This window comes from Empedobacter sp. UBA3239, assembly GCF_002362875.1.
GTDB lineage: Bacteria > Bacteroidota > Bacteroidia > Flavobacteriales > Weeksellaceae > Empedobacter > Empedobacter falsenii_B.
In genome coordinates, this window is the sequence record NZ_DEVJ01000049.1 from 6,559 (window position 1) to 63,744 (window position 57,186).

Annotated in this window: 55 protein-coding genes and 2 pseudogenes; 25 read left to right on the forward strand and 32 right to left on the reverse strand. The window is 32.2% G+C overall.

What is annotated here, in order from left to right; translation table 11 throughout:
- Positions 1–26: 26 nt before the first annotated feature.
- From B4G36_RS06885 to ruvB, 7 genes are all read right to left on the reverse strand, one after another.
- Entirely contained in the window at positions 27–545 is a 519-nt protein-coding gene (locus B4G36_RS06885) for a hypothetical protein (RefSeq protein ID WP_291062924.1), read from the reverse strand.
- Positions 546–574: 29 nt separating this feature from the next.
- Positions 575–1,069 (reverse strand): hypothetical protein, encoded by a 495-nt coding sequence (locus B4G36_RS06890; RefSeq protein WP_038332097.1) that lies wholly within the window; start codon positions 1,067–1,069, stop codon positions 575–577.
- A 52-nt stretch (positions 1,070–1,121) separates the two neighbouring features.
- Entirely contained in the window at positions 1,122–1,436 is a 315-nt protein-coding gene (locus tag B4G36_RS06895; RefSeq protein WP_291062926.1) for a hypothetical protein, read from the reverse strand.
- A gap of 46 nt (positions 1,437–1,482) precedes the next feature.
- Entirely contained in the window at positions 1,483–2,163 is a 681-nt protein-coding gene (locus B4G36_RS06900; RefSeq protein ID WP_291062928.1) for a hypothetical protein, read from the reverse strand.
- 60 nt (positions 2,164–2,223) lie between these two features.
- Entirely contained in the window at positions 2,224–3,171 is a 948-nt protein-coding gene (gene queG, locus B4G36_RS06905) for a tRNA epoxyqueuosine(34) reductase QueG (protein WP_291062929.1), read from the reverse strand.
- A gap of 218 nt (positions 3,172–3,389) precedes the next feature.
- On the reverse strand, positions 3,390–3,623 hold the full coding sequence (locus B4G36_RS06910; RefSeq protein ID WP_291062931.1) for a DUF1272 domain-containing protein: 234 nt from the start codon (positions 3,621–3,623) through the stop codon (positions 3,390–3,392).
- Between the two features lie 144 nt (positions 3,624–3,767).
- Positions 3,768–4,805, reverse strand: a complete 1,038-nt coding sequence (ruvB, locus tag B4G36_RS06915; RefSeq protein WP_038332085.1) for a Holliday junction branch migration DNA helicase RuvB — start codon at positions 4,803–4,805, stop codon at positions 3,768–3,770.
- Positions 4,806–4,913: 108 nt separating this feature from the next.
- Here ruvB and hemH point away from each other — a divergent pair, with 108 nt between their 5' ends.
- The 5 genes and pseudogenes from hemH to hutI all read left to right on the forward strand — a co-directional run bounded on the left by hemH (position 4,914) and on the right by hutI (position 10,320).
- The gene (gene hemH, locus B4G36_RS06920) at positions 4,914–5,897 is read left to right on the forward strand and encodes a ferrochelatase (RefSeq protein ID WP_291062933.1); all 984 of its coding nucleotides are present in this window, start codon (positions 4,914–4,916) and stop codon (positions 5,895–5,897) included.
- Between the two features lie 81 nt (positions 5,898–5,978).
- The gene (locus B4G36_RS06925) at positions 5,979–7,079 is read left to right on the forward strand and encodes a DUF3078 domain-containing protein (RefSeq protein WP_291062934.1); all 1,101 of its coding nucleotides are present in this window, start codon (positions 5,979–5,981) and stop codon (positions 7,077–7,079) included.
- A 25-nt stretch (positions 7,080–7,104) separates the two neighbouring features.
- The gene (locus tag B4G36_RS06930; protein ID WP_291062936.1) at positions 7,105–8,157 is read left to right on the forward strand and encodes a DUF3078 domain-containing protein; all 1,053 of its coding nucleotides are present in this window, start codon (positions 7,105–7,107) and stop codon (positions 8,155–8,157) included.
- 491 nt (positions 8,158–8,648) lie between these two features.
- Positions 8,649–8,879, forward strand: a pseudogene (locus B4G36_RS13960) (GNAT family N-acetyltransferase); the annotation flags it as partial.
- Between the two features lie 211 nt (positions 8,880–9,090).
- Positions 9,091–10,320, forward strand: a complete 1,230-nt coding sequence (gene hutI, locus B4G36_RS06940; protein ID WP_291062938.1) for an imidazolonepropionase — start codon at positions 9,091–9,093, stop codon at positions 10,318–10,320.
- Here hutI and B4G36_RS06945 read toward each other — a convergent pair.
- Positions 10,310–11,620 carry a DUF4026 domain-containing protein gene (locus tag B4G36_RS06945; protein WP_291062940.1) on the reverse strand — a complete coding sequence of 437 codons (1,311 nt, stop codon included), beginning with the start codon at positions 11,618–11,620 and terminating at the stop codon, positions 10,310–10,312. The two genes, hutI and B4G36_RS06945, sit on opposite strands and share 11 nt — an antisense overlap.
- Positions 11,621–11,770: 150 nt before the next feature.
- Here B4G36_RS06945 and B4G36_RS06950 point away from each other — a divergent pair, with 150 nt between their 5' ends.
- The 4 genes from B4G36_RS06950 (at position 11,771) to B4G36_RS06965 (ending at position 14,855) form a co-directional block, all read left to right on the forward strand.
- Positions 11,771–12,631, forward strand: coding sequence for a YicC/YloC family endoribonuclease (locus B4G36_RS06950; protein ID WP_291062942.1), 861 nt, complete (start codon positions 11,771–11,773; stop codon positions 12,629–12,631).
- Positions 12,631–13,197: a guanylate kinase gene (gmk, locus tag B4G36_RS06955; RefSeq protein WP_125348755.1), complete on the forward strand. Its 567-nt coding sequence runs from the start codon at positions 12,631–12,633 to the stop codon at positions 13,195–13,197. The genes B4G36_RS06950 and gmk overlap by 1 nt, the downstream gene beginning before the upstream one ends.
- A 78-nt stretch (positions 13,198–13,275) precedes the next feature.
- On the forward strand, positions 13,276–14,013 hold the full coding sequence (locus B4G36_RS06960) for a hypothetical protein (RefSeq protein ID WP_291062944.1): 738 nt from the start codon (positions 13,276–13,278) through the stop codon (positions 14,011–14,013).
- Between the two features lie 71 nt (positions 14,014–14,084).
- On the forward strand, positions 14,085–14,855 hold the full coding sequence (locus B4G36_RS06965; RefSeq protein ID WP_291062946.1) for an alpha/beta fold hydrolase: 771 nt from the start codon (positions 14,085–14,087) through the stop codon (positions 14,853–14,855).
- Between the two features lie 28 nt (positions 14,856–14,883).
- On the opposite strand, the gene B4G36_RS06970 is transcribed toward B4G36_RS06965, so the two are convergent.
- The 6 genes from B4G36_RS06970 to mutS all read right to left on the reverse strand — a co-directional run bounded on the left by B4G36_RS06970 (position 14,884) and on the right by mutS (position 24,484).
- Positions 14,884–17,382, reverse strand: coding sequence for a cation-translocating P-type ATPase (locus B4G36_RS06970; RefSeq protein WP_291062948.1), 2,499 nt, complete (start codon positions 17,380–17,382; stop codon positions 14,884–14,886).
- A 140-nt stretch (positions 17,383–17,522) separates the two neighbouring features.
- Positions 17,523–18,287: a C40 family peptidase gene (locus B4G36_RS06975; protein WP_219033619.1), complete on the reverse strand. Its 765-nt coding sequence runs from the start codon at positions 18,285–18,287 to the stop codon at positions 17,523–17,525.
- The gene (locus tag B4G36_RS06980; RefSeq protein WP_286494672.1) at positions 18,287–18,934 is read right to left on the reverse strand and encodes an O-methyltransferase; all 648 of its coding nucleotides are present in this window, start codon (positions 18,932–18,934) and stop codon (positions 18,287–18,289) included. The genes B4G36_RS06975 and B4G36_RS06980 overlap by 1 nt, the downstream gene beginning before the upstream one ends.
- A gap of 180 nt (positions 18,935–19,114) precedes the next feature.
- Entirely contained in the window at positions 19,115–21,019 is a 1,905-nt protein-coding gene (gene acs / locus B4G36_RS06985; RefSeq protein WP_286494673.1) for an acetate--CoA ligase, read from the reverse strand.
- Between the two features lie 92 nt (positions 21,020–21,111).
- On the reverse strand, positions 21,112–21,918 hold the full coding sequence (locus tag B4G36_RS06990; RefSeq protein WP_291062950.1) for a M48 family metallopeptidase: 807 nt from the start codon (positions 21,916–21,918) through the stop codon (positions 21,112–21,114).
- Positions 21,919–21,928: 10 nt separating this feature from the next.
- Positions 21,929–24,484 (reverse strand): DNA mismatch repair protein MutS, encoded by a 2,556-nt coding sequence (gene mutS / locus B4G36_RS06995; protein WP_291062952.1) that lies wholly within the window; start codon positions 24,482–24,484, stop codon positions 21,929–21,931.
- Between the two features lie 80 nt (positions 24,485–24,564).
- Between mutS and B4G36_RS07000 the strand changes: the two genes are divergently transcribed.
- Entirely contained in the window at positions 24,565–25,095 is a 531-nt protein-coding gene (locus B4G36_RS07000; protein ID WP_291062954.1) for an RNA methyltransferase, read from the forward strand.
- Positions 25,096–25,156: 61 nt separating this feature from the next.
- Here the strand turns inward: B4G36_RS07000 and B4G36_RS07005 are convergent, their stop codons facing one another.
- From B4G36_RS07005 to B4G36_RS07060, 12 genes are all read right to left on the reverse strand, one after another.
- Complete coding sequence (locus B4G36_RS07005) at positions 25,157–25,609, reverse strand: GNAT family N-acetyltransferase (RefSeq protein WP_221854342.1); 453 nt, start codon at positions 25,607–25,609, stop codon at positions 25,157–25,159.
- A 212-nt stretch (positions 25,610–25,821) separates the two neighbouring features.
- On the reverse strand, positions 25,822–27,189 hold the full coding sequence (gene dgt, locus B4G36_RS07010) for a dGTP triphosphohydrolase (protein ID WP_291062957.1): 1,368 nt from the start codon (positions 27,187–27,189) through the stop codon (positions 25,822–25,824).
- Between the two features lie 79 nt (positions 27,190–27,268).
- A complete protein-coding gene (locus B4G36_RS07015; protein ID WP_291062959.1) occupies positions 27,269–27,436 on the reverse strand; it encodes a hypothetical protein in 168 nt (55 codons plus the stop codon).
- Positions 27,437–27,618: 182 nt separating this feature from the next.
- Entirely contained in the window at positions 27,619–28,428 is an 810-nt protein-coding gene (locus tag B4G36_RS07020; RefSeq protein WP_291062961.1) for a TPM domain-containing protein, read from the reverse strand.
- Positions 28,409–28,849 carry a TPM domain-containing protein gene (locus B4G36_RS07025; RefSeq protein WP_219033625.1) on the reverse strand — a complete coding sequence of 147 codons (441 nt, stop codon included), beginning with the start codon at positions 28,847–28,849 and terminating at the stop codon, positions 28,409–28,411. Before B4G36_RS07025 ends, B4G36_RS07020 begins: the two co-directional genes overlap by 20 nt.
- Positions 28,850–28,854: 5 nt before the next feature.
- Positions 28,855–29,457, reverse strand: coding sequence for a LemA family protein (locus B4G36_RS07030; RefSeq protein ID WP_291062963.1), 603 nt, complete (start codon positions 29,455–29,457; stop codon positions 28,855–28,857).
- Between the two features lie 114 nt (positions 29,458–29,571).
- Complete coding sequence (locus B4G36_RS07035) at positions 29,572–30,039, reverse strand: ABC transporter ATPase (protein ID WP_291062965.1); 468 nt, start codon at positions 30,037–30,039, stop codon at positions 29,572–29,574.
- Positions 30,040–30,176: 137 nt separating this feature from the next.
- Positions 30,177–30,968: a (Fe-S)-binding protein gene (locus B4G36_RS07040; RefSeq protein ID WP_038332021.1), complete on the reverse strand. Its 792-nt coding sequence runs from the start codon at positions 30,966–30,968 to the stop codon at positions 30,177–30,179.
- 39 nt (positions 30,969–31,007) lie between these two features.
- A complete protein-coding gene (locus B4G36_RS07045) occupies positions 31,008–31,436 on the reverse strand; it encodes an LNS2 domain-containing protein (protein WP_291062967.1) in 429 nt (142 codons plus the stop codon).
- A 71-nt stretch (positions 31,437–31,507) separates the two neighbouring features.
- Positions 31,508–32,833 (reverse strand): (Fe-S)-binding protein, encoded by a 1,326-nt coding sequence (locus B4G36_RS07050; RefSeq protein ID WP_291062968.1) that lies wholly within the window; start codon positions 32,831–32,833, stop codon positions 31,508–31,510.
- Between the two features lie 53 nt (positions 32,834–32,886).
- Positions 32,887–33,861 carry an MlaD family protein gene (locus tag B4G36_RS07055; protein ID WP_291062970.1) on the reverse strand — a complete coding sequence of 325 codons (975 nt, stop codon included), beginning with the start codon at positions 33,859–33,861 and terminating at the stop codon, positions 32,887–32,889.
- A 59-nt stretch (positions 33,862–33,920) separates the two neighbouring features.
- Positions 33,921–35,216, reverse strand: coding sequence for an N-acetylmuramoyl-L-alanine amidase family protein (locus B4G36_RS07060; RefSeq protein WP_291062972.1), 1,296 nt, complete (start codon positions 35,214–35,216; stop codon positions 33,921–33,923).
- Between the two features lie 72 nt (positions 35,217–35,288).
- On the opposite strand from B4G36_RS07060, the gene B4G36_RS07065 reads away from it, so the two are divergent.
- The 13 genes from B4G36_RS07065 to B4G36_RS07125 all read left to right on the forward strand — a co-directional run bounded on the left by B4G36_RS07065 (position 35,289) and on the right by B4G36_RS07125 (position 48,561).
- Positions 35,289–37,901 (forward strand): putative LPS assembly protein LptD, encoded by a 2,613-nt coding sequence (locus tag B4G36_RS07065; RefSeq protein WP_291062975.1) that lies wholly within the window; start codon positions 35,289–35,291, stop codon positions 37,899–37,901.
- Positions 37,902–37,913: 12 nt separating this feature from the next.
- Positions 37,914–38,300, forward strand: coding sequence for a RidA family protein (locus tag B4G36_RS07070; RefSeq protein ID WP_291062977.1), 387 nt, complete (start codon positions 37,914–37,916; stop codon positions 38,298–38,300).
- 9 nt (positions 38,301–38,309) lie between these two features.
- Complete coding sequence (locus tag B4G36_RS07075) at positions 38,310–38,786, forward strand: hypothetical protein (protein WP_291062979.1); 477 nt, start codon at positions 38,310–38,312, stop codon at positions 38,784–38,786.
- A 9-nt stretch (positions 38,787–38,795) separates the two neighbouring features.
- A complete protein-coding gene (pdxA, locus tag B4G36_RS07080) occupies positions 38,796–39,869 on the forward strand; it encodes a 4-hydroxythreonine-4-phosphate dehydrogenase PdxA (protein ID WP_038332007.1) in 1,074 nt (357 codons plus the stop codon).
- Positions 39,870–39,941: 72 nt separating this feature from the next.
- Positions 39,942–40,520: a YceD family protein gene (locus tag B4G36_RS07085; RefSeq protein ID WP_291062981.1), complete on the forward strand. Its 579-nt coding sequence runs from the start codon at positions 39,942–39,944 to the stop codon at positions 40,518–40,520.
- A gap of 54 nt (positions 40,521–40,574) precedes the next feature.
- The gene (gene rpmF, locus B4G36_RS07090) at positions 40,575–40,772 is read left to right on the forward strand and encodes a 50S ribosomal protein L32 (RefSeq protein WP_019975824.1); all 198 of its coding nucleotides are present in this window, start codon (positions 40,575–40,577) and stop codon (positions 40,770–40,772) included.
- A gap of 125 nt (positions 40,773–40,897) precedes the next feature.
- A complete protein-coding gene (gene accB, locus B4G36_RS07095; protein WP_291062983.1) occupies positions 40,898–41,380 on the forward strand; it encodes an acetyl-CoA carboxylase biotin carboxyl carrier protein in 483 nt (160 codons plus the stop codon).
- Positions 41,381–41,400: 20 nt separating this feature from the next.
- Positions 41,401–42,765, forward strand: coding sequence for an acetyl-CoA carboxylase biotin carboxylase subunit (gene accC / locus B4G36_RS07100; protein ID WP_221854334.1), 1,365 nt, complete (start codon positions 41,401–41,403; stop codon positions 42,763–42,765).
- Between the two features lie 280 nt (positions 42,766–43,045).
- Positions 43,046–44,365: a trigger factor gene (locus B4G36_RS07105; protein WP_291062985.1), complete on the forward strand. Its 1,320-nt coding sequence runs from the start codon at positions 43,046–43,048 to the stop codon at positions 44,363–44,365.
- Between the two features lie 50 nt (positions 44,366–44,415).
- Positions 44,416–45,081 (forward strand): ATP-dependent Clp endopeptidase proteolytic subunit ClpP, encoded by a 666-nt coding sequence (gene clpP / locus B4G36_RS07110; RefSeq protein WP_038331995.1) that lies wholly within the window; start codon positions 44,416–44,418, stop codon positions 45,079–45,081.
- A 239-nt stretch (positions 45,082–45,320) separates the two neighbouring features.
- On the forward strand, positions 45,321–46,469 hold the full coding sequence (gene clpX / locus B4G36_RS07115; protein ID WP_221854332.1) for an ATP-dependent Clp protease ATP-binding subunit ClpX: 1,149 nt from the start codon (positions 45,321–45,323) through the stop codon (positions 46,467–46,469).
- Positions 46,470–47,067: 598 nt separating this feature from the next.
- Positions 47,068–47,205 (forward strand): hypothetical protein, encoded by a 138-nt coding sequence (locus B4G36_RS07120; protein ID WP_291062988.1) that lies wholly within the window; start codon positions 47,068–47,070, stop codon positions 47,203–47,205.
- Positions 47,206–47,265: 60 nt separating this feature from the next.
- Complete coding sequence (locus tag B4G36_RS07125) at positions 47,266–48,561, forward strand: TlpA family protein disulfide reductase (RefSeq protein ID WP_291062990.1); 1,296 nt, start codon at positions 47,266–47,268, stop codon at positions 48,559–48,561.
- Positions 48,562–48,618: 57 nt separating this feature from the next.
- Here the strand turns inward: B4G36_RS07125 and rodA are convergent, their stop codons facing one another.
- The 6 genes from rodA to sppA all read right to left on the reverse strand — a co-directional run bounded on the left by rodA (position 48,619) and on the right by sppA (position 56,364).
- Entirely contained in the window at positions 48,619–50,163 is a 1,545-nt protein-coding gene (rodA, locus tag B4G36_RS07130; RefSeq protein ID WP_291062992.1) for a rod shape-determining protein RodA, read from the reverse strand.
- Positions 50,132–52,117: a peptidoglycan D,D-transpeptidase FtsI family protein gene (locus tag B4G36_RS07135; RefSeq protein ID WP_291062994.1), complete on the reverse strand. Its 1,986-nt coding sequence runs from the start codon at positions 52,115–52,117 to the stop codon at positions 50,132–50,134. Before B4G36_RS07135 ends, rodA begins: the two co-directional genes overlap by 32 nt.
- Positions 52,114–52,629 carry a rod shape-determining protein MreD gene (mreD, locus tag B4G36_RS07140; RefSeq protein ID WP_291062996.1) on the reverse strand — a complete coding sequence of 172 codons (516 nt, stop codon included), beginning with the start codon at positions 52,627–52,629 and terminating at the stop codon, positions 52,114–52,116. Before mreD ends, B4G36_RS07135 begins: the two co-directional genes overlap by 4 nt.
- Positions 52,619–53,470 carry a rod shape-determining protein MreC gene (gene mreC / locus B4G36_RS07145; protein WP_291062998.1) on the reverse strand — a complete coding sequence of 284 codons (852 nt, stop codon included), beginning with the start codon at positions 53,468–53,470 and terminating at the stop codon, positions 52,619–52,621. The genes mreD and mreC overlap by 11 nt, the downstream gene beginning before the upstream one ends.
- Positions 53,471–53,484: 14 nt before the next feature.
- Positions 53,485–54,510, reverse strand: coding sequence for a rod shape-determining protein (locus B4G36_RS07150; RefSeq protein WP_019975837.1), 1,026 nt, complete (start codon positions 54,508–54,510; stop codon positions 53,485–53,487).
- Between the two features lie 168 nt (positions 54,511–54,678).
- Entirely contained in the window at positions 54,679–56,364 is a 1,686-nt protein-coding gene (sppA, locus tag B4G36_RS07155; protein WP_291063000.1) for a signal peptide peptidase SppA, read from the reverse strand.
- 46 nt (positions 56,365–56,410) lie between these two features.
- Here sppA and folK point away from each other — a divergent pair, with 46 nt between their 5' ends.
- Complete coding sequence (gene folK / locus B4G36_RS07160) at positions 56,411–56,884, forward strand: 2-amino-4-hydroxy-6-hydroxymethyldihydropteridine diphosphokinase (protein ID WP_291063002.1); 474 nt, start codon at positions 56,411–56,413, stop codon at positions 56,882–56,884.
- Between the two features lie 136 nt (positions 56,885–57,020).
- Positions 57,021–57,186: pseudogene (locus B4G36_RS14070) on the forward strand (IS982 family transposase); the annotation flags it as partial.

The window sequence follows — 57,186 nt, forward strand, 5'->3', positions numbered from 1 at the left end:
GAGTTGGAATTTTTTGTTTATTCATTTTAACAACCTTCATTATACATTACATCGAAAGAAACTACTTTATCATTCACTAAATAAAATTGTAGAATCGATCCATTATCATAATCTTCAACATTAAAATAACGAAAAGCTTTTGTTCTTTTATCCGTTTTATCATCATAACCATCGAAAATAGAAATATTCAGATTTTTATATTTATTAATTAACTCATCCAAAGATGAGCCAATTTTAATTCCAGATAATGTTTTAAGACTAGAATCCGAAGACTTTACACTATATACAGTTAAATTAGAAGAACCTGCTGTCTCCTCACCATTTGTTGTCAATCCAACTTTATATGTTACTCCTTTAGAGACAATTGTTACATCACCATCAGGATAACCATATTCATTCAATTTTATTTTAAATTTTTGTCCAGTTAATTTTTCTAATTCAGACAATTTCATTCCAAGTTTTACGTCATTAATACGAGTTGTAGAAACTTGCGCTTGCAAAGCTATTCCAGCTACAAAAGCAGCTATAAAAAATATTTTTTTCATTTTTATGTATTTAGGTTTTAATCATTATTTTAAAGTGTACATTCTTCTGGGTTATAAGAACTCAATCTTATTGTTGTTACAATTTCATTTTTCAAAGAAAAAGTCAATATAACACCATTTTCTCTATCATCAATTCTAAATTCTCTGTTATTATTATTCGATTTATCCAAAAACACATTATATTTTGACGAATAAGCTTTCCACAAATCCTCCAACGTACTACCAATTCCAATTCCAGACAAAGTTTTGATATTTTTACTTGTTGTAGAAATAGAACTTAAATAGGTGTCATTTTCTGTTTTACTCAAATAACCACTTCTTATTTCGATTGTATAATCAATCCCTTTTAGGGTGACATTCGTTTCTCCTTCATCAACAATTGCAGCAATTTCTTCACCTAACAATTTCAACACTTCGAACGGACGCATACCAATTTTCAGTTCATTCATTCGTGTTGTAGAAATCTGACCAAATCCAACAACCGAAAGCAAGAAAAATCCTAATAAAGTTATTTTAATCCTCATAAATTTTATTGTTTAAATATCCCGATTCTGTCTCATCATCTTCAAAAATATCTTACACCGAAAAATCATATTTTTTGTACGCTTTCCATAAATCGTCCAACGAACTTCCAACTTTTATTCCTGATAAAGTCGAAAGTTTAGAGCTGACAGACGAAACCATATATACTTCGAATTGTTTTGTTTTCAAATTTTTATAGTACGAAATATGATATTTAATTCCATTCAACTCAATGTCCTGTTCAGGCATTTCTGCATTATTTACATCATAAAGAGCTAATTGATTTGGTGTTAAAGCTGCAACTTGTTTTTGCTTCATTTCGTACGAAATATCTCCAAATTTGGAAGTCGTTACTTTTTGAGCAAACATTATCGAAGTGAATAGCAAGAAGCACCCTAAAATTGAAAAAAATCGACTAAGCATAAGCATTAATTTGAGCAATATGTTTTACAATTTTTCCATTATCCAAAACCCAAAGTGCATCATAAACACCAGCTCCATCGCTATATGTACCGAACAAATAATATTGATTTAACTCTTTATTGTAAGTAAGTTTTGTTGCTGATAAATTCGCATTATATAAATTGATAAAATATTCTTTTGGAATGATAATTTCTTTTCCTTTGAATGATATTTTAAACGATTTGAATTCTGTTTGAGGAATCATTCCATCCGAACCAAGAAAATCTTTTTCATCAATCGCATAAACAAAATCACCTTCCGTGAAAATTTTATGTTTTTTCGAATTAAATTCTTGCGTTTCGAGCTGAATGGTATAATCAGCAACCGAAAATTCTATTTTAGAATCATTGACTGAAGTTGTTGAAATAGTTTCAAAATCTTCTAACTTTTTGATTCGATCATAGTAAACAAAACCAGCTTTTTCAGGTTGATATTCAACTAAATACCATTTCGAGTTTTCTTCATCAGAATCAATTGGATAAATTGAATTTGAATTGACTTTAGCAACAATTTTAGACGAAATATTTTTATCATCTCGCACATTTGCAAAACCATCTTTATCTTGCACAATCCCAAATTGAGCTTGCACAAAATAGACTAAAAAAGTAGTAAGAATGAATAAACTTTTTTTCATTTTTTGATTCGATTTTCTTGAAGTAAAGCTAACAAAATCTAAACCAAAAATTTTCACGAATTATAGTGATTTTACAAAATCAATATTTCTTTTCAAACCATCAAATTTTGTACGTTTTACAGGCGATTTCTTAAAAATTTCTCGAAAAACATCCTCTGTAATTTCTTCCCAATCTTTCTTCGAGAATTGATTAATTTTTTCGTTACCAACAAAACGAGTTTCTTTCGTTTGCAACGAAAAACGATTCCACGGACAAACTTCTTGACAAACATCACAACCAAAAATCCAATCATCAAATTTCCCTTTCATTTCGGTCGGAATTTGATCTTTCAATTCAATTGTAAAATACGAAATACACTGACTTCCGTTCACTGTTTTATTGGGTAAGATTGCCTCAGTTGGGCAAGCATCAATACAACGCGTACATTTTCCACAATGATCTGTTTCGATTGGAGAATCATAGGCTAAATCCAAATCAATAATTAATTCGGATAAAAAGAAAAACGAACCTTTTTGTTTAGATAACGTCAACGAATTTTTTCCAACCCAACCAATTCCAGCTTTTTTCGCCCATGCATGTTCCAGAATTGGTGCTGAATCGGTAAAAGCTCTTCCGCTCACCTCCCCTATTTCTACTTGAATAAAATCTAACAACTCGCGCACTTTCTCCTTCACGACAAAATGATAATCTTCGCCTTGCGCATACATCGCAACTTTGTAAGAATTAGGATTTCGATCTAAATCTTGGTAATAGTTATACGCCAACGAAATCACAGATTTTGCTCCGTCGACCAAAATTCGAGGATCCAGTCGCATATCGAAATGATTTTCCATATACTGCATTTCGCCATGAAAATCATTCTTTAACCAAGACTCTAAACGTGGAGCTTCCTCTTCCAAAAAATCTGCTTTGGCAATACCACACGAAATAAATCCCAATGCTTCAGCTTTTGCTTTGATGCGTTGGGACCATTTTATTTTGATATGTTCTTCTGTTTGAAGGAGCATTAGTTAATTCGTAATTATGAATTTATAATTATTATATCGACGAAATTAAATTTTGTCATTCTGAATGAAACATTAGTGAAATGAAGAATCTTAGATTCCTCCTAACATCGGAATGATATTGTCATGTTGAACTCGTTTCAACATCACATCTTATTTAATTTTTCCTAAATTGAGATTAACGATTTTCAGGTAAAATATCTTTAAATTCTCAAATTCTGTTAGATTAACTTTTTTAACACAATTTGCGTAGATGCAGGATATTTAGATAAATATTTATTTGGTCGAATAGGTCTTGGAGTAAAATTACCGCCACAATTCGGACAAACATTTTCCAAAATATTATCAACGCAATCTTTGCAAAAAGTACATTCAAATGTACAAATCATCGCTTCTGTTGAATTTGGCAATAAATTCTTTCCACAATTTTCGCAATTAGGTCTTAATTCTAACATAAAATATTTTTAATGATAAATACTATTCTCTTTTAAGATTCCTCCTAACGTCGGAATAACATTGTCGTGTGAGCCATTTTCGATTTATTAGAGTAAGAAAATCGTTAAGATTCTTCGACAAGCTCAGAATGACTTAGAACAAAATTACAAATCAAACAAATCGGTTTGAGGTGAATTTTCTCCACGATATTTTACACCAATATGTTTGAAAGCTTTTTCTGTTGCCACACGTCCACGAGCAGTACGCATCAAATAACCTTCTTGAATGAGATACGGTTCATAAACTTCTTCTAATGTTCCACCATTTTCTCCAACTGCTGTTGCTAAAGTTGTAATTCCGACTGGTCCACCTTTAAATTTTTCAATAATTGTTGATAAAATTCTGTTATCCATTTCATCTAAACCATTATCATCAACTTTTAGAGCTTTTAAAGAAAATTCAGCAATTGATAAATCAATTTTTCCATTTCCTTTAATTTGTGCAAAATCTCGAGTCCTTCTCAATAAAGCATTTGCTATACGAGGAGTTCCACGACTACGACCTGCAATTTCTATCGCCGCTCTTTCGTCAATTGGTGTGTCTAAAATACGAGAAGATCGCTCAACAATCGTACTTAATAATTCAACATTATAATATTCGAAACGGAAATTAATTCCAAAACGAGCACGAAGCGGCGCAGTTAATAAACCAGAACGCGTTGTTGCACCAATTAATGTAAAAGGATTCAAACCAATTTGAACCGAACGTGCATTTGGTCCAGATTCGATCATAATATCAATCTTAAAATCTTCCATTGCCGAATACAAATATTCTTCGATAACGGGAGACATACGATGGATTTCATCAATAAAAAGCACATCATTTTCTTCCAAATTCGTCAATAAACCAGCTAAATCACTCGGTTTATCGAGAACTGGTCCAGATGTAATTTTGATTCCTACACCTAATTCATTCGCAATAATATTTGCCAATGTCGTTTTTCCCAAACCTGGAGGTCCGTGCAACAAAACGTGATCTAATGCTTCGCCACGAAGTTTAGACGCTTTTACGAAAACTTCTAAATTCTCTAGAATATGCGCTTGTCCAGCAAAATCATCAAAACTTTGCGGACGAACAGTATTTTCGTGATTTAGATCGTCATCTGGATAAAATTCTTTATCAGGATTTAATAAATCTGACATAAAATGATGATATAAATTATAATGATGATATTACGAAGGACAAATTAAATTATCCTCCGTACTTTTACAACTACAAAGAACGCAATATTTTTTTAGATAAAAAGAATTATGAGCAAAGGAATATTATTAGTGAATTTAGGTTCGCCCGATTCTACCAATGTTGAAGACGTAAGAACTTATTTACGCGAATTTTTAATGGATAAGAAAGTTTTGGATTCTCCTTGGATTATTCGTAAAACTATTGTTGAATTATTTATTTTACCAAAAAGACCCGAAAAATCTGCTGAAGCTTACCGAAAAATTTGGACAAAAGAAGGTTCTCCTTTAATTGTTTACTCTAAAATTTTGAGAGATATGGTACAAAAACAAATGGATATTCCAGTTGTTTTGGCAATGCGTTACAAAAACCCTTCGATAGAAGCTGGTTTACAAGAGCTTTATGACAAAGGTGTTCGCGACATTTTGGTTGTTCCTTTATACCCTCAATACACAATGTCTTCTACAGAAACTGTTGCGGATAAAGTGCTTGAAATTCAGAAAAAAAGTTACAAAGACACTAAGATTAATTTCTTGAAAGCTTTTTACAATCATCCAGATTATATCAAGGTTTTAGGAGATTCTATCAAAGAAAAATTACCTGAGAATTTTGATAAATTATTGTTTTCTTATCACGGAATTCCAGAACGTCACGATAATAAAGCACTTCGTGCTGCAAAAGCGAGCAAATTACCTATTGAAACTTATCGTAATCAATGTTTTGAAACAACACGTTTGGTAACCGAATACTTGCAATTACCAGAAGATAAATATACCACTTCTTTTCAGTCTCGTTTAGGTCGTGACCCTTGGATTAAACCTTATACAGACCACATGTTAGAAGAATTTCCTGCACAAGGCGTTAAGAATTTAGCGGTTTGCACCCCTGCCTTTGTTTCGGATTGTTTGGAGACTTTGGAAGAAATTTCGATGGAAGGACAAGAAGAATTCTTAAAAGCTGGTGGTAAGCAATTTACATACATCCCTTGTTTGAATGATCGTCAAGATTGGGTGGATACATTAGTGAAATGGTTGAAAGGTTGGCAAAATAATTAAGAAAGGTTTTTAGCCTTACAAAATAAATTAGATATCTTTGTTTAGAATTTTTCAATTTTAAACAAAGATATTTTTTTTAAAATGAGACTAATTTTCTCAATTATATTTTTAGTCCTATCACTTTTTAGTTCGGCTCAATTTTTAGATACTAGTGGAAATCTAATTATTGATGGTCGAAAATATCTGAAATCCAAAGTGGATACTACAGGACGAAAATCGGGTTGGGAAATTTATGGTGCAAATACTTTAACCGTTAATCAAAATTCCTTTTCCAATTGGATGGCAGGTGGTGAAAATTCGGTTTCACTAAATGCTAAAGCTGATTACGAATTTAATTTCCGAAAAAAGAAACACTTTTGGGACAATCGTTTTATTTTTGAATATGGTTTTTTAGACAATAAAACCAATGGAACGCGTAAAACTGCTGACAATCTAAATATCACAACTTCTTATGGATATTTGATAAAAGAAAAATGGTACCTAACCTCATCACTTAATATTCGTTCACAGTTTTCTGCAGGTTACAATTACGGAACAACTCCAAAAACAAAACTATCAAACTTATTTGCGCCTGCATATGTAACAATTGGGGTCGGTGCGAATTATACGCCAAATTCTAATTTTTCTCTCAGTTTTCAACCTTTAACATCAAGAACAACAATTGTTGCAGACAAAGATTTGCAAAATAAAGGAACTTATGGTTTACGAAATGATGGAGATACGTTTCTTTTTGAAGTTGGAGCATATTTAGGTGGTCGATACAAAATGAAACTTTTTGATAACGTCACTTACGATAATAATATTGGAATTTTCTCCAATTATTCCAACAAATTTTATAACCTCGATATTGTGTATGCAGGATTGTTAGATATGAAAATTAATAATTTTATGTCCACGCAATTAACCATTAATTTGATTTACGATGAAGATCAAGTTGCTCAAACACAGTTTAAACAAGCTCTTGGGATTGGCTTAACATATAAAATAGACAGTACTAAGAAAAAAGATAAGAAGAAACGTAGAAAGAAGGAAATTCTCCCATATTTCGATACATCTGGCATTTCCCCAGTCAAATTACCTAGAATAAAACTGGATAAACAAAACTATGATCAAGTTTTTGATAAAAATACAATTGACGAAAAATCAACATATATTAAATCAGAATCCATATTTTTGGAGTAAGTTAATATAAATCAATCAAATATACATGAAAAATTTTTTATTTGTATTAGCAATTTTAGGAAGTGCTTCTACTTTTGCGCAAACAGTAAAAGATGGTAAAGTAGCTACTGATAGCAAGCGTTATTTAAAAGATCAAAAATTTGATGGTCGTCAACCAGGATGGTTCGTTTCGGGAAATAATTCACTTTTATTTTCTCAAAGTGCATTCAGTAATTGGGTTGCGGGAGGTGTAAATTCGTTTGCGCTGAACGGAAGTTTAGATTACGAATTTAACTTGACAAAAGAAAAGCATATCTGGGATAATCGTGTCGTTTTGGGATACGGAATCCAGACTAACAAAGGCGAAAGTTCTCGCAAAACAAATGATGTTATCGACTTAACTTCTTCTTATGGTTACAGCATCGGAAATCATTGGTATTTAGCTTCCTCTATGAATTTTCGCACACAATTTACAGATGGTTTTGATTATTCAAGAGATCCAAAAACGAAGATTTCAGCCTTGATGGCTCCAGGTTATTTAAGTTTAGGATTGGGTATTGATTACAAACCAAGCGAAAATTTTCAAATTAATATTCACCCATTTACACCAAGAATGACCTTTGTCTTAGACAAAGATTTACAGAAAAAAGGAAATTTTGGACTTAAAAATGATGGAGACAATACTTTATTTGAATTCGGTTCATATTTAGGTGTGCGATATAAACTACAAATTATGGAAGGAATTTCTTATGACAACCGTGTCGGAATCTATGCAGATTACCTGAAAAATTTCGGAAATATGGACGTTGCTTATCAAGGAATTTTGGATATGAAAGTGAACAAGTTTGTTTCGGCACAAGTAAGTGTCAACCTATTATATGATGAAGATCAAATCAAAAAAACACAGATTAAACAAACACTTGGAATCGGATTTAATTACAAATTTGATAACACGCCACCAAAAGTAGAAGAAGCGCCAGCAACTGCATTTATACAAGAAACGCCAATTTTCGAAGAAAAAGAAGAAACTGTAGAAGTAGCAACAAATATTCTAAAAAGAGAACCAATTCTTAATGAAACAAAATTAGTCACTCAATAATATTTTTAACCTGCTTTTAATAAGCAGGTTTTTTATTTTTCTTATTTTTATAACTCAATAGAAGAATAAAATGACAAAAAATATTTTCGGCGCACTTTTACCACAAATTTTAATAATTGTTTGGGCAGCTTTCGAGCTTTACCTTGGGTTCAACAACGAACAAAATAACCGCATCATTCTTAGCGCAATCGTGATATTAATCTTCGTTATTTTTACAATTATTACATTACTCAAGGTAATTAAATATCCCAACGACCCAACTTATTTGAAGAAAAAGTAATTTATATAAATGTAATTCTTAAAACTGAACGTTTAACTTTGAGACCAGTCACACTTGATGATACTAAAACAATTCATCAATTATATTCTATCGAAGAAGTTGATTAATACAACACGTAGGAATTCCAGAAAATATAGAGGTTACAATTCTTCATGTAAAAGATTTAGTAAAATCTAATCAAGGAGAACAACCACAAGCTTATACTTTTGTTATCGAAAATGACAATCAATTTGATGGATTAATTTCTTTAAATTTAGGTAGGGCTAAATACAAGAATGCAGAAGTTTGGTTTAAACTTCATCCAGATTTTTGGAACAAAGGAATTGCAACAGAAGCTTTAAGAGAAATTATTTCTTTTGGATTCAATACGTTAAATCTTCATAGAATCGAAGCTGGATGCGCAATTGAAAATATTGGTTCTTACAAAGTTCTTGAAAAAGTTGGAATGATTCGAGAAGCACATACCAGAAAGCTTCTTCCTCTAAAATCTGGTTGGGCAGATAATTATGGCTACGCTATTTTATCGACTGACTTACGATAAAAATTAAGTCATTGCAAACTCATTTTAGAATCATATCTTATTTGATAACAAGTTCAGCTTATCTACAAATTCTCCCTTAAATTTCGTAAACTTGTGTTATAAAACAACAAAAATGAAATTAATCGGTCCTTTCAGACAAATTATAACACTTGCCAATTTACCTTTAAAAGGTGCAATTCACGAAAACCAAATCGAAGTTCTCGAAGATGGAGGAATTATTATTGATGATGAAACAATTGTAGAAATTGGAAATTTCGAAACACTTTCTGAACAACATCCAACCATCGAAATTGAACAAATTAAAACGGAACAAATTCTTCTTCCTGGACTTGTTGATTCGCATACGCACGTTTGTTTTGGAGGAAATCGCGCCAAAGATTTTGCCATGCGTTTGGACGGAAAAACTTATTTAGAAATTGCCGAAAGTGGTGGTGGAATTTGGTCTACTGTAACAGAAACACGTAAGAAAACAGTTGATGAGCTAAAAGATATTACGCTAAAACATATTGCTCAATTGGCCAAACAAGGAATCACAAGTGCTGAGGTTAAATCGGGTTATGCACTTTCTGTTGAAGGCGAAATTAAAATGTTGGAAGCGATAAATATGGCGAATCAAGAAAGTGAAATTGATTTAGTTCCAACTTTTTTAGGTGCGCATATGAAACCAAAAGATTTTGAAGGTTCGAACAAAGAATATTTAGAACTTTTGGTGAAAGAAGTTTTTCCTAAATTAAAATCTAATGATTTAGCAAATCGTGTGGATATTTTTGTGGAACAATCTGCTTTTTCTGTTGAAGAAGGAGATTATTTCTTGAATGAAGCAACAAAACAAGGATTTGACATTACCATTCATGCAGATCAATTTACAGCTGGAGGAAGTTATTTAGCAACAAAATATAAGGCATTGAGTGCAGATCATTTAGAATTTTCTGGTGAAGAAGAAGTGAAAAACCTTGCCAATTCTGATGTTGTTGCAACTGTTTTACCTGGCGCTTCTATCGGTTTGGGAATGCAATATGCGCCTGCTCGAAAATTGTTAGATGCTGGTTGTTGCGTTTCGATTGCTTCAGATTGGAATCCTGGTTCTGCTCCGATGGGAAATCTTTTGACACAAGCTTCTGTTTTGGCTACTTTCGAGAAATTATCAATGGCAGAAGTTTTAGCAGCAATTACTTTTCGTGCTGCTAAAGCATTAAATTTAGCTGATCGTGGCACAATAGAAAAAGGTAAAAAAGCCGATTTTATTAGCTTCTCTACCTTCGATTATCGTAATATTATCTATTATCAAGGGCAATTACAACCAACGCATGTTTGGAAAAATGGCGCGTTGATTATTCAATAGTGTAAATATTATCAGGAGTGATGGTGTTTGTCGGCGTGTAAATTAACCAATCGGTAATCATTTCTTGCGGATAAAGACCTTCATCTCCTTCATTCAAACCTTCTACAGCATAAGGACGATTCAAGCAAACGCCAAAAATTTCGTTGTTTTCATTGATTCCGTACACATCAAACCAAATATGTTCATTATTCATTTCATGATCAACATTAAATCGTAATTTGATTAAAAATCGATAATAATTTTCTTCATCTGCTTCTGGATTAAAATATGTATTAAATGCTTTTTTATACGATTCAAAACGTTGATAAGCCAAGGCTGACATTCGTTCCGTTTCCTGATCGCTGATAAAGAAAATCGGATTATCTGCAATTGTTGCTGCATAAACTTCTGGCGTCAATGTATGTCCTTCTTGCACTGCTAACAAAACACCACAAGGTTCGTAATTTTCGTTTTCTGGCTGACGTTCATTGTAACCTCCCGGAATTGTTGCTGGATAATCTTTCACCACATCTTCCCAACGTTTCCAACAAAATGTAATATCCAAACCATCATAACCAATATTAAATTCTTCATTTTCTGGCGAACGAAAATCTGGTTTAATAAACGCATTTACAATCATATCCAAAGCCGAATTCATCTGTTCTACTCCATCTTTGATGTTCAACATTTCCAATTCCACAGAACCGCAACGGTGCAAACCATGCGTATGCATCCAATACACGCGATCGCCATTTTCGTCCTCATCATAAACGCCATGTATCACATATAAATACGAAGGCGCAGGCGGAATTTCTGACTCTGCTGTTACTTTCACCCATTTACCAGAAAGCAAACGATAAGGCATAAAATCGACAACAATAGACGGATTCTCGACAATGGCTTGCATTATTTTTAGTTGCAAATGAAAACTATCCAACGCATCATTTCCAAAATACATCACAGATTCCAAATAAAAATCTTGTTGCGTTGCAATTTCCATTTCTTCATCCGAAATCATATTTCCAAAACCAAATTCAGAATAATCGTTACTTCTCGCATCCACAACATACAAATTCACATCAAATTCTTCCTCCAAATAAGACACTACAAGTTGATATTCTTGCTTTACCGCTTCATTTTCTTCTTTATCAATCTCGATAAGATCAAAATTGATTAATTGAAAATAATCGGTTGATTTTAGACTTTTTTCAATTGATTCTCTTGAAAATACAAAATCTTTCGACGAAGGAAAAATTCCCATTGTAGAAGGTAAACTCAATCCATCCTCTGCAATTCCTTTGTACAATTCTTGATTTGTCATAGTATAATTTTAGTTAGTTTATTGTTAAAGATAAATGTTTTAAGTTCATCAAAATTTTAGCAAAATGTTAAACTTTAAAATGATTAAAGATGATAATTCAGTTCGCATTACGTTAATTTATTGTAATTTTGCTCGCATAATTTTACAATTATGATAGCATCTATGACAGGTTACGGTAAAGCCATATTGGAATTACCTGAAAAAAAAGTAACGATAGAAATCCGTTCTTTAAACAGTAAAACACTGGATTTAAACACGAGAATTCCTTCTTTTTATCGTGAAAAAGAATTAGAAATCAGAAACCTTATTTCAGAAAAAGTTCAACGTGGAAAAGTTGATTTTTCGATGTTAGTAGAGTTAAATCCTGCTGCAAGAAATCAAAATATAAATGCTGAATTAATCAAAAGTTATATGGCAGAATTCAAATCAATCACGCCAAATGTGACTGATGGTGAATTATTGCCCGTAGTAATGCGCCTTCCAGACGTTATTTCGTACACGCAAGACGATTTGGGTGAAGACGAATGGAATCAAATTCGTGCAACAATTATTGATGCGATTGACGCATTAAATCAATTTAGATTAGACGAAGGAAAAGTTTTAGAGAAATATTTGACTTTAAACTTGAATAATATTTTGGAGCTTTTAACACAAGTTGTGCCTTTTGAAAAAGAACGAATTGAAACTATCAAAGAACGTTTCAATAAACGTTTAGAAGAAGTAAAAGTTGATATTGATCAAAATCGTTTTGAGCAAGAATTAATTTTCTATTTGGAGAAATTGGACATTACAGAAGAAAAAGTTCGTTTAAAAAACCATTGCGAATATTTCTTGAAAGAATTAGCTGGAACTGAATCTAATGGAAAAAAATTAGGATTTATTTCGCAAGAAATCGGTCGTGAAATCAATACATTAGGTTCAAAATCAAATCATTCTGAAATGCAAAAAATTGTTGTTCAGATGAAAGATGAGTTAGAAAAAATTAAAGAACAATCGTTAAACATTTTATAATGAAAAAAGGAAAATTAATCGTCTTTTCAGCTCCATCAGGCGCAGGAAAAACAACTTTGGTTCGTTACGCTTTAGAACAATTGGAAAATATCAAATTTTCTATTTCTTGTACAACTAGAGATAAACGCGAAGGTGAAACTCACGGAGAAGACTATTATTTCTTAACACCAGAAGAATTTAAAGCAAAAATTGCAAACGACGAATTCGTCGAACACGAAGAAGTTTACCGCGATAATTTTTACGGAACTTTAAAATCAGAAGTTGATCGCATTACATCAGAAGGAAATTCTGTGATTTTTGATATTGATGTTATTGGTGCATTGAATATCAAAAAATTGTACGGAGATCAATGTTTAACAGTGTTTGTAAATCCTCCATCTTTAGAAATTTTGAAAGAACGTTTGATTTCTCGCAACACAGAAAGCGAAGACAAATTGAAACAACGTTTGGACAAAGCGGGAATTGAAATGGAAAAAGCAAAAGACTTTGATATCATTTTATTGAACGACGATTTAGAAACTGCAAAAGCGAAAACCTTAGAAATTATTACAGATTTTATCAAATAATAATTCTAAAACTATATAAAGCCTTAATCTAATTTATGATTAAGGCTTTTTTTATATATTTAGAAAAAATATCTCTTTATGAAATTATTTTCTATTGTTATTATTGCCTTATTCATTCAAACAAATATGCTTTTTGCTCAAAAAATAGGTTTTATAGAAAGTTATAATCCGATTTTAAAACATGCTCACTTAAAAAATTATACAGCTACAAAATTTGACGTAAAACATACTGAAAATTTAGAATATAATATTTCTCCCTTTATAGATTCCTTATTTCAAGAGAACAATATTAATGTAACAAAATACAATGATTTTAATTTTTCTGTTTTTGAAAAAATATCTCCTAATTACTCGACAGCAAGTACTAATTTTCCTAACAAGAAAATAATATCTGCACTTAATCAATTTTGTATTAATAAAAAAATTGATTATCTAATAATTATTGACCGACATGATATTTATGCTGCATTTAATCCTTTCAAAAATACGTTTGACGACACATATGATTTTGGAATAACGACACATGATGGAACAAAAAAAAGAATCTATTTTTACAATAAATTAAGAATGATGTATTATAATTTTAAAACTGGAAAATTAGAAATGGCTTTTTCAGGTTTTAAAAATGATGGATTAGTAAACAGTGAATGGAAATCTGTAAAATTTGATACAAATACATTTGATCCTACAACAAAAAATTTAACCCAACCAAAAGAAAGTCAATATTTATTTTTAGAAGAATATAAAAATAGATTCAAAATAGAATTTGAAAGAATGGCTGAAAAGCTTAATAAAGATATTAATTCAACAAAATAAACAAATGCCTCGAATAAATAAAATCGAGGCATTTTTGTTATCTTTAACTTTCGAAAAAATCACAACAAAAAATGGAAAGCCAAAATAGTTTAGAAATCAACAACGCCAATATATATTATTATCACCACGAAATAAATCCAGCAAAACCAACACTTATTTTCTTACACGATTCTTTAGGTTCTACGCAACTTTGGAGAGATTTCCCAAAAGAAGTTGCCGAAAAAACGAATTGTAATTTATTTATCTACGATAGAAAAGGTTATGGAAAATCGTCGCCTTTTACTATTGATCGTCGCGAATTAACTTATATGCACGATGAAGCAGATTTTCTAAATGATTTGGTTCAACATTTCAACTTCAAAGACATTATTTTATTTGGACATAGCGATGGCGGATCGATTACATTGCTTTACGCAGCGAAATATCATCAAAATTTAAGAGAAATTGTTGTAGTTGGTTCGCATATTATTGTGGAAGAAATTTCATTGCAAGGAATCAGAGAAGCAAAAATCGCTTACACTGAAACTAATTTGAAAGAACGTTTGACAAAGTATCACGGCGATAAGACGCAGAAGGTTTTCGAAATGTGGACAGAAACTTGGTTACGTCCAGATTTTATTGATTTTGACATTCGCGAAGAATTAAAAAATATCGAATGTCCGACTTTAGTTATTCAAGGAATTGATGATGAATTTGGGAGTTTAGAACAAGTTGATGGAATTATAAATAATGTAAAAGGACGAAAAGAAAGTTTTATCGTTCCTGATGCAAAACATACACCATATAAAGAAAATAGAACGCCGACTTTAGCTAAAACTATTGAGTTTATTTATTCGTTGTAACGAATAAATAAACCTAAAAATCACTATTTTATTCAATTTTTCTTCTTCGTTTTATCCATTTATATACTTCGAACCAAAGTACAGAAAGCATTGCTACAAGCATCGTGATCCCTAATTCATTTAGATTTAATGAAGTCACTTTAAAAAACAAAGAAATTGGTTGTATATATAATATAGCGAAGAGTATTACTAATGTCAAAACTGTCACATAGACCATTAAATTATTTTTATTTCGAAAACTTGACCATAAACTATAATAAAATGAGCGATTGGTTAAACTCAACCAAACATTCGAGAAAATTAACGTTGTAAAAACCATTGCACGTGTTTTCTCTTCATTTCCTCCAAGTTGATAAGTATATTGATATACAAACAACAATCCTAATGTGATTATAATTCCTTGAATAATACTCGTCGAAAGCTCTTTCCAATTCAAGAAAGTTTCGGTCATTGGACGAGGTTTTCTTTTCATCGAATCTTTTTCCAATGGTTCATTTTCATACACAATAGAACATGTTGGTCCCATAACCAATTCTAAGAAAATAACGTGAACTGGCGTAAAAATTTGTGGAAAAGCCCAACCTAAAAATAATGGAAGCGAAACAATTAAAATAATCGGAATATGGATAGAGATAATATATTGAACAGCTTTTTTGAGATTCGTATAAATACGTCTTCCTGCCGCAATTCCAACAACTAATTTACCTAAATCATCATTCGTCAAAATCAATTGTGCAGCTTGTTTCGCTATTTCTGTTCCCTTTTCACCCATTGCCACTCCGATATGAGCCGCTTTCAAGGCTGGTCCATCATTAACGCCATCACCCAACATTGCCACAACATCTCCATCTTCTTTCAACGCTTTTACTACAGCCAATTTCGCTTCGGGAAACATACGCGCAAACAACACTTTATCACGAGCTTCTTTTAATAATTCTTTTTCGGAAAGTTGTGTAATTTCACTTCCTGTAATACTATTTTCTACATGTAAAATTCCAGCTTGTTCAGCAATACTTTTTGTTGTTTCGGCATTATCACCCGTAATCACTTTTACTTTAATTCCCGCATCATAAATCTGTTGAAACACTGTATTAATTCCTTTTTTAGGAGGATCATAAAAAACTACAAATCCTAAAAACTCGAATGGTAAATCTTGTTGAATTTTTGGAAAAATATCCTCTTCAAAATTAGATTTAGCAACACCCAAAAGTCGAAAACCTTTTAATCCAAAATCATCAATGACTTTTTTTAATTGATTTTTTTCTTCCTCTGATAATTTTGAAACATTCAGAATTGCTTCTGGAGCACCTTTGGCTGCGATTATTCGTTGATTTTCATTATTTTTAAAACAATGCGTCATCATGGGAGGTTTCCCAGATAAAGGATATTCGAAAAACATTTGATATTGATTGCGCTCATCAACCTGTGTTTGTTCGTAAACTCGGTGTAACGTTTTTTCCATTGGATCGAATGGAACAGGTTCACTACTCCACATCGCATATTGTATAATCTCAGAAATTTCAACATCATTGAATTGATTTTCATCAAAAACCGTACACATTTTTGCATCATAAATTGCATTCAATTTCATCGAATTTTCGGTAATTGTGCCTGTTTTATCACTACAAATAACAGTTGTGCTTCCTAAAGTTTCGACAACACTACTCTTTTTTACAATAATTCCTTCGCGTAATAATTTCCATGAACCCAATGCCATAAATGTAGTAAATGCAACTGGTATTTCTTCGGGTAAAATAGACATTGCCAAAGTCAAACCGTTTAATAAACTACTTACAATGTCATTTGTTTGAAAATAATTGAATCCGCAAACCATTGCAAAAACAATAATTCCAATGATTGCCATTCCTTTCACAAATTTTTCTATCTGCAATTGCAAAGGCGATTTTTCTTCTTTTATAGATAAAATTGACATTCCTATTTTTCCCAACTTCGTTTCTGCTCCAATGGCTGTCACTTCAAAAATAGCCAAACCAGAAACTGTCAAAGTTCCACTGTAAATTTCTGAATGATCTATATCTTTAAAAACTGACATACTTTCGCCTGTTAAAGCAGATTCATTCACCGAAAAATCATTGCTATGAACAATATTTCCATCAGCATTAATCATCTTTCCTTCTTCCGTCACACACAAATCACCAATTGTAATTTCGTGTGTTGGAATCTCAACTAATTGTCCATTACGAATAACTGAACTCAAAGGTTCGTTCAACTTTTCTAACTCTTGCAGAGCTTTTTGATTACGAGAATCTTGGTAAAATGAAATTCCTGTCACAGCAACAATAGCCACAAACATAAATGCAGCTTCACCCGAATCACCAACCAACACATAAATAATTGATACAGCAATCAAAATTAGCGTCATTGGTTCTTTTATAATATCAAATAATAAACTATACCAAGCAGAATTCTGTTCACCCTTTATTGTATTATCTCCGTATTGTTGTTGAGCTTTTTTGACTTCAGAATCAGATAATCCTTTTAAATTTTCAGGAATTTTTATAGACATTATTTCAATCGATTAGTGTTTACTAAAGTTACAGCTAAATCCAATTAAAAAATAGTTTAATACTTGATTATATCCTATTTAGATTTGATTTCAATTAAAACAAAAAAATCATTTCTTTCGAAATGATTTTTGCTCTATTATTAAGGAATTAATTTTCGAATGCATCGCAGTTTATGCGAATATTTTTGAGAATCGGTATTGAAAATTCCATTTGTATCGATTGGATCAATTCTAACTTTTCCGTGTGCGTGCAAAATTTTTCCATTGCCACACATAATTCCGACATGAATAATTAGACCTTCTGCATTATCAAAAAAAGCTAAATCACCTGGTTCTGCTTCTTCTACAAAACTCAAAACTTCACCCATTTCCGCTTGTTGATAAGCATCTCTTGGAATTTTATAGCCACCTATTTTGTACACTTGTTGCGTTAAACCAGAACAATCAATACCGAACGAAGATTTTCCTCCCCACAAATAAGGTACATTTAGATAGGCTTTTGCAATTTCTACCAATTGATCTTTTGATTTTTTACCAGACGTATATACCCCAAAATATTCAAAACATTTTGGACCAATTTTGATTTTACTTTCATTCAAAGTACGAACCTCAGCTCCAATTGTCAACGTCATTGGCAAGCCATTTTCCATCGCATGATTATACGGATTAATTGCAAATTTCTCGATCGAATCTTTATTATATTCTTCTTCCGAAATTTCTACAATTTGTTTTGGATCTAGCCAACCTTCGTAACCATCAAAAGCTAACTGAACTTTAGTCCATTTTTCTAATTCTTCTAAAATAATCAACTTTTCTCCAAACAAAACCTGACTCACCATTTCTGATGAATCTCTTGCTTCGTAGCGCAATGGCGCAACACTTACTTGACAAATGGCGTACTTCATTATTTTTTTCGAATTAACGTAATTCCGTCACGAATTGGTAAAATTATCGACTCTACTCGTTTGTCTTTCGTTACCATTTCATTAAATTCTTTCAAAATTTTTGTCGAAGGATCTTTTTTATCTTCCTCTTCCATCATTACTTTTCCGTACCACAAAACATTGTCAACTAACATGGTTCCTCCTGGACGTAAAAGTTCTAAAACTTTTTCAAAATAATAAGGATAACTCTCTTTATCAGCATCAATAAAAGCTAAATCTACAGAATTTTTCTCGATAGTTTCTAATTCTTCGCGTGCATCATTGATTCTAAAATCAATTTTTGAAGCAAATTCAGATTCATCAAAATATTTTCTGCACAAATATTCCAATTCATCATTTTTATCCATCGTAATGATTTTTCCATCAGCAATCAAACCTTCTGCCAAACACAATGTTGCGTAACCTGTAAAAGTTCCTAACTCTAAAATAGTTTTTGGGGCTAAAATCTTTGACAAAATACTTAACAAACGACCTTGATATTCTCCCGAAATCATGTGTGGCTGCGTTGTACATTGATAAGTTTCAACACGTAAACGGCTCAAGATTTCAGGTTCTTGATCCACATGATGATCTAAATACGATTCTAAAACTGGTGAAATTTTTATCATACCTTTAAAAAGTCAACAAAATTACAAAAAATGCATTGAATATCGGCTATATAAAGGAAATTTAGAAGAGAAAATTTATCCAAAATAATCAAACCAAAAAAGCATTACTTTTTGGGTAATGCTTTTTGTTTTGAAAATTATTTTGATAAGCTTAGACTAAATCTTAACCTCAGCCTTACTTTAAACTTTTCCTTTCTGAATAACAGTTACAACATCTGGATCTAATAATGTTGATGTATCGCCAAAATCAGTTTCGTTGCTTGCTATTTTTCTTAAAATACGACGCATAATTTTTCCGCTTCGCGTTTTTGGTAAACCTGAAACAAACTGTATTTTATCTGGCTTTGCAATTGCTCCAATTAATTTAGAAACTCCATTTTTTATTTCTGCTTCAAGTTCTGGTGAACCTTGTACTCCATCTTGCAAAATCACATAAGCATACAATGCATTTCCTTTGATATCATGAGGATAACCAACAACCGCGCTTTCTGCTACAGCTTCGTGTTCATTTATCGCATTTTCTATTGGTGCAGTTCCTAAATTGTGTCCAGAAACAATCACTACATCATCTACACGTCCTGTAATTCGATAATTTTCCATTACATCACGATACGCTCCATCTCCTGTAAAATAATATCCCGGAAATGTTGAAAAATAGGTTTCTACATAGCGTTTATGATTACCATAAATAGTACGAGCCATAGATGGCCAAGGAAATTTAATTGCTAAACGTCCTTCTGCTTTTTCATTTACTGCTTCTACTTCTTTTCCATGTTCATCCATTAAAACTGGCTGAATTCCTGGAAGCGGTAATGTTGCAAACGTTGGACGAAGCGGCGTAATTCCTGCTAATGGCGAAATCAAAATAGATCCCGTTTCTGTTTGCCACCATGTATCTACAATTGGACAATTTCCTTTTCCAATATAATCATTAAACCAGTGCCAAGCTTCCTCGTTAATTGGTTCACCAACTGATCCTAAAACTTTAAGACTTGATAAATCATATTTCTCGACATAATCTAAGGATTCACGAGCTAACGAACGAATTGCTGTTGGAGCTGTATAGAAATGTGTCACTTTTAATTTTTCGACAATTTCCCAAAAACGTCCAAAATCAGGAAAACTTGGAATTCCTTCGAACATTACTGAAGTTGCTCCACAAGCCAAAGGTCCATAAATAATGTAACTATGTCCTGTAATCCAACCGATATCTGCTGTACACCAATAAATATCGTTGTGCTCCATTTGAAAAATATTATCGAACGAATAAGCCGTTTCCACCATATATCCACCACATGTATGCACCATTCCTTTTGGTTTTCCTGTAGAACCAGAAGTATACAAAATAAACAAAGGATCTTCGGCATCCATAATTTCCGCAGGACAATTATCGTCTACCTTATGCATTTCATCAATCCAAAATTTATCACGTCCACCAACCATAGAAGTAGGCTCGATAGCACGTCGATAAACAATACACGACTGAATAGAAGCACAATCTTTTAAGGCTTCATCACAAATTGCTTTTAAGTTAATTGATTTCGTTCCACGAAAAACTTCGTTTGCTGTCACCAAAACCTTACATTGCGCATCGTTGATACGAGAGGCAATTGCAGCAGAAGAAAATCCTGCAAAAACAATAGAATGTACCGCGCCAATACGAGCACAAGCTAACATCGCGATGGCTAATTCTGGAATCATTGGCATATAAATACACACACGATCTCCTTTTTGTACGCCATTATTTTTTAAGACATTCGCAAATTGGCAAACTTTTGAATGCAATTGACGATATGTAATAATTCTAGATTCCTCTAAAGGATTATTTGGTTCCCAAATTAAAGCTGTTTTGTTTCCATTTTTTTCCAAATGACGATCCAAAACATTTTCGGTAATATTTAGTTGTCCACCTTGAAACCATTTAAAATCTGCTTGTTCAAAATTATATTCAAGTGTTTTGTCCCATTTCTTTTGCCAAACGAAGTTTCCAGCAATTTTATCCCAAAATTTTTCAGGCTCCTCGACACTTTTTTTATACGCTTTCTTATATTCAGAAAACGAATTGATTCTAAAATTGTTAATCATTTTAATTTTAATTGTGGTTTTGAATACTAAATATAAAAAAAGCGAATCAATTTATCAAATTAACTCGCTTATATTTTACAAATGAATAAAAACTATTCTATTCCTTTATACGGACTTGCATTGTAATATGCTAAAGCAGTTGGTAAGGCTTCCTTTATTTTAGCCATACGCGTCGCATCCGAAGGGTGAGTACTCAAGAATTCTGAAACTCCTGCATTTCCACTTTTCGCCGCCATACGTTCCCAAAAAGGAATTGCTTGAGAAGGATCATTACCCGCCATCGCCATTAAATACAATCCTGTAACATCAGCATCTAATTCCATTTTACGAGAATAGTTTAGTAAACCAACTTGTGCACCTACAGGATATAATTGTTCAAAAACTTTTGCATATTCTGCATTTCCAATCGATCCACCTACAATTTGTCCTAAACCTTGTGCTGCCATTTGCTGAGAAACTTGCTCCGCACTATGACCAGCCAAAGCGTGACCAATTTCATGACCTAAAACAACGGCCAATCCCGTTGCATCTTTGGTAACAGGCAAAATACCTGAATAAACTGCAACTTTACCTCCAGGCATACACCACGCATTTACTTCGTTTGCATTCAACAACGTAAATTGCCATTGATAACCTTGTAATTGAGAAGATATTCCTTTTTCTTGATAATATTTTTCAGCGGCATATTTTAAACGTTCCCCTACTGTTTGCACCATTTTAGCATCGGCAGTACCAGTAATCACTTTACCTTGTTTAAGAACTTGAGAATACTGATTGTAGGCTGTAGGAAATAAATCTGCGTTTGATACTAATGACAATGATTTACGTCCTGTAACTGGGTTTGTAGCACAAGAAGCTAAGACTAAAGCTCCTGCAACGGTTAAAATTATTTTTTTCATATTTTTAAGTTTATTTACCGAGTTTCTTTTTTATTTCATTCAATTTCATCAATGCTTCAACAGGTGTTAACGTATTGATATCTGTGTTCAGAATTTCTTCACGAATCGATTCTAAAATAGGATCATCTAACTGAAAGAAACTTAATTGCATATTATCTTGCGTTATTTTCTCCGTTTTATTCGAGATTCCTTCATCTGTTTTCGTCGCTTCCAAAACTTTCAACACATCATTTGCCCTGTCCACCACTCGCTTTGGCATCCCAGCCATTTTAGCAACATGTATACCAAAACTGTGCTCACTTCCTCCTGGAACTAATTTTCTCAAAAATAATATTGTATCTTTTGTTTCTTTGATACTTACATTAAAATTTTTGATGCGTTCCATTGATTTTGACATTTCATTCAATTCATGATAATGTGTAGCAAACAATGTTTTTGGTTTCAAGGCACTCTGATGTAGAAATTCTGCAATTGCCCAGGCAATTGAAATTCCATCATACGTTGAAGTCCCTCGACCAATTTCATCCAATAAAATCAAACTTCGTTCCGAAATATTATTTAGAATACTTGCTGTCTCATTCATTTCGACCATAAATGTCGATTCCCCTGAAGAAATGTTGTCTGAAGCACCAACTCGAGTAAAAACTTTGTCAATAATTCCTAATTCGGCTGCTTGAGCTGGAACAAAACTTCCCATTTGCGCCATCAAAACAATCAAAGCAGTTTGACGTAAAAGTGCCGATTTACCAGACATATTTGGTCCCGTAATCATAATAATTTGCTGATGATCCGAATTTAACTCAACATTATTCGACACATATTGTTCACCAATTGGTAATTGTTGCTCAATCACAGCATGACGACCTTCTTTTATATTTAGTTCAAAACCATCATTAAGAGAAGGTTTTGTGTAAATATTTTTCTCTGCTATTTCTGCAAAAGTTGACAAAACATCCAAAAATGCAATTGCTTTTGCTGTTTGTTGAATCGGTAAAAGTTTAGTGATAATTTCTTGTAACAATTCAATAAATAATTGATTTTCTATTGCAAGAATTTTTTCTTCTGCTCCAAGAATCTGCGTTTCGTACTCTTTTAATTCTTCAGTAATATAACGCTCTGCATTCACCAAAGTTTGTTTACGAATCCATTCTTCTGGCACTTTATCTTTGTGTGTATTTCGAACTTCGATATAATAACCAAACACATTATTGAATGCAATTTTCAAGGACGAAATTCCAGTTCGCTCTGTTTCACGTTGACACATTTGATCCAAATAATCTTTCCCAGAAAACTGAATCTTTCTCAATCGATCTAACTCATCAGAAACACCCTCTCTAATCACATTTCCTTTTACAATTTGATGTGGTGGTTCATCAGAAAGTGTATCAAAAATCTTTTGCGTTAAATCATCAATTGGTTCGATTCGAGAAAATAAGTCTGCAACTTCTTTGATATTTGATTGTTCAGCAACTTCTTTTATTTCTTCCGAAATTTTCAAACTTTGTGCTAATTGTTGCAATTGACGAGGTGTAATTTTACCTGTCGAAACTTTTCCAGCCAAACGTTCTAAATCGGTTAACTGACCTAATTTTTCTCGCAAATCGTAACGTAAATCTCCAAATTTGTAGAAGTATTCGACAATATTTTGACGACGTTGAATTGATTTCAAATCTTTCAATACCATCACCATCCAACGATTCAATAAACGAGCACCCATCGGAGTTTTGGTATCATCTAAAACATTTAATAACGTAACACCTTTTGGGTGTGGAGAATAAACCAATTCGAGATTGCGAATCGTAAATGGATCCATCCACACAAAACTATCTTGATTAAGACGCTGAATAGATGTTAGATGCTGAATTTCGAAATGATGCGTATCATCCAAATAAGCTAAAATAGCACCAGCAGAGATAATTCCATCTTTTAAATCTTCGATTCCAAAACCTTTTAAATTCTTTGTTTTGAAAAGATTGGTTAATTTATCAATTGCAAAATCATATTGAAAAGCCCAATCATCCAACAAAAATTTACTTTTGACATCAGAAAAATTATATTTAACACGTTTTTGGTAAATCACTTCACTTGGTCGAAACGATTGAATAATCTTTGCCACTTGATCTTCATGTCCTTCAGAAACTAAAAATTCTCCCGTCGAAACATCTAACAACGCAATTCCAAAAGCTTTATCACCTTGATGAACAGCCATCAAAAAGTTATTCGATTTCGACGATAAAACCTCATCTTGCAACGCAACACCAGGCGTCACCAATTCTGTAACACCACGTTTTACGATACCTTTTACCATTTTTGGATCTTCGAGCTGATCGCAAATTGCAACACGCAAACCAGCTTTCACCAATTTCGGTAAATAAGTATTCAAACTATGATGAGGAAACCCTGCCAAAGCACTATTATCAGAACCATTGGCGCGTTTTGTTAAAACTATATCTAAAATGCGAGAAGCTCGCACAGCATCTTCTCCAAATGTTTCGTAAAAATCTCCCACACGGAACAACAACATCGCATCAGGATATTTCGCCTTGATGGTGTTATATTGTTTCATTAGAGGAGTTTCCTTATTCTTTACTACTTTTGTCAAATTATTATAAATTTTGAACAGCTAAGTTAGTTAAAAACGAAGTGATGAGAAAACTAAAATTAGACGAATTAGGTCGCGTTTCTGCGGAAGAATATAAAGCTATTGAAAAACACCCGATTGTTGTGGTGTTGGATAATGTGAGAAGTATGCACAATGTTGGTGCAGTTTTTAGAACTTCGGATGCATTTTTAATTGATAAAATTTATTTGTGTGGAATTACAGCAACTCCACCTCATAAAGAAATTCATAAAACGGCCATTGGTGCAGAAAATTCTGTTGATTGGGAATATGTGAAAGATTCGAATGAATTGGTTGCTAAATTAAAAGAAGATGGTTATCAAATTGTAACGATTGAACAAACGGAAGGTTCTGTTTTGTTGAATGAATTTGAAGTTGACCAATCTCAGAAATATGCTATTGTAATGGGAAATGAAGTAGATGGTGTTCAACAATCAATTATAAACCAATGTGATACATGTATCGAAATTCCACAATCTGGAACTAAACATTCATTAAATGTTTCGGTTTGTACAGGAATTATTTTATGGAAATGGTATGAAGGTTTTATGAAATAACGGAAAGCGGTAAGCAAAATAAAAAAGACTCAAATCATATGATTTGAGTCTTTTTTATTGTTTAAAAATTCACTGAAACATTAATCCATTCTGGATCAAAATCGGCGTTATATTTTTTGTAGAAATTAATTGCAGGTTCGTTCCAATCCAACACTTGCCAAACCATTCCGTGGTAATCATTTGCTTTTCCATAAACAATTAATTCATCCAATAATAATTTACCAATTCCAGAACCGCGCATTTTTTCGGTTACGATCAAATCCTCCAAATATAATCTGCGTCCTTTCCAAGTCGAATAGCGATCGTAATGCAACGCAATTCCTTCTACATTTCCGTCCACTTCTGCAACCAAAGAACCCCAAACAGGTTTATCTCCAAACCCGCATTCTTCCATTTCTTCTAAGGTTACCGTTACTTCGTCTGGTGCTTTTTCGTATAAAGCTAATTCGTGAATTAACTCTAAAATTCGAGGACAATCTTCTTTTCTTGCTTCTCGTATTGTTACATTTTTCATTATTGTGTGATGTTATTTAGTTATTCGTTATTCGAAACTAGAAATTAGTTATCTGGTTTACGAAACGTAGAATTCATTACTTTTTGTTATTCTGAATATAGCTTCAGCGAAATGAAGAATCTATAGATTCCTCCATTCGTCGGAATAACAAATTCGCTAATTTTTGATGAGATACTGAAACGAGTTCAGCATGACAATTTCTAACTTCATACTTAAATCGTCATTCCAATTTCGATTCCTTTGATACGACGATATAATTCTGTTGCGTAATTATCAGTCATTCCCGAAACATAATCCAAAATTCCCATTACCTTTTGATACTTTGTTCCTTTCTCATATAAAAACTGAGCAGGAACTAAACGCAAGGCTTTTTTCTCAAACGTTTTGCGTTCTTTTTCGTCTTTTAAAATTGGAGGAATAAATTGCGAAAGCAATTCTGACATTACATTATAACCTGCATTTTCAATTTCGAGAACAGAACGATGATTATAAATATTTTCAATCGAAAAACGTTGAATTTCGTCTAAAACTCGTTTCGTTACTTGTTCCGTTTCATTTTTAATCACATCTAATAACGCCGTTTTAAATTCTCCTTTTACAATTTGATCAAAATTATATTGATAAACTTCAACCGATTTTTGCGTCAGTAAATTAATTGATTTGGCACGTAAATAGGCTATTCGATCATTTTTATCTGAAATTGATTTTAATGTATTTTTTGTTTTATCAATTTGAGATGGATCTAAAGATTCTACTAAATTCAAGAATAATTTTCGGCATTTATCATGATCAATAATTCCTAAACGTTGCGAATCTTCAACGTCGATAATCGAATAACAAATATCGTCAGCTGCCTCTACCAACCACACAAACGGATGTCGCTTGTAAATAATTGGTGAATCTTGTTCCAAAATCATATTCGTTTTTTCAGCAATTGTTCGGAAAGCTTCCTTTTGCGCCTGAAAAAATCCAAATTTCTTGCGATGCAATTGACTTTTATCTTTTGCAACCGATTCACATGGATATTTTGCAATCGCAGCCAATGTTGAATACGTCAAACGTAAACCACCTTCCGATTTTCCGTTTTGTTGTTGCGTTAAAATTCGAATTGCATTTGCGTTTCCTTCAAAATTGATTAAATCAGCCCATTCTGCTTCAGTAAAATATTGTTTCAAATCAGCTTCATGACGATCAAAATAAGAAGCTATCGCATCTTCACCAGAATGTCCAAAAGCTGGATTTCCGATATCGTGGCATAAACATGCCGCTGAAATCACATCGTGAATACTATACTTATAAAACTCCTGCGACTCCTTTGTTAATTTATAATTTTCGGAAATAAACTTTCCAACCAAATTTCCCATCGAACGCCCAACAGATGAAACTTCTAACGAATGCGTCAATCGATTGTGGACAAAAACACTTCCTGGCAAAGGAAAAACTTGTGTTTTGTTTTGCAAACGACGAAAGGCAGACGAAAAAATAATACGATCATAATCGCGCTGATATTCCGATCTCGCATCCGACGTATCGTTTGTATTGCTGCGTTGATTGGTGTAAATATGATTGAGAAGTTCCATAAACTGATTTAGAAAACGAATTTAACGAATAATGTTCAGTCATAAAAAAATCCGAACGGTTTCGTTCGGATTTTTGGGTTTATTCGTGAAATTTTAAAAGATTTTTCATTCTTTCTGTAATATATTCATCTTGAAGAAAATTTGCTTCATTAAAGTTTAAATCAAACTTATATTGAACAGCTAACTCTTTTAGAATTTCAATTTCAGCTTTTATCTCTCCTTCAAACCAGTTGTCCCAAGCAAACAAAATTATTTTTTCATTTTTAGCTAATTTGTAAAAGTCGAAATCAATTGATTTATCAAAAATTTCATCATCATATTCACAAATAATTTTCCATTTATCTTTTACTAATTCATTAATAATTAAATAAAAAATATCAGTTTCAATATTTGTGACAATTTTAAAATTCCTTAATCAAAATAGTATTTCTACCAACTACCAGAAGCACCTCCACCTCCGAAGCTTCCGCCTCCGAAGCCTCCAAAGCCTCCGCCGCTAGATGATCCACCCCAAGAACTTCCTCCTGAGCCGAAACCTCCGCCACCGAAAACAGAACTTCCTGTGTTCATAATGATAATATCATCTAACAAACTTCTTCGTCTGCCACCATTTCCGCCATTATTACCACCTTTACCTTTCGATATAATAATAAAAATAAAGATGAAAAAACCGATTGCAAATATAAGAGCAACCCAATCCATTTCTGGTTCTTGCGATTTTGGTTTGTCTTGCTTATACTTTCCTGCAAAAGCTTGAAAAATAGAATTGACTCCAGCATTTATTCCGCCAACGTAATCGCCTTGTTTAAAATACGGAATAATAACATTGTCAATAATCGATTTGTTGACACTTGGTGGTAGATAAATTTGAGCTCCATAACCTGTTCTAATCGTAATCTTACGATCTTGTTCACTTAAAACAATTACAACTCCATTATCTTTTCCTTGTGTACCAACTTTCCATTTTTCACCAATATCATTTGCAAACATTTCTAATGGATAACCATCTAGAGACTTCACTGTTAATACCAAAATTTGAGTAGATGTTGAATCATCATAGGCTACTAATTTTCGTTCTAATTCATCCAATTGCATTGCATCAAAAACATGTGCATAATCTTGCACAAGTTTTTTGGGTGGATGCTTGATATTAACCAATTCTTTAGGCGTTTGCCCAAAAACGGTTAAAATAGTTAGAAAAAAAGTTAGAAAAAAGTATTTAACTGTAGCTAATTTCATCTGGTAATTCGTTTGTATCATCCTCTTGATAAGGAAAATATTTTTTAAGTGCTTTGCCTGTTTTTTTTATTCCTTCACAAAGCCCTTTTACATAATGTTCTTTTTTGAAATGCTTGATGACCTCTTCTTTTATATCATCCCAAAAATCATCTGGTGTCACTTGATCAATTCCTTTATCACCAATAATTGTAAAGTTATGATCGGTTGGTGAAACATGAAACAACACACCATTTCTATCTTTGGTTTTGTGCATTTCTAATCGTTCAAACACCTCTAAAGCTTTATCAAAATGATTGGGAGAAGATTCGAATTCAATATGAACTCGAATTTCCCCACTTGTATATTTCTCCGCTTTTTGGATGGCTTCGATTATTTTTTTTTCATCTTTTGAGGAAAGAAATTTATGTTTCTTATTTCCCATAATGATTAGAATTCTACTTTAGGAGCATTTTCAGATCCTGCAGCAGCTTTGAAATAACCTTTTTTCGTAGCACCTGTAAAACCAGCGATTAAGCTGTTAGGGAAAGTTATAATCATGTTATTGAATTTCTCTGCAGCATCGTTGTATTTTTTTCTCTCAAATAAAACTTCTTGCTCGATAGAAGATAATTCTGCTTGTAAAGAAGTAAAGTTTTGATTGAATTTAATATCCGGATATTTTTCAACAGAAACCAATAAACGGCTTAATGTAGATCCTAATTGATCTTGAGCTTGTTGAAATTTCGCAATATTTTCTTGAGTTAATTGAGAAGCATCATCAATTTTGATTTGATTAGATGTTGCTTTTGCACGTGCATCAATTACAGCTGTTAACGTTTCTTTTTCCATATTCGCAGCACCTTTTACCGTGTTCACTAAATTTGGAACTAAATCTGAACGTTTTTGATATGTATTTTCTACATTCGACCATTGTTTTTGTACACCTTGGTCTGTTGTTTTAATCGTATTCGAAACTCCAATTCCCCAGAAAACGATTCCTGCAAGAACTAAAAGAATCACTCCGCCAATAAGACATCCTTTGTTTTTCATAGTATTTTTAATTTATTATTACGTAAAAATAGTGTTTTTTAAACAATTTTTTATCAAAAATAAAACCGAGCTTATTTCTAAACTCGGCTTTAATATTTTTTGGATTTTAAACGTTTAATTTAATAATGTTTTTGCCCAACTTTCTTCAATCGGTAATAACCAATTTTGCTTAAAATCATTCAAAGAAGAAATTCCATTATTGAAAACTTTTACATTTTTGATTTCTCCTTCTTTTACTTTTTGTTTGAATATTGGTAATTTTTCAATAAAAACTTCTTGCTCATTTTCATACGAAACTAACATTCTGTTTAATAAATCAAACGAATAATCTGCATCAATTTCGCGTACGATTTTCGTTAATTTATCGATAGAACAACCACTTGCTGTCGCTTGATTTTCGTCTACACCAACTACAATAAATTGATCGTAAGGTAAATCAAAATCAGCTAAAAGTTCAGCGCCATGCGCATTCCAATCTGCTATAAAAGTATTTAGTTTAGCTGTAATAGCTTGCTTTTCTTCTGTTGAGAATTTACGATTGGCTTGAAAAATCCAAATTCTTGAATCGTCTGCTAAATTCATTTTCTCTTTGTTTAAAATTTGTGTTTCAAAGATACGGAAATTTTGAGTAGTGAGTAATGAGTTGTAAGTTTTGAGTTAAAATGAAAAAGCCATCTCAATGAGATGGCTTTTATCAGTATTATTTTTTAAAAATTTGATTATAAATCTTTCGCTTCCATAATCAATTCAGCTAAGTCTTTTACCATAACCGTTGATTCTTTTTCGAAGTGTTTTACCCCGTCAGTCATCATTGTATTACAAAATGGACAACCTGTTGCGATAATGTGTGGCTCTTTCTCTAAAGCCTCTTCTGTACGTTCTACATTGATGTCTTTGTTTCCTTTTTCCGGTTCTTTGAACATCTGCGCTCCACCGGCACCACAACATAATCCACGTGTTTTGCAACGTTTCATTTCGACTAATTCGGCATCTAATTTTTCGATTAATTCACGAGGCGCTTCATACACATCGTTACCGCGACCTAAATAACAAGGATCGTGGAAAGTTATTCGTCTTCCTTTGAATGTTTCAGAACCTTCTAATTTCAATTTACCTTCGTTAATTAACTGTTGTAAATATTGAGAATGATGCAAAACTTCATACTCTCCACCTAAACTTGGATATTCATTTTTCAACGTATTGAAACAATGTGGACAAGTTGTAACGATTTTTTTCACTTCGTAAGCATTCAGAACTTCAATATTCATCATAGCTTGCATTTGGAAAACAAATTCGTTACCAGCACGCTTTGCAGGATCACCTGTACACGATTCTTCTGTTCCTAAAACGGCGAATTCTACGCCAATATTATTTAAAATTTTAACGAATGCTCGTGTTATTTTTTTTGCTCTGTCATCAAAACTTCCGGCGCAACCAACCCAAAACAAAACTTCTGGTTGTTTGCCTTCGGCCATATATTGAGCCATTGTTTTAACTGTAATATTTGACATATTTTTTTGTAGTCTTTGTGTTATTTGAATGGATTTGGTTTAATGTTTTCCATCATCAAAAACTTGAATCGAAACATTTCTTTCAACCAAATCTGTAAATTTACCATTGTATCGTGTCGCTTTTACTAAATGGTTGTCAACCCAATGATAATTTCCTCCACGAGGTTTTCCCATTAAAAGTCCATGGTATTTGAAACCATGTTTTTTCAACCAAATTTCTGTGTACTCACGATGTTCTTCTGTACGTGATGTAAAAAATGTGATAATATGTCCTTCGTCGTACCATTTGTTTAACGTTTCTAAAGCATCTGGATATAATTCTGCTGTTAGCATACGTTCTGGTTCTTCGTTTGGAATATCATCGCAAATTGTTCCATCAATGTCAATTAAATAATTTTTAACATTTTCTGGTAAAATAGGACTTACTCTTTCTCCGTTTTCAATTTTTTCCTCTAAGAAATTTTCCATGTGTGTTGTGTTTGTGTGTTATGTACAAAAATTAATAGTTCTTTGAGAATGAGTAATTGTATTTTACAATTTTAATCGTTTGCCCAATTCAATCTATCCGCATTGTTAAATTGCCAAGGAGCTCCATTGTTTTCGACATTTGTCATCATCATGTTCAACTCGTTTGGTGCAGCAGATTGTTCCATTACCAAATAACGACGTAAATCAACAATAATTGATAAAGGATCGATATTTACTGGACAAGCTTGTGTACATGCATTACAAGATGTACATGCCCATAATTCTTCTGGTGTAATATAATCGTTAACAAGCATTTTACCATCATCAACAAACTTACCATTTGTATCGATATTTTTGCTTACTTCTTCTAAACGATCTCGTGTATCCATCATAATTTTACGTGGAGATAATTTTTTTCCTGTCAAATTTGCTGGACATTCAGATGTACAACGTCCACATTCTGTACATGTGTAGGCATTAAGCAATTGTACTCGATTTAAATCAAAAATATCTTTTGCTCCAAATGTTTCTGGTTCCCCCTGTGGTTCAGCAGGAGCTGCGTAAGGATCTGCATTTGGATCCATCATCATTTTTACCTCATCTGTTACAGATTGTAAATTATTGAATTCTCCTTTTGGTTCTAACTTAGAAAACCATGTGTTTGGAAAAGCCAAAATGATGTGTAAATGTTTTGAATAATATAAATAATTTAAGAAAAAGAAAATTCCGATGATGTGAAACCACCACGCTGCTCTTTCTATAATTGTAATAAATGTGATGTCGTTGAATTGACTAATAATTGGTGCTGTTAACCAAGAAGAAATTGGAAAAGATCCTGTTTCGATATAATGAGGTGCACCCATTTTTTGTAACACTTGATCTGCACCATTCATTGTAAATAAAGCCAACATAAATGCAACCTCCATAATTAGGATATAATTTGCATCGTCTTTTGCCCAGCCTTTCATTTCTGGTTTCCAGAAACGCCCAACTTTTACAAAGTTTCTTCTACAGAAGAAAATGATACACGAAACCATCACCAAAAAGGCTAAAATTTCGAAAAACCCAATCATTCCGTTATAGAAACCTCCTAAGAAACTTAGAATACGGTGTGTTCCGAATACACCATCGATGATAATTTCTAATACTTCGATATTGATTAAAACAAATCCTACATAAACAAAGATATGCAGAATACCAGCAAGAGGACGAACAATCATTTTACCTTGTCCTAAAGCCACACGAGCCATCGTTTTCCACCTTTCCGCAGGATGATCGAAACGATCGATTTCTTTCCCTAATTTGATGTTACGTATAAGTTTCTTTACGTTTTGCGCAAAGAACCAAATACTTCCTATCATAATTAGAAGAAAGATTACATTTGGAATGTACTTCATCATTTTTTATTAGTCTTTTTATGAGTTTTGAGTATTTAATTTTAGTTTTGATCTTATGGCTGAACTGGTTGCTTTTTACCAAAAACAGAAATATTAACATAACGACTTGGGTTTTTCTTTAAGTCAGTTACGAATTCATTCATATTTTTGATTGTTGCTTCAAGCTCGTTAGCAAGTGTTTCGTCTTTTGCTAATTTTCCTAAAGAACCTTTTCCATTGTTCATATCTTCTAACAATTTATTTAAGTTTTTAGATGCATTTTCGAAATTCTTAATCACTTGATCCAATTCTAACGCGTTTAATTTATCCGCAGTTTTTCCAAATTTGTCAACTGTAGCTTTTGCAGAAGCCATTGTAGCACTTGCATTGTTAAGCGTTGTGTTCAATGTCTTTTCGTTTGTTTTGATCAAATTATTTGCACTATTTGATGTTGCAGTCAACGATTGCGCTGTTTTGTCGAACGAATCAATTGTATGATTCAAATTTCTCAACATTGCTTTAATATCTTGTTGAGTTGACGGATCCAAAACATTATTTACACTTCCTAATGTTTGATTAAAACTTAATAAAACACTATCTAATTTTGCTTGTGTTGGCGTTAATTGTTTTGTCAAACCATCTAACATTCCACCTGCAATACGACCTTGTAAATAATCACCATCTTTTGCTACATCTGGTCCATAGTCTAATAAAAGTCTAACTTCTGGTCCAGACATAATTCCTGGTTCGTAAATTTCTGCAATTGTTTTTTTTGAAAATTGAATATCTTTTTCGACAGAAATCACGACTTCAAAATAGATAGGTTTTGCAGTATCTATAATTTTAATTTCTTTCACCTGACCAACTCTCAAACCGTTTACAGAAACAGGTTTAGAAGGAGCTAATCCGCTTACATTTTCGTATTTCACTGTAAACAAACGTCCTGATGAAAAAATATTTTGACCTTTTAAGAAATTGAATAGCATGAAAAAACCTACTAAGGTTAAGATGGTAACAACTCCTATTTTTAATTCTTTAGATAACTTCACTTGTTATGATTTTATGCAAAAATAAAATTTAATTTGTAAAGAAACATTTTATATTACGTTTACATTGGTTCTTCACCATTAAATGTAACGATAAAGGCGTTTCTAAAACCTTTGTCTTGTACTTGTTTCAATGTTTTTTGAGCAGATTCCATTGTTTTATCAGAGCCATAATAATATTTCTGAAGTCCACCTTCTTTTACTCGCAACACATTTGTCAATCCATTAAATTTTTCGTCTTTGTCTTTATATTTTTTATTTGATGTCATAAACTGAACACGATAATTTTTACCACCTTCTAATTTTTTATTCGTTTCAAATTCTACAATTTTTGCACCAGAAAATCCTTTACGTTTTACCGTTTGCAACAAATCATTTGCACGAGATTGTAAATCTGTTTCTCCGTAATAATACACGTAATTATCACCTTCCTGAATTACATCTAAATCTGTTAAACCTCTTAATTGCGGTGAAGTTGAAGAAAATTTCATTTTAGACTCCATTACCCTTACCTTCAATTTTTTTCCTTCTACAGGTTTTTCAACTTTTTTAACTGGTTTAGGTTTTTCGTCCTCGTCCTCTACTCCACTTCTACGATCGTATTCTTTTTTGAATTGTTTGAATGCTTCATAAATTGTTTTAGTCGATTTTTCTTTTCCTTCATCAGATGCTAAAAAAGTTCCTTCGTCATAATTCGAAATAAATCCTAACTCAACCAAAACAGATGGGGAAGCATTTCCTCTCAACACGTGAAAGTTTGCTTGTTTAACACCTCTACTTTTTCTGAAATCACGATTCACAAAACCTTTTTCTACCAAATCTGCAAAACGAATAGATTGTTCTTTGTAAGCTGCATTCATAATCTCGAAAGCGATAACCGCTTCTGGATTATTTGGATTAAATTTTTCGTAACGTTCTTGATCTTTCTCTAAAAACACAACCGAGTTTTCACGTTTAGAAACCTCATCTGTTTCATTAGATCGCTTCAATCCCATTACAAATGTTTCTGTTCCCGTTGCACTTTTGTTATCAGCCGAATTACAGTGAATCGAGACAAATAAATTCGCATGATTATCATTTGAAATTCGTGTACGTTCCCATAATTCTAAAAAAATATCTGTGTCACGTGTTAAAACAACTTTAACATCTTTGTGATTTTTCTTAATTAATTCCGCCAATCTTTTCGAAACATCTAACGTAATATTCTTTTCATAATCAGCGACTCCCCTTGCTCCAGCATCATGTCCACCATGACCAGCATCAATAACAATTACAAAATTTTGCTTTTTTTGTGCAAATGAAAATGTAGAAAATACCATCATCATCGCAAAAAATAAATACTTTTGTATGTTAATCATTTTTAAACTCATACTATAGGTTTGTTTTTTTGATTAATTTTGACGCAATTTATAAAAAATAAGTTTTTCAATTTGTTTACAAAGGCAATTAAATCGATTTTATTTTTTAGTCCAGTAATGGTTTGCACCGTTTCTTTTGGACAAGTTAAGCAAAATAATAACGATAAAGATCACTCTAAGATAGTTTCTGATTCTGTAAAATTAGATACTATTATACCTGTAAAAGAGAAATTAGAGTTTGTGGTAGAGCACAATTCCGAGGACGAAATACATAATCGTAAAAAACGTATGACTTACCTTTTGCGTAAGGCACATGTAGTTTACGGCGATATGGCTATTGATGCAGATTATATTGAACTAAATTGGGATACAGGTGATGTATATGCCGAAGGTAAGCGCGATTCTATTGGGAATATTGTTGAAAAAACAAAGTTTACACAAGGTCAACAAGAAATTTTGCAAGATGCTTTCAAAGTAAACTTCAAAACGAAAGTTGGAATTGCATATAACATTCGCATGACGCAAGAAGATGGAATCATCATTGCAGATAAAGCGAAACGTGTCAACGATTCGGTAATGTTACTAAAACGTGCCGATTTTACTACGGATACTTATTTTAAGGAAGGAAAAGATACTCGACCAGATTATTTTCTTCGTGCTAAAGAAGGAAAAATGATTGATAAAAATGGTAAAAAAACATTGATTACTGGACCTATCAAAATGTGGATTTATGACGTACCAACACCATTAGCATTACCATTTGGTTACATCCCAGCGATGGGTGCAAAACGTGCCGCAGGTATTTTGATGCCTCGCCCAGGTGAGCGTACAAACCTTGGTTTCTTTATCGAAGATTTAGGATTTTATGTTCCATTTGGAGATAATTTTGATTTAAAACTTTCGGGAGATGTTTACACAAAAGGTAGCTGGGCTGCTAGAGCCGAATCTACCTATAAAAAACGTTACAAATACAATGGTCGACTTGCAGCGAATGTAGAAAATCGCTTAACTGGTATCAAAGGTCTTACAGAAGGTTCTAATGCCTTTTCTAAACAAAGTATGTTTGGTGTTATGTGGTCACATAGCCAAGATCCGAAAGCAAATCCATATTGGTTATTCAATGCCAATGTTAACTTTTCGAGTTCGAAATATTACCGTGAATCTGTACGAAATCAATACATCAATACTGGACAAGTTTTTACAAACAACGTTAACTCATCTATTAACTTAACAAAAAACTTTGAGAATGCTCCACTAACAGCTCAGTTGAGTATGTCGCACTCTCAAAATTACAATACTGGAGATATTAACATTGCATTTCCTCGTTTCAACTTGACGATGTCTCGTATTTTCCCATTTGCAAAGAAAAATATACCAAAAGAAGGTTTAATTCAGAATCTTGGTTTAACGTATAGTATGCAAGCTGGAAATGAAGTTAACACCAACGACAAAGACATCTTTACGGACAAAATGTGGAAAGATCAAATGCGAATGGGTGCGAATCACAAAATTGGTTTGCAGACAGGTATTACACTTGCTAATTATTTCCCATTAACACTTTCTTCTGACTATAATGAAGTTTGGGGTGATAATCGTTTGATTAAAAACTACAATTCTGTTAACGGAAAAATAGAGGACACAACATTGAAAGGATTCAATTCATATCGAACATTTAATTTCAATGCTTCTGTTTCAACTAATATTTATGGATTATATCTTAATCCAAATAAAGATGCTAAGATTTTAGGAATTCAGCACGTGATTACACCATCTATTGGTTATAGTTATACGCCGGATTTCCAAAGTCAATCTTGGGGATATTACAAAGCTTATCAAAACCAAAATCAAGAAGAAGTTTGGTACAATCAATATCAAAACATGTTGTATGGTGTATCAATTCCTGGTTTGACAAATTCATTAAACTTTGGAATTTCGAACAATTTAGAGATGAAAGTAAAAGAAGCAAATGATTCGAAAGGTTTCAAGAAAGTAAAGATATTTGAATATTTACGTTTGAGTTCATCTTATAATTTCTCTGCGGATGAATTTAAACTTTCTCCAATTAGTATTAATGGAATGACATCTTTGTTTGACAGAAAAGTAAATGTACAATTCTCATCAACTGTTAATCCATATAAAATTCAACGTTATATAAATGCTGAAGGAAATGAAGTTGCTCAATACATTGATGAACTTGGCTTAGGAAATCTTCGTATTTCGAATATGACATTAGGAACTGGTTATACTTTTGATAATAGTACATTTGGTGGAAAACGTTTCGATGCCAAGAACTATAAAAAGCGTGGAACAGTTCGTGACGAAAATTTCTATTATGACAGCGATAATTATGCGCAATTTGCTATTCCTTGGAGTTTAACAGCTAATTTAAGTTATAATTATAGCAAAGGAACAGAACGAAAAGGAAGTAGCACAGGTTCTATTGCAATGAATGGTAAAATTTCGCCAACACCATATTGGGCAATTTCTGCAAATGCAACTTACGATTTCATCAAAAATGAAATTACATATGTACGTTTTGGTTTTGAAAGAGATTTACGAAGCTTTACCTTATCATTCAACTGGACACCAATGGGAACATATAAAAGTTATGATTTCTTTATCGGAATAAAAGCATCAATCTTACAAGATTTAAAATACAACGATAGATCAAGACTTAATTACTAAAAAAATATTAATATGAAAAAACAAATCGTTCATACAGAAAAAGCACCAAAAGCAATTGGACCTTATTCACAAGGTGTAAAATGCAACGGATTTATTTACACATCAGGACAAATTCCTTTCAATGTAGAAAAAAATGAATTGGTTACAACAGGTATTCAAGATGAAGTTCATCAAGTAATGAAAAATGTAATTGCAATTTTAGAAGCTGGCGGAACAACAATTGACCAAGTTGTAAAAACAACAATTTTCGTTAAGGATTTGAATGATTTCAATGCAGTTAACGAAGTTTATGCTTCTTATTTTAATGATGAAAATTATCCTGCACGCGAATGTGTAGAAGTTGCTCGTTTACCACGCGACGTAAATGTTGAAATTTCTGTAATCGCCATTGCAGACTAATAAAATATTATGCTAAAAGACAAAACTGTATTAAGAAACACAATTGCTGTAATAGTAGGATTAGCTGTTATCTATGCTATCATACAATTTGGTCTTATATACAACGCGGATAGATTAGGATGGGACGACAAAGTTTTTCCGGAATGGAGACACATCATCAAATATTTTTCGCATCAAGAAGGGAAAAAATTCGAAGTTCAATTTTTTGGATCAATGCTCGCAATTAGTGGAATTGCAGCTTTAGTTGGTGGTGTTATAACAGCTCTTATCGTAAGAAGAGCTAAACAAGCTTACACGATGTTTGTAGGATTTATTGTGTTAATCGTTGCATTAGGCGACGTTCTTATCACGCCTTATCACCCAACTTGGTACGAAATTGCGATCTGTCCAGTTTTATTCTTTTCATCATGGATTGGAGGTTTAATTGTAGATTTAATTTACAAAAGATTTTTCAAAAAATACAAACCATCCAGCCAATCATATTAAATTAACATTATGTCTGAAAAAGATAGAAAAATTAGAGTTGCCATCTCGATTGGTGATTATAACGGAATCGGAATTGAGGTTATCTTAAAAACCTTACAAGAAAAAGAAATAACAGAGTTTTTTACCCCTGTTATTTTCGGTTCAACCAAATTATTATCGTATCAAAAAGATCGTTTAAAATTTGACCGAATCAATTTTCAAGGTATTCAAGATGCGAATCAAATTGTAGACGGAAAAATCAATGTGGTTAATCTTTGGAAAGATCAAATTGATGTACATTATGGTAAAGTAACCAAAGAAGCTGGTGAACACGCTTATCAATCATTAAAAGCGGCTGCAAAATCTGTTTCAGATGGTTTTACAGATGTTTTGGTAACGGCTCCAATTAATAAAGATAATATTCAGTCCGAAGAATTTCATTTCCCAGGTCATACCGAATATTTAGGAGAAGTTTGGGGAGGAAAACCTTTGATGTTCTTAGTTTCAGAAAAATTGAGAGTTGGTTTAGTAACGCAACATATTCCGATTAGCGAAGTTGCAAAACAAATTAATCCAAAATCTGTTTATGCAAAAATTCAACAAATTCATAAAAGTTTGATTGAAGATTACGCCATCGAAAAACCAAAAATTGCAGTTTTAGGTCTTAATCCTCATGCAGGTGACAATGGTCTGTTAGGATCAGAAGAAAAAGAAATTATTTCGCCAGTTATCGAGCGCTGCATTAACGAAAATCAATTAGTTTTTGGACCTTATTCGGCAGATAGTTTTTTCAATCCAAGTAATTTAGACGCTTTTGATGCTGTTTTGGCCATGTATCACGATCAAGGATTGGTTGCTTTCAAAACAATTAGTTTTGATGAAGGAGTTAATTATACAGCTGGATTAAAATTTGTACGAACTTCGCCAGATCATGGTGTAGCTTACGACATCGCAGGAAAAGGAATTGCAAACGAAGAATCATTTAAGGAAGCTATTTTTTCAGCAATCGAATTATATAAAAATCGAAACGAATACCAAGAGCTAACAAAAAATGTATTGCAACATATTCCTCTAAAATTAGAAAAAGGCGATAATAAAGAATAAAAATTTAAAATAAGTTGCAAAGAGCTATTAATTTTAAATAAATTAGATTATCTTTGCACACCTTTTTGTGGTATGGACAAGTTAAAAAATTATAATATTGTATTTACAAGCTTGCCTTTTGGTAAGAGTGATTTTACATTCGAATTATCACAATCGTTCTTTGATTTATTTGAAATTGAGCAAGATTTTGACAATCCTAATTTAATTGCAACAATTATTTTAGATAAAAAATCGACAATGCTTGAGTTAGAAATCAGCTTAAAAGGAGACATTACAGTCCCTTGTGATTTGACTGGAGAATTGTTTCAACAAGAAATTTCAAATAATGCAGAATTAATTGTTAAATTTGGCGACGAGTTTGACGATACTGATTTTGAAATGTGGGTAATTCCAAGAGAGGAATACCAAATCAACGTTGCGCAAGTTCTTTATGAATTGGCAATGCTATCAGTACCAACAAAACGAATTCATCCAGATGTCTTGAATGGCAAAAGCGATTCTGAAATGATAGAATTGTTAGACCAATACAGCATTTACGAATTAGACGAAGATGCAGAAGACGAGCATAACGATGAAAACAACAATGATGACGATGACGATAATAACGACATTGATCCTCGTTGGGCAAAATTGAAAGATTTGAAACCTTAATTGGTTTTTATTATTAAAATAAATTATAGAAATAAAGAAAAAAAGTAGTTAGATATGGCACATCCTAAGAGAAGACAGTCGTCAACAAGAAGAGATAAACGTAGAACACACTACAAAATCGAAGCTCCACAATTAGCAATCGATAAAACAACAGGTGAAGCACATTTATATCACAGAGCTCACTGGTCTGACGGAAAATTATACTACAAAGGTAAAGTAGTATTAGAGAAAGTACAAGAAGTTACTGAATAATATAATCTTCGAAAGATTTTGAAGCTGTTTCTAAAAAGAAACAGCTTTTTTTATTTTTTTTTCAATACCTTTGAAATCGTTTTATAAAAAACAAACATAAAAGGTCAAATAAAAAACCGCATTATATGGACATTAAAGACATTCAAAATTTAATTAGATTCGTATCAAAAGCAGAAGTTGCTGAAGTAAGCATCAAACAAGATGACATCGAAATCAAAATCAAAACTTTAGCAAGCGTACCTGCACAAGTTGCATCTCAACAAATTTATGTACCACAAGCTCCTGTAGCTCCAATTGCCGCTCCTCAAGCGTCAGCAGCTGCACCAGCAAATAACTCTACAACATCAACAGAAGAAGAAAATAGTAATTTAATTACAGTTAAATCTCCTATGATTGGTACTTTCTACCGTGCTGCAGGACCAGGTAAAGAACCTTTTATTAATGTAGGTGATGCTATTGCTCCAGGTAAAGTTTTATGTATTGTTGAAGCAATGAAGCTATTCAACGAAATCGAATCAGAAGTTTCTGGAAAAATTGTAAAAATCTTAGTGGACGACGCTAATCCAGTTGAGTACGATCAACCATTATTCTTAGTTGATCCAGCTTAATCAATTACATCTAAAAAATTATGTTTAAAAAGATATTAATCGCTAATAGAGGTGAAATTGCAATGCGTATTATACGTACTGCAAAAGAAATGGGAATCAAAACGGTTGCCGTTTACTCTAAAGCAGACGAGACTTCATTACACGTACGTTTCGCTGACGAAGCTGTGTGTATTGGTCCTGCTCCAAGTAAAGATTCGTACCTAAAAATGGCTAACATCATCGCGGCTGCAGAAATTACTGACGCGGATGCTATTCACCCAGGTTACGGGTTTTTATCTGAAAACTCAACTTTTTCTAAAATCTGTGCTTCTAACGGAATCAAATTCATCGGTGCTTCTGCAGAAAATATCGAGCGTATGGGAGATAAAGCCAATGCGAAAGCTACTATGAAAGAAGCTGGTGTTCCTGTAGTACCAGGTTCTGATGGTTTATTAGAAAGCTATGAGCAAGCCTTAGAAGTTGCGCGCGAAATTAAATACCCAGTTATGATGAAAGCTACTGCCGGTGGTGGTGGTAAAGGTATGCGTGCAATTTGGAAAGAAGAAGATTTATTACACGCATGGGAATCTGCTCGTACAGAAGCTGCTGCAGCTTTTGGTAACGACGGAATGTATATGGAAAAATTAATCGAAGAACCACGTCATATCGAGATTCAAGTTGCAAGTGACCAAAACGGTAAAGCTTGTCACTTATCAGAACGTGACTGTTCTATTCAACGTCGTAATCAAAAATTAGCAGAAGAAACCCCTTCTCCAATCATGACAGACGAATTACGTCAACGTATGGGAGATGCAGCAGTTAAAGCTTGTGAATATATCGGTTATGAAGGTGTTGGCACAATTGAATTCTTAGTTGACAAACACGGAGATTTCTACTTTATGGAAATGAATACTCGTATCCAAGTAGAGCATCCAATTACTGAGCAAGTAACAGGTTTCGATTTAATTCGTGAACAAATTATGTTAGCGGATGGTGAGCCAATCTCTGGTCAAAACTATTATCCAAACGGACATTCTATCGAGTGTCGTATCAATGCAGAAGATCCTTATAACGACTTCCGCCCTTCTCCAGGGAAAATTACAAATATTAATATTCCTGGTGGTAACGGTGTTCGTGTTGATACACACGTTTATGCTGGATATACAATTCCACCAAATTACGATTCTATGATTGCAAAAATCATTGTTACTGCACAAACGCGTGAAGAAGCAATAGCAAAAATGAAACGTGCGTTAGGGGAATTTTATATCGAAGGTATCAAAACAACGATTCCTTTTCACTTACAGTTGATGGATAATCCAGATTTTATCGCGGGTAATTACACAACTAAATTTATGGAGGATTTTGTTTTTGACGAATCTTACGCAAATTACGGAGAATTATAAGAAATTAAATTTTCGAAATATTGAAAATCCAGAACGTATATTCTGGATTTTTTTTATGTCATTGTGTCAGCAAAAATCAAATGGCTTAATTGTTGAAAATATCACCTCAGAAAAGTAGTAAATAATCAATTCAATCATTCCATCTAAAATCAAAATCTCAAGTATTTGATAAGATTCCATCCGAATTGTTAATTTATAGTGAATGAATTGATTGTAATATTACTTTTTACTATTAAAAATCATTAATAATTTATACATTTGCACTCCAAATTTAAGGTAGATGAATATTACTAAAAATACAACAGACAAATTAAACGCAGTATTAACTGTAACTGTTGATAAGGCAGATTATCAAGAAAAAGTAGTTGATGTATTAAACCAATACAGAAAAACAGCTAACATTAAAGGTTTCCGTAAAGGACAAGTTCCAATGAGTTTTGTAAAAAAACAATACGAACAAGCTGTTATTTTTGATACAGTTAACGAAATTTTACAAAAAAGTGTATCTGAATACATCAACGTAGAAAAATTATCAATCTTAGGAAATCCAGTTCCAGTAATGAAAGATGTTGATTGGGATGCTGATCAATTATCATTTGATTTCGAATTAGGATTAGCTCCAGAATTTGATGTTGATTTATCTAAAGTAGAAGTTGAAAGCTACAAAGTAAAAGTTGCTGACGACGAAATCCAAAAATATGTAGATAATTTCGCTGCTCGTTTTGGATCATTAAAATCTTTAACTGAAGCTGAAGCTGAAGCTGTTTTGAAAGTAGAAGCTGCTGTAGAAGGACAAGAAGCTAAACAAACATTTATCCGTTTAGAAGAATTGAAAGATGCTTCTGCATTTATTGGTAAAAAATCTGGTGATGTTGTAGAAGTAAATTCTAATGATATTTTTGATACTGCTGAAGAAGCTGCACAACAATTGAATACAGAAGTTTCTGAAGAAGGAACTAATGTTACTTATACAATCAAAGAAATTAACAAAGCTGAAAAAGCTGAAGTTAACCAAGAATTATTTGATAAAGTTTATGGAGAAGGAGCTGTGGATTCAGAAGAAGCTTTCCGTAACAAAATCAAAGAAGAGTCAGAAAACATGTACAACAAAGAATCTGACAAACAAATTATCAATGATGTTGTAGCTAAATTATTAGATACAGTTCAATTTGATTTACCAACAGAATTTTTAACGAAATGGTTAATTACTTCTAATGAAAATGTAACTTCTGAAGAGCAAGCTAAAGAACAATTGGTAAAAATGGACAAAGGTTTACGTTACCAATTAATCGAAGCTAAAATTGCTGAAGTTAACAATGTAGAAGTAAATGCTGAGGAAGTAAAAGAAGCTGCTTTTGCTGCAATCAAAGATCAATTAAAAATGTACGGTCAAACTTCTATTCCAGAAGAAACATTACAACAAATTGCAATGTCTGCTTTACAGAATCAAGAAGAATACAACCGTTTATCATACCAAGTGTTTACAGACAAAATGTTAGACATCTTCAAAAACAATGTAAAATTGAACGAGAAAGAAGTAACATTTGACGAGTTTGTTGACATTATTACAGAAAAAAATAAAGAATTAGCAGAAGCTTAATCACTTCTAAAAAATTCTTTATACCTTTCATTTAAAATCTAAATTTAATAATGAAAAACGTAGGAGAAGAATTTAAAAAATATGCGCTGTTAGACAAAGGAATTAGCTCTTTACATATGGAGAGTTACATCCAAAATACAACGCCTTACATCGTTGAAGAAAGAAAATTGAACGTTGCACAAATGGACGTTTTCTCTCGTTTGATGATGGACAGAATCATCTTTTTAGGAACAGGAATCGATGATCAAATTGCCAATATTATTCAAGCGCAATTATTGTTCTTAGAAAGTGTGGATGCGACAAAAGACATTCAGATTTATGTTAACTCACCAGGTGGTGGTGTTTATGCAGGATTAGGAATTTACGACACAATGCAGTTAGTAAAACCAGATGTTGCAACAATTTGTACAGGAATGGCAGCTTCTATGGGAGCAGTTTTATTATGTGCAGGTGCAGCAGGAAAACGTTCAGCACTTAAACATTCTCGCGTGATGATTCATCAACCTTTAGGAGGTGCTCAAGGACAAGCAACTGATATGGAAATTACATTGAAGGAAATCTTGAAATTAAAAAAAGAATTATACGACATTCTTGCAACTCATTCTGGTCAAACTTTCGAGCAAATCGAAAAAGATGGTGAACGTGATTACTGGATGACTTCACAAGAAGCAAAAGAATATGGAATGATTGACGAAGTTTTATTGCCTCGTAAATAATTTTAAATTCAATAAAAATACAAAAAAAGGATACTCAAAATTTTGAGTATCCTTTTTTTCGTTTACAAATACTTAAAATTTTGTAAAACAATAAGAATGAAATAAAAAAAAACAATAATCTAAAATAAGATAACTTCATCCTTTATTTTACCATAATTTATACTGATAGAAATTAACAAATAAATATTTTCTATCTAAAAGAAAATAAATACCTTTGCATCTTAATTAAGTATAGAAAATTGGAAGAAAATAAGTGCTCTTTTTGCGGAAAAAGCAGAAACGAAGTAAATATTTTAGTGTCTGGAATCGACGGTAATATTTGTGATAATTGCATAGAACAAGCTCATGGTATAGTTTTAGAAGAATCGAAATTTAACGAAAATAACGATTTGATAAAACCATTAACGCTAAAATCTCCGAAAGAAATTAAAGAGTTTTTAGATGATTACGTGATTGGTCAAGACCAGGCAAAAAAAATATTGTCGGTTGCCGTATACAACCATTACAAAAGAATATTACTAGACAAAGAAAATGATGTAGAGATTGATAAATCGAACGTTATTTTAGTTGGAGAAACAGGAAGTGGAAAAACATTATTAGCTAAAACAATTGCTAAGTTATTAAATGTTCCGTTTGCAATAGTTGATGCAACTGTACTTACAGAAGCTGGATATGTAGGAGAAGATGTAGAAAGTATTTTGACGCGTCTTTTACAATCTGCTGATTATAATGTAGAGCTTGCCGAAAAAGGAATCGTATTTATTGATGAAATAGATAAAATTGCACGTAAAAGTGACAATCCATCTATTACACGTGATGTTTCTGGAGAAGGTGTACAACAAGCTTTGCTTAAAATTTTAGAAGGAACTATTGTTAACGTGCCACCAAAAGGGGGACGTAAGCATCCTGATCAAAAATTTATAGAAGTTAATACAAAAGATATTTTATTTGTGGCTGGCGGAGCTTTTTCTGGAATAGAAAAACACATCGCAGATCGTTTGAAGAAACACGTAATTGGTTTCAAGAACGAAGATCACAAAGAAATAGAAAATCTTTTGGATGAAGTAAATGCACAAGATTTGAAAAACTTTGGTATCATTCCAGAATTAATTGGACGTTTACCAATTATTACTTATCTTAAAGCATTAGATAAAGAAGCGATGAAAGCTATTTTGACAGAACCAAAAAACTCTCTGATGAAACAATATACAAAACTTTTTGCCTTAGATGGAAAAGAGCTTGTAGTGACGGACGAAACCCTAAATAAAATTGTAGACCGTGCCAATGAATTGGGTTTAGGAGCTCGAGGATTACGAGCAGTTACGGAAGAAATCTTTACTGATTTAATGTATAACATTAAAGATTTACCAGAAAAAGTTATAATATAATCTGTTGAATAGTAACTTATTAATAAATATTTTTATATTTGTAATAAAATTATTATTTAATTTAATAGAAACATACCAAAAATAACATAATTTATGAAAAAGAATCTACTTGCTTTAGTCACACTTGCTTAGGTCTATAGTAATTCTACACAATATAAATATATAAAAGATAGCTGACGATAAAATTAATAATCGCTTAGAATTCTATTGGAATCAATCACCAAAAACACTAGATATAAATGATTTGAATAAGCTACTATTTATATAGAAATAATGGAGGTCATCTTGTTAAATTTGAGCAAAGTAATACAACTGCTAATATTTCAATTTTTAATTTAATTGGACGTCAAATATTTTATAAAACAATATTTCTACAAATACAGATTATAATTTAAATATTAATAATATTCCAACCTTATATTTGGTTAAGATTGTATATTAAGATGGTGAAACTTTAACGAAGAAAACCATTAACAAATAAAACTAGCCATGAAAAAATTATTGAAAATTAACTTGTTTTTTTTATTTGTTTTCATTATTAATGTATCTGTTAACGCCCAACCTACAAATCCTTTATTCAGATTGGAAAAATTGTAATATGAACGGAGATAATACAGGAAATAGGGATGGTATTAGAAAAGTATCTATTCATGATTATGCACCTTTTTTAATTGTTACAGCTGTAACAATTGCAGGCTATTTTTCCTACAGACAAAGACAAATTATTAAAAAATAAATTCATACTTTTAAACCTCAATCTATTCGATTGAGGTTTTTTTATTATATCAAACAAACTATGAAAAATAAATTTATACTACCGCTTGTTGTTTTAGGAAGTTCTGTTTTTGGACAGTTTAACGTTTCTGGACAAATAGAAAATTATGCTAACAAACCTGTTTTGGTTAAGATTTTCGAGAATGCCGAAATGAAATTAATCAACAATGCGATTACTGACAACAATGGAAATTTCTCTGTAAAAGTTCCGAAAGCATACAATGGTTTTGTACGTATTGATTTGCCAACAGGTGAAAATCTTTCGTTATTAACTGATAACAAAAATCTAAAATTCAAAACGGTTAGTGGGCAAGAAATATCTACTAAACTTGAAATTTTTGAGGGAAATACACAAAAGGAATACAATAAAGTTTTAGCACTTCAACCATTAAATGAAATTCAGAACCAGGTTTTTCCTTATTTAATGCAAATGTATAAACCAACTGATGAATTTTATACAGCAATGGTAAAAGAAGATAAGCGTATAAAAGAGTTGAAACGTAACGAAAATTTTTCGCCATTAATTACCTATATTAATGAGTTGAATGATTTGAAACAAAAAGCTCAAACAAATAAAGATGCTGAAACGCTAAATGAAATTGTGAATCATTTTGTAAAAGATGATATACGATTGGAGCAATCTGGAATATTTAATGATTTAGTTTTTGCTTATATTAACGGAAAATTAGCTGCTGCTAACAATCAAGATGTAGAAGTGAATTTAATTGCTGCTACAGACGAAATTTTGGCTAAAACAGATATCAAAACAACAAGAGGTCAAAATGTTTTGACAACGATCTTAAACTTTGTTCCTGAAAAAGAATATGCAAATTTTCATAAAAAATACGTAGATAAAGTAAAAGGTTTGACTTCTAACGTAACAGATCAATTGAAAAAGAAAGTGGGACAAAGCGCTTCTATACAAGTGGGAAGTAAAATTCCTAATATCACTTTTCCTCAACCTGTTAATGGAAAAAAATCATTGTATGATATCAAAGCAGATCAAAAATTAATTGTTTTCTGGGCTTCTTGGTGCCCTGCTTGTCAACAAGAAATCCCGCACATTAAAGAGTTTTACAAGAATTTTAAAGCAAAAGGTGGAGAAATTGTTGCCATTTCTTTAGACTACGACCAAACAGCTTTTAACAATGCTACGAAAGAATTACCTTGGTACAATTATACTGATCTTTTGAGATGGGATTCGCCAATCGCGGCAGAATATGGAATAGAATCTACCCCTACTCTAATTTTGGTTGATAAAGACAATAAATTAATTAAGAAAATTCATCATATTTCTGAGTTAGAAGTATCGAAATAATAACGAAAAAGCTACATTGATTTTCAATGTAGCTTTTTTATTTTATTGAATTATTTTCTAAATAAATCCTTGACTGTTCTTGTAATGAATGATTAGGAAAATTCCGATCAAAATAGTGAATCCCCACAACGAACTTCCTCCGTAGCTGAAAAACGGTAACGGAATACCAACTGTTGGGAAAAGCCCAATCACCATTGCGATATTGATAAAGAAGTGAAAAAATAAAATTGACGCAACTGCATATCCGTAAAATCGAGCAAATCTATTTTTTTGGATTTCGGCTAAGAAAAATAATCGTCCTACGAAAACTGCATAAACAATCACCAAGGCTGTACTACCAATGAATCCCCACTCTTCTCCTACTGTTGTAAAAATGTAATCGGTTTGTTGTTCTGGTACAAACCTTCCTTTTTTAATAGTTCCTTGATTGTAACCTTTTCCATATAGTTCGCCCGAACCAATCGCTGTTTTTGCATACAATAAATTATATCCCGAAGTATCGCGGTATTTTGCTTCTCCTTCATACAAAACCATCACACGCTCTTTTTGGTGTTTAGGTAATTTCTCAAAAATGATCGGAGAAATAAAACTAACCGTACTTGCAAATAATAACAACACAACAGACACAATAATACTAAAATTCAGAACATTTGCAGCTAATCCAGATTGTGTTTTGAATGGTGAATCATTAATTTCTTTTTGTTCGGTTAATTTTAAAATTAAAACTGGAATAATTGATATAAAGAATCCTATTAAACCAAAGAAAGTTGTATTAAAAAATATCGGCTCTGAGAAAAATAAGGAACGCATTGGGAACAAATGCCCGAAAGATTCTCTTGTTGTTTCTGATAAATCTTCAACCAAATAACAAATTCCAATCAATAATAAAAAGAAAATTGATAAACCGATTAAAACACCATGCATCGCATCAACTACATTCTGATTATAATTGAAAGCTAAAATTAATAAAGCTATTGTAAGAATTATAAATCCAAAAACTAATAAAACGTAAAAAGGAATTTGTACAATCGAAATCAAGAAAATGATTAATAATATGATTGGCGCTAAAATTATCCATGGATTAAGTCCTTCTCTGTACAAGGCAATACTTAATGAACAGAAAATAATTACTGAACCTAAATCGGGTTGTAAAAGAATTAAAACTACTGGTATTGCGATAATCAACAATATTTTTCCTATAAAACCTAAGTCTTTTAGATTTGCGTTTGAATGATTGATAAAATTAGCAATCAACAAAGCTGTACCAATCTTCGCAAATTCGGCTGGTTGCAAACTCAGAGGTCCAAAACGATACCACGCTTTTGCTCCATTAATTTCCTTTCCAACAATCAAAACTCCGACGAGTAAAACGAGGGAAATGATATAAAAGACAGGACTATAAATTTCGAAAAAATTACGGTTGTTTCCACTCGCAATTATCAAAATCAATATCATCACCATTCCAAGTCCAAACCAAATTAACTGTTTTACACCTAAATCTGGATTGACACTATATACATTCATAATCCCGAAAGTTACTATCAGAAACCCTAGGATCAGTACAATCCAATCAATTCCTTTTAGTAATCTGCTTTGGCTCATGTTTTAGTTTTGTTGAATCTTTTTTAAATTTTAAACTATCTATTTTATTTCCGATAGAATCCTTTTTTACAGGTTCTACGTATAATCCTTTTCTTTTTAGATAATCTATCCATTGACGACGATATTCGCCTTGTAGATTACCATTTTTCATACGTTGTACTAACGCAGGTCGTTTTATTGTATCTGTTACATACAATTCAGCAATCAAACTCGCCATTGGTCCAGCATAAGTTGTACCCCAAGAACCATTCTCTACAATTGCAGCAATCGCAATTTTTGGTTTATCTGCTGGAGCAAACAATACAAACAATGAGTGATCTTGTCCATGAGAGTTCTGAGAAGTTCCAGTTTTACCAAATTGTAAAAAAGAACTTGTATCAAAACTACGAGCTGTACCCATTGTAAATACATTACGCATTCCGCGTTGAATGATGTCAAAATGTTTTGGATCAACCAATGTATTTTTTTTCACCATATAGGTAGAATCCGTCAATGGTTTCCCATCAATACTATGTACAATATGCGGTGTATAGAAAAATCCTTTGTTGGCAATAATTGCTGTATAATTTGCCATTTGCAGCGGAGTTGTATTAATATCTCCTTGTCCCATACCATTGAAAATAATACGGTAAGGATTCCAAACACCTTCTCCAAAGCGATTGTCGTAAAACTCAGCTGTCGGAATAAGACCTTTGCTACCAACAGGTAAATCTGTTCCCATAAATTTTCCTAATCCGAAACTATTCAAAATGGAAGCCCATTCGTTAATTCCGACACTATAATCATTTGGATCTTTACGAACAATATCACGATAAGCTTCAGAAAAATAATTATTACATGATTTTCCAATTGCATGTTCTAAACCTTGCGGCGTATAATACATTCCACAGTGACAACCAATATGCATACGTCCATAACGATAACCATGTTTACAAACATATGTTGTCTTTTCTGTCATCGTTCCCATTTGTAAACCTGCCAAAGCCGTTACCATTTTGAATGTAGAACCAGGAGGATAAGTTCCTTGTAAAGCTCTATCATAAGTTGGACGAGAAATTGAATCATTAATTAATGCACTTCTCAACTTTGTATTCAAATAATCATTTGGATTAATTGTTGGCGCAGATGCTAAAGCCAAAATTTCACCATTATTAGGATCAAGAGCGACAATTGCTCCACGCTTATTTTGAAGCATTTGTTCCGCCAATTCTTGCAAACGATAATCAATTGTCAAATGAACTGTTTTCCCACTTTTTACAGGTCGATCATAATCTCCGTTTTTATATGGACCCACAACATTCATTGTTCGATCTACAATCCAGTTTTTTACACCTTTTATTCCTCGCAAATCTTTTTCATACGATTTCTCAACACCGGCAATACCAACCAAATCTCCAGGTTGATAATAGGTTGAATCTGTTTTGATATATGCTTGATTGGCTTCATTTATATAGCCCAGTATATTTCCGGCAGAATTTACCATGTATTTACGTTCAGGACGTTTAATGATACTAAACGCTGGATACAAATACAATTGCTCTTGCATACGAGCAAAATTCTCGCGCGAAATATTCTTTAAAAAAGGGTATGGAGATAATTTTTTGTAATCTTTTGCGGTAACAATTTTATCTAAAATCGAATCAAATTGTTGTGTTGAAATTCCAATCATTTTAGAGAATTTAGGTTTATCAAAACCATTCATATATTCTCCATAACTGTCAATTAATTTCCCTGGAATAACGTCTAATTCGTACGAATATGTGTTACTCACCAACAATTTTCCGTTTCGATCAAGAATATCACCACGATTAGGATAAATAATTTCTTGTTTGATCGAAGTATTAAATGCATTTAACGTATAACGATCTGTAAATAATTGCAAATACGCCAAACGTCCTATAAATAGAAACACTATAAACAGGATGAGTGCATAAACAACCATCAACTTTTTCATACTCCAACTTTATTTTTAAATAAAATTTTATAAATAAAGACAAACACAAAAGTTATTCCCGAACTGATTAATGCTTTTAGCATCAAAGATCCAATTCCTGATGGTTTAAAATTCTCAAGAAGTAATAAAATAATATGATGTGCAAGAATTAGAATAATCAAATAAAACAACCATTGCGCAAAACTGAACGAATTGAAAGAGAAAAATTCCATTTCGTAATCTTGTTTTCCTGCCAAAAGTTTGATGATTGGATTTCTAAGAAATGCGATAAGTGTTAATGCAAAAGCATGAATTCCTCCTGTGTATTCGAAAATATCTATCATTAATCCTAACATAAATGATAAGATTAGTAAGGCATATTTATTTTGATAAGGCGGATAAAATAATACAAATACAATATAGATATATGGTTGATAACTTCCTAAAAAGTTAATGTGATTAAACACAAAAACTTGTAACAAAGCTAAAACGATAATCTTGATAATATTGATTAAAAAATCTTTATTGAACATTCTGTGGACTTGTTATTGTATCTGATTTTTCTACTTGTTGAATTTCAACTTTATTAAGGTTTGTGACCACATAAGCTTGAGCTAAATTGGCGAAATCTTGTTTCAATCTTACTTGAACTTTCATTTCTCCTGTTTCATCAATTCCTTTGCTTACAACTTTACCTATAATAATTCCTTCTGGGAAAACTGGCGATTTACCATCTGTTTCGATAATATCTCCTTTTTTCACTTCGATGTATTTCGGAATTTCATATAACTGGACAAAACGAGGATCTTTTCCATCCCATTTCACTGTCCCAAAATATTGATTTCCTTTGATACGTGCATTGATATTGATATCCTTGTTTAACAACGAAATTGCACGAGAATAATTTTTCCCAGCAAAAGTTACAATACCAATTACACCATTATTTGTAATGATTCCGTCACCTTTTTCTATTCCATCATTTGTTCCTTTATCAATCGTCAAAAGGTTTTGCGTTTTGATAATCGAGTTATTTACAATCTCTGCAGGTACAAAAGAATACGTTTGATGATAACCTAAGGTATCCGATTTGTAAAACTTTTTAGTTTTCGCATCTTTAATACCTAAATGCACCAATTGCTCACGCAAAAAGGCATTTTCGTCCATCAAATCTTTATTGGTACTCGGTAAATGAATAAAGTTTGTCACCTTTGCAATTTTATCATCCACATAACCTGTAAACGATGTGCTTGCAGAGGCAAGAATAGTTTCGTGATAAATATTTTTCTTAAAGACAAGAAACAACGCAATTAACTCTAAAAAGACAAAAATTAATAGCATTCCATTTCTTCTAATCGCATTCAGAATATATTGCATTGCTCTTTACTCTTCTATTTCATTAAGAAAGTGAATTTATCAATATTTTTAAGTGCAATACCAGTTCCACGAACAACAGCACGTAAAGGATCATCAGCCAAGAAAACTGGTAAACCTGTTTTTTTAGAAATACGTTGATCTAAACCTCTCAACATAGCTCCACCACCAGCCATATAGATACCAGTGTTGTAAATATCAGCAGCTAATTCTGGAGGAGTTTGAGATAACGTTTCCATTACACCATCTTCAATGCGTAAAATTGATTTGTCTAATGCACGTGCAATTTCGCGGTAATTTACAGTAATTTCTTTTGGTTTTCCTGTAATCAAATCACGTCCTTGTACTGGCATATCCTCTGGTGCATGCTCTAGTTCTTCTACAGCAGCTCCAACTTCAATTTTAACACGTTCAGCAGTTCTTTCTCCGATATATAAATTATGATGGGTTCTTAAGTAATATGCAATATCATTTGTAAAAACATCACCTGCAATTTTCACAGATTTGTCACAAACAATACCACCTAATGCAACAACGGCAATTTCTGTAGTACCACCACCTATATCAATAATCATGTTACCTTTAGGTTGAGTGATATCAATTCCAACACCTATCGCAGCAGCCATTGGTTCGTAAATAAGACGAACATCTTTTGCGTTAACGCGTGCACAAGAATCTTTTACAGCACGTTTCTCAACTTCTGTAATTCCAGAAGGAATACAAATCACCATTCGTAATGAAGGTGAAAATAACTTCCCTTGAATTCCAGGAATTTTCTTGATGAACTCTGTCAACATGAATTCTGAAGCTTCAAAATCTGCAATTACTCCGTCTTTTAAAGGACGAATTGTTTTTATATCATCATGCGTTTTACCTTGCATGTGTTTTGCTTGTTCTCCAACAGCAATAACTTTATTTGTTCTTCTATGTATAGCGACGATAGATGGACTATCTACTACAACTTTATTATTATGAATAATTAAAGTGTTAGCAGTCCCCAGGTCAATCGCAATTTCTTGCGTGAAAAAATCAAATAATCCCATCGTTGATTATGTCTCAGTATTATTAAAAATGAATGTACAAAAGTATAATAAATTTAGATGATTATAAAAGAGAATTTAATTTTTTAATCATCTAAATATTTTTACTAAAATAGTAAGATTTTAACAATAAAAAAGGGTTAAAAATATTTTAACCCTTTTTTATGATTTTTATTGAATTTGAATATCGTAAGGTAGCCTAACTTGAACACCTTTTTGTTCATTCATCATCTTTATTTCTTTGTAAATTCGGATTCCGTCCGAACCTAATTCTTTTGCAATTGCTGCTTCGGTATTTTTTCCTTGAAGATTATCCATAAATTCTTCGAAAGAATCTTTTCGTTTTGGGTAATTCTCTGTCGAATATTTTTCGATTTTAGCCAATTTAGCGGCTTCTTTTATTGCTGTATCTAAACTTCCGAAATCATCTACCAAACCAATTTGTTTTGCACGAGTTCCAGACCAAACACGTCCTTCACCTATTTTATCAACTTGCTCGTATGTTAATTTTCTATTCGTCGCAACGTGATTTACGAATTTTCCATAAATCAATACAATTGATTTTTGCATCGTATTTTTTGCTGTTGGTGATAATGGTGTCGTCAAAGATTTTAACTGATCTGCATTTGCATTCGTTTTTACTTCATCAAAATCTAATCCGAAATTATTGAATAATTTTTGAGCATTTGGTATCATTCCAAAAACACCAATAGACCCAGTTATTGTATTTGGTTGCGCATAAATTTTGTCAGAAGCTTGCGCGATATAATATCCACCAGACGCCGCAACATCTCCAAAAGACACAACAATTGGCATTTTCGTTTTCAATTGCATCAATTCATATAAAATTTCTTCTGAAGCATTTGCACTACCTCCAGGAGAATTTACACGTAAAACTAAAGCTTTGATTTTATCATTTTGACTGATTTTGCGAATCGCATCTACATAAGTTTTTGATTGAATACCATCAAAACCATCTCCTTCAGTAATTGTTCCTGAAGCATACAAAACTGCAATTTTATCTTTTTCAGATTTATTTGATAAGGTCTCAAAATAATCTTCCATTTTTATAGTATGTTTATCAAGAACTTCAAAATCAGTTTTTGATTTTTCTTCTTTCAAACCAAGTTTTGAGAATAACATTTTTTGATATTCATTTTCTTGAGCCAATACATCATAAATCTTGTTTTCTTTTCCTGTTTCTGGAATGAAAGCATACAAACTATCTGTTACTGTTGTAAATTGTTCAGGAGAAATTTTACGTGATTTTGTAATCGAAGTTGAAACATTACCCCAAACATCATTCAATAATTCCGATAATTGCAAACGATTCTCATCAGACATATTTGTTCTCATATAAGGCTCTACAGCACTCTTAAATTGTCCGTGACGAATCACCTGAAAATCTACACCATATTTATCTCCTACATTTTTGAAGAACATAATATTAGAACTCAAACCTTGTAATAAAGTTCCACCCAAAGGATTTTGATAAATTTTATCAGATACACTACTTATATAATATGACAACTGGCTTCCTGAATTAGAATATGAATACACAAATTTTCCAGATTTTTTAAAATCTTCTAACGCATTACGAATATCAGTCGCTTGCGTAGCTCCACCAGAAAATTTATCCAATTTCAGACTAATTCCTTTTATTTTATCATCATTCTTCGCTTCTTCAATTGAATAAATAATATCTTGTAAAAAAACATTTGGACTTTCTGACATATCAAAAATAGAAACGGAACGATCCATATCACTTTCCATAATTGGATCTTCTAACGAAATTTCTAAAACAGAACCATCTTTCACACTTTTTGTTGGAGCAGATAATGCTGAAACAAATATCAAAACGATAAGAAGTATTACAAATACACTAATCGTTAATAGATTTCCTATGATTGTTGAGAATACTCTCCCGAAAAAGTTTTTCATTTTTAATTTATTATTACTTTTGCTCTATATGTCGCAAAATATAGTCATTTTGTTACTTGGTACAAACTTAGGTGACAAAAAAAATAATTTAGAAACAGCTAAAAACCTTATAAACAAAGAGGTAGGTAATATAAAAAAAGAATCTAATATTCTTGAAAATAAGGCTGAAGGATTTACTACAGATAATTTATTCTTAAATCAAAAAATAGAAATTAATACAAGTTATTCTCCATTTGAGATTTTGAAAAAAATTAAAGATATTGAACAAAAAATGGGAAGAATCTATTTTAAACCCAAAGAAAATGAGAGTTACGTTGATCGTTTAATAGATATTGATATATTATTCTATAATAAAGTTTTAGTTAATTGCAATTATTTGAAAATTCCTCATCCTCAAAATTATTCTAGAGATTTTATTAAAAGTTTATATTTTTAGCCTGTTCTGCATTTTGATTATTAAATAATAAAGTTGTTCATTTGATTGAAAATTTGTAAATTGTTTTTACAACAAAAAATTCACAATGAATAACTTACTTGCAAATTATAAAAGAATATTGGAAATTCTATGAAAAATATCCTAAGATAAACTTTTAATTTATCAACGTAGAAGACCTAAACATTTGATTTAAAACTCATAAGTCTTTTCTTAACTACTGAATTTATGGGTATTGATAGTGAAAATAATTCATTTCGGAATATTCCTAAAGTGTAAGTTGTAAAATTGAGCGAAGTATTTAC

What these genes read in the sequence shown, in the direction of transcription:
- B4G36_RS06910 (WP_291062931.1), bottom strand. Translation starts at nt 3,623, where the DNA reads ATGTTAGAATTAAGACCTAATTGCGAAAATTGTGGAAAGAATTTATTG.
- ruvB (WP_038332085.1), bottom strand. Translation starts at nt 4,805, where the DNA reads ATGTCAGATTTATTAAATCCTGATAAAGAATTTTATCCAGATGACGAT.
- B4G36_RS07020 (WP_291062961.1), bottom strand. Translation starts at nt 28,428, where the DNA reads ATGAAATTAGCTACAGTTAAATACTTTTTTCTAACTTTTTTTCTAACT.
- B4G36_RS06970 (WP_291062948.1), bottom strand. Translation starts at nt 17,382, where the DNA reads ATGTCTATAAAAATTCCTGAAAATTTAAAAGGATTATCTGATTCTGAA.
- B4G36_RS07120 (WP_291062988.1), top strand. Translation starts at nt 47,068, where the DNA reads ATGAACGGAGATAATACAGGAAATAGGGATGGTATTAGAAAAGTATCT.
- B4G36_RS07125 (WP_291062990.1), top strand. Translation starts at nt 47,266, where the DNA reads ATGAAAAATAAATTTATACTACCGCTTGTTGTTTTAGGAAGTTCTGTT.
- B4G36_RS07085 (WP_291062981.1), top strand. Translation starts at nt 39,942, where the DNA reads ATGGACAAGTTAAAAAATTATAATATTGTATTTACAAGCTTGCCTTTT.
- hemH (WP_291062933.1), top strand. Translation starts at nt 4,914, where the DNA reads ATGAGCAAAGGAATATTATTAGTGAATTTAGGTTCGCCCGATTCTACC.
- pdxA (WP_038332007.1), top strand. Translation starts at nt 38,796, where the DNA reads ATGTCTGAAAAAGATAGAAAAATTAGAGTTGCCATCTCGATTGGTGAT.
- B4G36_RS07135 (WP_291062994.1), bottom strand. Translation starts at nt 52,117, where the DNA reads ATGAAAAAGTTGATGGTTGTTTATGCACTCATCCTGTTTATAGTGTTT.
- B4G36_RS07050 (WP_291062968.1), bottom strand. Translation starts at nt 32,833, where the DNA reads ATGAAGTACATTCCAAATGTAATCTTTCTTCTAATTATGATAGGAAGT.
- B4G36_RS06925 (WP_291062934.1), top strand. Translation starts at nt 5,979, where the DNA reads ATGAGACTAATTTTCTCAATTATATTTTTAGTCCTATCACTTTTTAGT.
- B4G36_RS06930 (WP_291062936.1), top strand. Translation starts at nt 7,105, where the DNA reads ATGAAAAATTTTTTATTTGTATTAGCAATTTTAGGAAGTGCTTCTACT.
- B4G36_RS06895 (WP_291062926.1), bottom strand. Translation starts at nt 1,436, where the DNA reads ATGTTTGCTCAAAAAGTAACGACTTCCAAATTTGGAGATATTTCGTAC.
- B4G36_RS07005 (WP_221854342.1), bottom strand. Translation starts at nt 25,609, where the DNA reads ATGAAAAATGTAACAATACGAGAAGCAAGAAAAGAAGATTGTCCTCGA.
- gmk (WP_125348755.1), top strand. Translation starts at nt 12,631, where the DNA reads ATGAAAAAAGGAAAATTAATCGTCTTTTCAGCTCCATCAGGCGCAGGA.
- B4G36_RS07105 (WP_291062985.1), top strand. Translation starts at nt 43,046, where the DNA reads ATGAATATTACTAAAAATACAACAGACAAATTAAACGCAGTATTAACT.
- B4G36_RS06980 (WP_286494672.1), bottom strand. Translation starts at nt 18,934, where the DNA reads ATGATAAAAATTTCACCAGTTTTAGAATCGTATTTAGATCATCATGTG.
- hutI (WP_291062938.1), top strand. Translation starts at nt 9,091, where the DNA reads ATGAAATTAATCGGTCCTTTCAGACAAATTATAACACTTGCCAATTTA.
- queG (WP_291062929.1), bottom strand. Translation starts at nt 3,171, where the DNA reads ATGCTCCTTCAAACAGAAGAACATATCAAAATAAAATGGTCCCAACGC.
- B4G36_RS06975 (WP_219033619.1), bottom strand. Translation starts at nt 18,287, where the DNA reads ATGAAGTACGCCATTTGTCAAGTAAGTGTTGCGCCATTGCGCTACGAA.
- rodA (WP_291062992.1), bottom strand. Translation starts at nt 50,163, where the DNA reads ATGAGCCAAAGCAGATTACTAAAAGGAATTGATTGGATTGTACTGATC.
- B4G36_RS07045 (WP_291062967.1), bottom strand. Translation starts at nt 31,436, where the DNA reads ATGGAAAATTTCTTAGAGGAAAAAATTGAAAACGGAGAAAGAGTAAGT.
- B4G36_RS07075 (WP_291062979.1), top strand. Translation starts at nt 38,310, where the DNA reads ATGCTAAAAGACAAAACTGTATTAAGAAACACAATTGCTGTAATAGTA.
- B4G36_RS07150 (WP_019975837.1), bottom strand. Translation starts at nt 54,510, where the DNA reads ATGGGATTATTTGATTTTTTCACGCAAGAAATTGCGATTGACCTGGGG.
- B4G36_RS06965 (WP_291062946.1), top strand. Translation starts at nt 14,085, where the DNA reads ATGGAAAGCCAAAATAGTTTAGAAATCAACAACGCCAATATATATTAT.
- B4G36_RS07000 (WP_291062954.1), top strand. Translation starts at nt 24,565, where the DNA reads ATGAGAAAACTAAAATTAGACGAATTAGGTCGCGTTTCTGCGGAAGAA.
- mutS (WP_291062952.1), bottom strand. Translation starts at nt 24,484, where the DNA reads ATGAAACAATATAACACCATCAAGGCGAAATATCCTGATGCGATGTTG.
- clpP (WP_038331995.1), top strand. Translation starts at nt 44,416, where the DNA reads ATGAAAAACGTAGGAGAAGAATTTAAAAAATATGCGCTGTTAGACAAA.
- B4G36_RS06990 (WP_291062950.1), bottom strand. Translation starts at nt 21,918, where the DNA reads ATGAAAAAAATAATTTTAACCGTTGCAGGAGCTTTAGTCTTAGCTTCT.
- B4G36_RS06890 (WP_038332097.1), bottom strand. Translation starts at nt 1,069, where the DNA reads ATGAGGATTAAAATAACTTTATTAGGATTTTTCTTGCTTTCGGTTGTT.
- mreD (WP_291062996.1), bottom strand. Translation starts at nt 52,629, where the DNA reads ATGTTCAATAAAGATTTTTTAATCAATATTATCAAGATTATCGTTTTA.
- B4G36_RS07030 (WP_291062963.1), bottom strand. Translation starts at nt 29,457, where the DNA reads ATGAAAAACAAAGGATGTCTTATTGGCGGAGTGATTCTTTTAGTTCTT.
- B4G36_RS06885 (WP_291062924.1), bottom strand. Translation starts at nt 545, where the DNA reads ATGAAAAAAATATTTTTTATAGCTGCTTTTGTAGCTGGAATAGCTTTG.
- B4G36_RS07060 (WP_291062972.1), bottom strand. Translation starts at nt 35,216, where the DNA reads ATGATTAACATACAAAAGTATTTATTTTTTGCGATGATGATGGTATTT.
- mreC (WP_291062998.1), bottom strand. Translation starts at nt 53,470, where the DNA reads ATGCAATATATTCTGAATGCGATTAGAAGAAATGGAATGCTATTAATT.
- B4G36_RS07070 (WP_291062977.1), top strand. Translation starts at nt 37,914, where the DNA reads ATGAAAAAACAAATCGTTCATACAGAAAAAGCACCAAAAGCAATTGGA.
- rpmF (WP_019975824.1), top strand. Translation starts at nt 40,575, where the DNA reads ATGGCACATCCTAAGAGAAGACAGTCGTCAACAAGAAGAGATAAACGT.
- B4G36_RS07040 (WP_038332021.1), bottom strand. Translation starts at nt 30,968, where the DNA reads ATGTCAAATATTACAGTTAAAACAATGGCTCAATATATGGCCGAAGGC.
- accB (WP_291062983.1), top strand. Translation starts at nt 40,898, where the DNA reads ATGGACATTAAAGACATTCAAAATTTAATTAGATTCGTATCAAAAGCA.
- dgt (WP_291062957.1), bottom strand. Translation starts at nt 27,189, where the DNA reads ATGGAACTTCTCAATCATATTTACACCAATCAACGCAGCAATACAAAC.
- folK (WP_291063002.1), top strand. Translation starts at nt 56,411, where the DNA reads ATGATTGTTGAGAATACTCTCCCGAAAAAGTTTTTCATTTTTAATTTA.
- B4G36_RS06945 (WP_291062940.1), bottom strand. Translation starts at nt 11,620, where the DNA reads ATGACAAATCAAGAATTGTACAAAGGAATTGCAGAGGATGGATTGAGT.
- B4G36_RS07025 (WP_219033625.1), bottom strand. Translation starts at nt 28,849, where the DNA reads ATGGGAAATAAGAAACATAAATTTCTTTCCTCAAAAGATGAAAAAAAA.
- B4G36_RS06960 (WP_291062944.1), top strand. Translation starts at nt 13,276, where the DNA reads ATGAAATTATTTTCTATTGTTATTATTGCCTTATTCATTCAAACAAAT.
- acs (WP_286494673.1), bottom strand. Translation starts at nt 21,019, where the DNA reads ATGATTAACAATTTTAGAATCAATTCGTTTTCTGAATATAAGAAAGCG.
- B4G36_RS06950 (WP_291062942.1), top strand. Translation starts at nt 11,771, where the DNA reads ATGATAGCATCTATGACAGGTTACGGTAAAGCCATATTGGAATTACCT.
- B4G36_RS06900 (WP_291062928.1), bottom strand. Translation starts at nt 2,163, where the DNA reads ATGAAAAAAAGTTTATTCATTCTTACTACTTTTTTAGTCTATTTTGTG.
- B4G36_RS07035 (WP_291062965.1), bottom strand. Translation starts at nt 30,039, where the DNA reads ATGAATTTAGCAGACGATTCAAGAATTTGGATTTTTCAAGCCAATCGT.
- accC (WP_221854334.1), top strand. Translation starts at nt 41,401, where the DNA reads ATGTTTAAAAAGATATTAATCGCTAATAGAGGTGAAATTGCAATGCGT.